This window comes from Thiomicrospira aerophila AL3 (assembly GCF_000227665.2).
In the GTDB taxonomy this organism is placed as follows: domain Bacteria; phylum Pseudomonadota; class Gammaproteobacteria; order Thiomicrospirales; family Thiomicrospiraceae; genus Thiomicrospira; species Thiomicrospira aerophila.
Genome location: NZ_CP007030.1, coordinates 1,668,612 through 1,726,282 on the forward strand (window position 1 = coordinate 1,668,612; position 57,671 = coordinate 1,726,282).

The 57,671-nt window shown below is 47.9% G+C and carries 43 protein-coding genes, 1 tRNA gene and 1 other RNA gene (2 of these 45 cut by a window edge); 17 read left to right on the plus strand and 28 right to left on the minus strand.

All coding sequences use genetic code 11. The features are described 5' to 3' along the window. The 4 genes in view from glgC to hldE are tightly spaced (at most 53 nt apart) and all read right to left on the minus strand, a layout consistent with a single transcriptional unit that may run on beyond the window. On the minus strand, nt 1–810 hold the 5' portion of the coding sequence (gene glgC, locus THIAE_RS08185) for a glucose-1-phosphate adenylyltransferase (RefSeq protein ID WP_006460758.1). The gene continues 456 nt to the left of window position 1, outside the view; 810 of the gene's 1,266 nt are visible here — the first part of the coding sequence; it begins with the start codon at nt 808–810; its stop codon lies off the left edge, out of view. Between the two features lie 53 nt (nt 811–863). Next, on the minus strand, nt 864–1,832 hold the full coding sequence (locus tag THIAE_RS08190) for a glucokinase (protein ID WP_006460759.1): 969 nt from the start codon (nt 1,830–1,832) through the stop codon (nt 864–866). A 20-nt stretch (nt 1,833–1,852) separates the two neighbouring features. Next, nucleotides 1,853–2,419 (minus strand): D-sedoheptulose-7-phosphate isomerase, encoded by a 567-nt coding sequence (locus THIAE_RS08195; protein WP_006460761.1) that lies wholly within the window; start codon nt 2,417–2,419, stop codon nt 1,853–1,855. Then, nucleotides 2,412–3,836: a bifunctional D-glycero-beta-D-manno-heptose-7-phosphate kinase/D-glycero-beta-D-manno-heptose 1-phosphate adenylyltransferase HldE gene (gene hldE / locus THIAE_RS08200; protein ID WP_006460763.1), complete on the minus strand. Its 1,425-nt coding sequence runs from the start codon at nt 3,834–3,836 to the stop codon at nt 2,412–2,414. The genes THIAE_RS08195 and hldE overlap by 8 nt, the downstream gene beginning before the upstream one ends. A 185-nt stretch (nt 3,837–4,021) precedes the next feature. Here hldE and THIAE_RS08205 point away from each other — a divergent pair, with 185 nt between their 5' ends. From THIAE_RS08205 to THIAE_RS08230, 6 genes are all read left to right on the plus strand, one after another. Then, nucleotides 4,022–4,687 carry an acyloxyacyl hydrolase gene (locus tag THIAE_RS08205; RefSeq protein WP_006460765.1) on the plus strand — a complete coding sequence of 222 codons (666 nt, stop codon included), beginning with the start codon at nt 4,022–4,024 and terminating at the stop codon, nt 4,685–4,687. Nucleotides 4,688–4,735: 48 nt separating this feature from the next. Beyond that, a complete protein-coding gene (locus THIAE_RS08210; RefSeq protein ID WP_006460766.1) occupies nt 4,736–5,680 on the plus strand; it encodes a KpsF/GutQ family sugar-phosphate isomerase in 945 nt (314 codons plus the stop codon). Further along, nucleotides 5,664–7,031 carry a 3-deoxy-D-manno-octulosonic acid transferase gene (locus THIAE_RS08215; protein ID WP_006460767.1) on the plus strand — a complete coding sequence of 456 codons (1,368 nt, stop codon included), beginning with the start codon at nt 5,664–5,666 and terminating at the stop codon, nt 7,029–7,031. The genes THIAE_RS08210 and THIAE_RS08215 overlap by 17 nt, the downstream gene beginning before the upstream one ends. A 72-nt stretch (nt 7,032–7,103) precedes the next feature. After that, nucleotides 7,104–7,967: a hypothetical protein gene (locus THIAE_RS08220; protein WP_006460768.1), complete on the plus strand. Its 864-nt coding sequence runs from the start codon at nt 7,104–7,106 to the stop codon at nt 7,965–7,967. Beyond that, nucleotides 7,952–8,893 (plus strand): methylation site, encoded by a 942-nt coding sequence (locus tag THIAE_RS08225; RefSeq protein ID WP_025299382.1) that lies wholly within the window; start codon nt 7,952–7,954, stop codon nt 8,891–8,893. The genes THIAE_RS08220 and THIAE_RS08225 overlap by 16 nt, the downstream gene beginning before the upstream one ends. Continuing rightward, complete coding sequence (locus THIAE_RS08230) at nt 8,856–9,593, plus strand: type II secretion system protein (RefSeq protein WP_006460770.1); 738 nt, start codon at nt 8,856–8,858, stop codon at nt 9,591–9,593. The genes THIAE_RS08225 and THIAE_RS08230 overlap by 38 nt, the downstream gene beginning before the upstream one ends. Nucleotides 9,594–9,595: 2 nt before the next feature. Here the strand turns inward: THIAE_RS08230 and THIAE_RS08235 are convergent, their stop codons facing one another. Beyond that, nucleotides 9,596–11,287 (minus strand): L-lactate permease, encoded by a 1,692-nt coding sequence (locus tag THIAE_RS08235; protein WP_006460771.1) that lies wholly within the window; start codon nt 11,285–11,287, stop codon nt 9,596–9,598. Nucleotides 11,288–11,415: 128 nt separating this feature from the next. Here THIAE_RS08235 and purE point away from each other — a divergent pair, with 128 nt between their 5' ends. Both purE and THIAE_RS08245 read left to right on the plus strand, forming a co-directional pair. Continuing rightward, nucleotides 11,416–11,928 (plus strand): 5-(carboxyamino)imidazole ribonucleotide mutase, encoded by a 513-nt coding sequence (gene purE / locus THIAE_RS08240; RefSeq protein WP_006460772.1) that lies wholly within the window; start codon nt 11,416–11,418, stop codon nt 11,926–11,928. Between the two features lie 52 nt (nt 11,929–11,980). Then, the gene (locus THIAE_RS08245; RefSeq protein ID WP_006460773.1) at nt 11,981–13,096 is read left to right on the plus strand and encodes a 5-(carboxyamino)imidazole ribonucleotide synthase; all 1,116 of its coding nucleotides are present in this window, start codon (nt 11,981–11,983) and stop codon (nt 13,094–13,096) included. 18 nt (nt 13,097–13,114) lie between these two features. On the opposite strand, the gene THIAE_RS08250 is transcribed toward THIAE_RS08245, so the two are convergent. Then, entirely contained in the window at nt 13,115–13,669 is a 555-nt protein-coding gene (locus tag THIAE_RS08250) for a thioredoxin family protein (RefSeq protein ID WP_006460774.1), read from the minus strand. A 26-nt stretch (nt 13,670–13,695) separates the two neighbouring features. Beyond that, nucleotides 13,696–15,696 (minus strand): TIGR00341 family protein, encoded by a 2,001-nt coding sequence (locus tag THIAE_RS08255; RefSeq protein ID WP_006460775.1) that lies wholly within the window; start codon nt 15,694–15,696, stop codon nt 13,696–13,698. Nucleotides 15,697–16,031: 335 nt separating this feature from the next. On the opposite strand from THIAE_RS08255, the gene metK reads away from it, so the two are divergent. The 3 genes from metK to THIAE_RS08270 all read left to right on the plus strand — a co-directional run bounded on the left by metK (nt 16,032) and on the right by THIAE_RS08270 (nt 19,028). Continuing rightward, entirely contained in the window at nt 16,032–17,189 is a 1,158-nt protein-coding gene (metK, locus tag THIAE_RS08260; RefSeq protein ID WP_006460776.1) for a methionine adenosyltransferase, read from the plus strand. A 185-nt stretch (nt 17,190–17,374) separates the two neighbouring features. After that, entirely contained in the window at nt 17,375–18,244 is an 870-nt protein-coding gene (metF, locus tag THIAE_RS08265; RefSeq protein ID WP_006460777.1) for a methylenetetrahydrofolate reductase [NAD(P)H], read from the plus strand. A 25-nt stretch (nt 18,245–18,269) separates the two neighbouring features. Beyond that, the gene (locus THIAE_RS08270) at nt 18,270–19,028 is read left to right on the plus strand and encodes a 16S rRNA (uracil(1498)-N(3))-methyltransferase (RefSeq protein WP_006460778.1); all 759 of its coding nucleotides are present in this window, start codon (nt 18,270–18,272) and stop codon (nt 19,026–19,028) included. Here the strand turns inward: THIAE_RS08270 and THIAE_RS08275 are convergent. The 3 genes from THIAE_RS08275 to THIAE_RS08285 form a co-directional block, all read right to left on the minus strand. Next, entirely contained in the window at nt 19,025–20,650 is a 1,626-nt protein-coding gene (locus THIAE_RS08275) for an ATP-binding protein (protein ID WP_239232369.1), read from the minus strand. The two genes, THIAE_RS08270 and THIAE_RS08275, sit on opposite strands and share 4 nt — an antisense overlap. Nucleotides 20,651–20,702: 52 nt before the next feature. Beyond that, nucleotides 20,703–22,313 (minus strand): cytochrome P450, encoded by a 1,611-nt coding sequence (locus THIAE_RS08280; protein ID WP_006460780.1) that lies wholly within the window; start codon nt 22,311–22,313, stop codon nt 20,703–20,705. A gap of 76 nt (nt 22,314–22,389) precedes the next feature. Beyond that, nucleotides 22,390–28,002 carry a two-partner secretion domain-containing protein gene (locus tag THIAE_RS08285; RefSeq protein WP_025299383.1) on the minus strand — a complete coding sequence of 1,871 codons (5,613 nt, stop codon included), beginning with the start codon at nt 28,000–28,002 and terminating at the stop codon, nt 22,390–22,392. A 151-nt stretch (nt 28,003–28,153) separates the two neighbouring features. Between THIAE_RS08285 and THIAE_RS10975 the strand changes: the two genes are divergently transcribed. Further along, nucleotides 28,154–28,285 (plus strand): hypothetical protein, encoded by a 132-nt coding sequence (locus THIAE_RS10975; protein ID WP_006461109.1) that lies wholly within the window; start codon nt 28,154–28,156, stop codon nt 28,283–28,285. Between the two features lie 83 nt (nt 28,286–28,368). Here THIAE_RS10975 and THIAE_RS10640 read toward each other — a convergent pair whose 3' ends face one another. The 3 genes from THIAE_RS10640 to THIAE_RS08300 form a co-directional block, all read right to left on the minus strand. After that, on the minus strand, nt 28,369–34,038 hold the full coding sequence (locus THIAE_RS10640) for a GLUG motif-containing protein (protein ID WP_025299384.1): 5,670 nt from the start codon (nt 34,036–34,038) through the stop codon (nt 28,369–28,371). Nucleotides 34,039–34,058: 20 nt separating this feature from the next. Beyond that, nucleotides 34,059–35,825, minus strand: a complete 1,767-nt coding sequence (locus THIAE_RS08295; RefSeq protein ID WP_006460988.1) for a ShlB/FhaC/HecB family hemolysin secretion/activation protein — start codon at nt 35,823–35,825, stop codon at nt 34,059–34,061. 84 nt (nt 35,826–35,909) lie between these two features. Then, nucleotides 35,910–36,611 carry a response regulator transcription factor gene (locus THIAE_RS08300; protein ID WP_006460987.1) on the minus strand — a complete coding sequence of 234 codons (702 nt, stop codon included), beginning with the start codon at nt 36,609–36,611 and terminating at the stop codon, nt 35,910–35,912. Nucleotides 36,612–36,653: 42 nt separating this feature from the next. On the opposite strand from THIAE_RS08300, the gene THIAE_RS08305 reads away from it, so the two are divergent. Continuing rightward, nucleotides 36,654–38,558 carry a sensor histidine kinase gene (locus tag THIAE_RS08305; protein ID WP_006460986.1) on the plus strand — a complete coding sequence of 635 codons (1,905 nt, stop codon included), beginning with the start codon at nt 36,654–36,656 and terminating at the stop codon, nt 38,556–38,558. Between the two features lie 41 nt (nt 38,559–38,599). Continuing rightward, nucleotides 38,600–39,898, plus strand: coding sequence for a glutamate--cysteine ligase (gene gshA / locus THIAE_RS08310; RefSeq protein WP_006460985.1), 1,299 nt, complete (start codon nt 38,600–38,602; stop codon nt 39,896–39,898). Nucleotides 39,899–39,902: 4 nt separating this feature from the next. On the opposite strand, the gene THIAE_RS08315 is transcribed toward gshA, so the two are convergent. Together THIAE_RS08315 and THIAE_RS08320 are read right to left on the minus strand one after the other, a co-directional pair. Then, complete coding sequence (locus tag THIAE_RS08315; RefSeq protein ID WP_006460984.1) at nt 39,903–40,772, minus strand: YihY family inner membrane protein; 870 nt, start codon at nt 40,770–40,772, stop codon at nt 39,903–39,905. 23 nt (nt 40,773–40,795) lie between these two features. Next, on the minus strand, nt 40,796–42,103 hold the full coding sequence (locus THIAE_RS08320; protein WP_006460983.1) for a S41 family peptidase: 1,308 nt from the start codon (nt 42,101–42,103) through the stop codon (nt 40,796–40,798). 118 nt (nt 42,104–42,221) lie between these two features. Between THIAE_RS08320 and THIAE_RS08325 the strand changes: the two genes are divergently transcribed. Together THIAE_RS08325 and THIAE_RS08330 are read left to right on the plus strand one after the other, a co-directional pair. After that, nucleotides 42,222–42,533: an ArsR/SmtB family transcription factor gene (locus THIAE_RS08325; protein ID WP_006460982.1), complete on the plus strand. Its 312-nt coding sequence runs from the start codon at nt 42,222–42,224 to the stop codon at nt 42,531–42,533. A 13-nt stretch (nt 42,534–42,546) separates the two neighbouring features. Further along, nucleotides 42,547–42,619: transfer RNA gene (locus THIAE_RS08330), tRNA-Arg, on the plus strand. Between the two features lie 4 nt (nt 42,620–42,623). Here THIAE_RS08330 and murG read toward each other — a convergent pair. The 13 genes from murG to rsmI form a co-directional block, all read right to left on the minus strand. Then, the gene (gene murG / locus THIAE_RS08335) at nt 42,624–43,706 is read right to left on the minus strand and encodes an undecaprenyldiphospho-muramoylpentapeptide beta-N-acetylglucosaminyltransferase (RefSeq protein ID WP_006460981.1); all 1,083 of its coding nucleotides are present in this window, start codon (nt 43,704–43,706) and stop codon (nt 42,624–42,626) included. Further along, nucleotides 43,703–44,878: a putative lipid II flippase FtsW gene (gene ftsW, locus THIAE_RS08340; RefSeq protein WP_006460980.1), complete on the minus strand. Its 1,176-nt coding sequence runs from the start codon at nt 44,876–44,878 to the stop codon at nt 43,703–43,705. The genes murG and ftsW overlap by 4 nt, the downstream gene beginning before the upstream one ends. Further along, nucleotides 44,871–46,217, minus strand: a complete 1,347-nt coding sequence (gene murD / locus THIAE_RS08345) for a UDP-N-acetylmuramoyl-L-alanine--D-glutamate ligase (RefSeq protein WP_006460979.1) — start codon at nt 46,215–46,217, stop codon at nt 44,871–44,873. The genes ftsW and murD overlap by 8 nt, the downstream gene beginning before the upstream one ends. Before the next feature lie 3 nt (nt 46,218–46,220). Next, a complete protein-coding gene (mraY, locus tag THIAE_RS08350) occupies nt 46,221–47,303 on the minus strand; it encodes a phospho-N-acetylmuramoyl-pentapeptide-transferase (protein ID WP_006460978.1) in 1,083 nt (360 codons plus the stop codon). Further along, nucleotides 47,287–48,744, minus strand: a complete 1,458-nt coding sequence (locus THIAE_RS08355) for a UDP-N-acetylmuramoyl-tripeptide--D-alanyl-D-alanine ligase (RefSeq protein WP_006460977.1) — start codon at nt 48,742–48,744, stop codon at nt 47,287–47,289. Before THIAE_RS08355 ends, mraY begins: the two co-directional genes overlap by 17 nt. Beyond that, nucleotides 48,741–50,297, minus strand: a complete 1,557-nt coding sequence (locus THIAE_RS08360; protein WP_006460976.1) for a UDP-N-acetylmuramoyl-L-alanyl-D-glutamate--2,6-diaminopimelate ligase — start codon at nt 50,295–50,297, stop codon at nt 48,741–48,743. The genes THIAE_RS08355 and THIAE_RS08360 overlap by 4 nt, the downstream gene beginning before the upstream one ends. After that, the gene (locus THIAE_RS08365) at nt 50,294–51,961 is read right to left on the minus strand and encodes a peptidoglycan D,D-transpeptidase FtsI family protein (RefSeq protein ID WP_006460975.1); all 1,668 of its coding nucleotides are present in this window, start codon (nt 51,959–51,961) and stop codon (nt 50,294–50,296) included. The genes THIAE_RS08360 and THIAE_RS08365 overlap by 4 nt, the downstream gene beginning before the upstream one ends. After that, a complete protein-coding gene (gene ftsL, locus THIAE_RS08370) occupies nt 51,958–52,233 on the minus strand; it encodes a cell division protein FtsL (RefSeq protein WP_239232370.1) in 276 nt (91 codons plus the stop codon). The genes THIAE_RS08365 and ftsL overlap by 4 nt, the downstream gene beginning before the upstream one ends. A gap of 65 nt (nt 52,234–52,298) precedes the next feature. Then, complete coding sequence (gene ftsZ, locus THIAE_RS08375) at nt 52,299–53,555, minus strand: cell division protein FtsZ (protein ID WP_006460973.1); 1,257 nt, start codon at nt 53,553–53,555, stop codon at nt 52,299–52,301. Between the two features lie 55 nt (nt 53,556–53,610). Further along, a complete protein-coding gene (gene rsmH / locus THIAE_RS08380; protein WP_006460972.1) occupies nt 53,611–54,540 on the minus strand; it encodes a 16S rRNA (cytosine(1402)-N(4))-methyltransferase RsmH in 930 nt (309 codons plus the stop codon). Further along, entirely contained in the window at nt 54,537–54,995 is a 459-nt protein-coding gene (gene mraZ, locus THIAE_RS08385; protein ID WP_006460971.1) for a division/cell wall cluster transcriptional repressor MraZ, read from the minus strand. Before mraZ ends, rsmH begins: the two co-directional genes overlap by 4 nt. 350 nt (nt 54,996–55,345) lie before the next feature. Next, nucleotides 55,346–55,740, minus strand: an RNA gene (rnpB, locus tag THIAE_RS10700) — RNase P RNA component class A. Nucleotides 55,741–55,772: 32 nt separating this feature from the next. Then, nucleotides 55,773–56,627, minus strand: a complete 855-nt coding sequence (gene rsmI, locus THIAE_RS08390) for a 16S rRNA (cytidine(1402)-2'-O)-methyltransferase (RefSeq protein ID WP_006460970.1) — start codon at nt 56,625–56,627, stop codon at nt 55,773–55,775. 55 nt (nt 56,628–56,682) lie between these two features. Between rsmI and THIAE_RS08395 the strand changes: the two genes are divergently transcribed. Then, nucleotides 56,683–57,671: the 5' portion of a penicillin-binding protein activator gene (locus tag THIAE_RS08395; RefSeq protein ID WP_006460969.1), read on the plus strand. The gene runs 580 nt beyond the window's last position; the window shows 989 of its 1,569 coding nt (coding positions 1–989); the start codon lies at nt 56,683–56,685; its stop codon lies beyond the right edge, outside the window.

Consider the following 57,671-nt stretch of genomic DNA (forward strand, 5'->3'; position numbering starts at 1 on the left):
AGTACCCACATCGCGCCAATAAGCTGGCTCACCCTTTTCATCAACAAAGGGATACGCCTGCACGTTATACTCACTAATAATTGAAGGAATAATATCTTTACCAAAATCATTAGACGAGTTAGGATTATCGTGATCCTCAATCAGTTTCTGAAATAAAAACTCAGTTGAAAAAATGTAAATACCCATGGAAGCCAGTGCTTTATCTGGCTTACCGGGCATAGCTTCAGGATCCGCTGGTTTTTCTGTAAATTTGGTAATCTTAAATTCATCGTTGACCGACATCACCCCAAAGCCAGTGGCTTCCATGCGCGGCACTTCAATACAACCAATCGTCACATCCGCGCCAGACTGGGCATGGGTGTAGAGCATCTTGGAGTAGTCCATTGAGTAAATGTGATCACCCCCTAACACCATGACGTATTCTGGGGTATGACGGCGCACAATATCCAAGTTTTGATATAAGGCATCCGCCGTGCCCTTATACCACTCTTTATCAATACGCTGCTGAGCCGGCAACAATTCAACAAACTCACCGACTTCATAGCGCATGAAGCTCCAAGCTCGTTGCACATGACGTATCAAAGAATGCGACTTATATTGCGTCAGCACGCCAATTTTTCGGATACCCGAGTTAACACAATTTGACAACACAAAATCAATAATTCGATACTTACCACCAAATGGCACCGCCGGTTTGGCACGCCATTCAGTCAAATTTTTTAAGCGGCTACCCTCGCCACCAGCTAAAACCAATGCAAGTGTTTTTCGGGTTAGATCGTTACTGCTTTTTGTTTCTGTATAGTTTTTCATAGTATCCTCATGCGATGTCACAGTATTGATTAATTATTTTTTTAATATTCATGCTATTGCAATTGATAGTGAGCACATTGTCGTGCACCCAGTAGGCCAAGATTTTCAGCCAAAACAAGATGCACACCACAATTTTTAACTAAGCTACTCATCCTGCCCTTTTGCCATAATCGCTCATAAAAAGCGGATTGGTCAAGCCACTTAGTCAGTTTAGGCGCCATGCCGCCGGCAATCCATATGCCAGCCGTTGCAGGCCAACATAGCGTCATATTACCAATAAACTGACCATAGTAGCCCCAAAATTGCGTAATTGCTTGAATGGCAAGCTGCTCGCCCGTCTCAGCTTGCTGCGCGATCTCTGCGGCCAAAGGACCTAACCTGGGATCAAACTGACTTTGCTGAGCTAAAAACTGATAAATAGCTGTCAAGCCATCACCTGACACTAAACGCTCAAATGAAACATGATCCCACGACTGCATTAACCAGGCCTGCAGTCGGCAATCAAACTCGTTAAAGGGCGAAAAATCAACATGACCCGCTTCTGTTGCGACCACAGATAAACCAGCCCCCTGCCCTTGCAATAAGGCGACGCCTAATCCAGTGCCTGCACCAACCAGTAATCGACGCCCATTGACATCAGAGGCCAAGGGGGGGTGCAGTGTTTGATAATCAGTATCTGCAAGACTATCAAGCGCATAAGCTGCAATCGTAAAATCATTTAACAACGCAACTTTTGCAAACTTAAAACGCCTCTCCAACGCTAAAGCATCAATAAACCAATTAAGGTTAGTAAGTTGCACTTGATTGCAATGAACGGGACCGGCCACACCAAAAACAACGCTATTCCAGGTTAAATTTGGCGCATCAACTTCTAGTTGATCAAGCAGTAAGTCAAAGCTTGCATAAGCGCAACTGGCATAACGTTGCTGCCATTCACAACGCCAACCCTGCTCAGCACTTCTTGACCAAGCTTGAAAACGACTGTGTGTACCGCCAATATCTGCAACAAGGTAGTAAAGCAACTAATCTATCTCCCATAAGGTTAAGCCAAGTTGAACTGCGCGTCTAATCCTTCACAAATGAGATGGTTCACCAAGGTATGTGCCTCTTGAATACGCGCGGTGGTGGTTGAGTCAATACAAATAGCCCAATCAGCTATTTGGGCCAACGGATTCGGCGCTTGTCCCGTTAAGGCCACTGTAGTGAGACCTTGACGTTTTGCTTGTTGCACCGCCTGTAGAATATTGGCACTGTGCCCGGACGTGGACATCGCCATTAGCAGGTCACCGCTCTGCCCCAGCGCTTCTATTTGTCTAGCAAAAATGGATTCAAATTCAAAATCATTGCTATGCGCTGTCAACAAGGAGGTGTCTGTGGTTAAGGCAATCGAAGCTAACGGGCGACGATTCATTACATAGCGCACCATCAATTCTGCCGACATATGCTGCGCCTCCGCCGCACTGCCACCATTGCCACACCACAGCACCTTCTTGCCTACTTGCAACGCCGCTACCATCGCTGTCGTGATGGCACAAATCACCTCTTGTTGCGCAAATACTGAGTCAACCGCTTGCTGATGAGCTTGTTGCACACGTATAAAATCAACCATGCTCAGCTCCCTTAATGCGTGTGACAATGTCTGTGGTGGAAAACCCATCCCAAAAAGACAAGACTTCAACCTGCCCACCGCGCGCCCAAACACACTGTGCACCGGCAATCTGTTCAGGACGATAATCGCCCCCTTTCACCAACACATCAGGTTGCAAGGCACAAATCAGCCGCTCCGGCGTATCTTCGTCGAACGGGACCACCCAATCGACACAACTCAGCGCCGCCAGCAACTCCATACGACTAGCCAGCGGAACCACTGGGCGGGTCGGGCCTTTTAGACGCGCAACCGACGCATCACTGTTCACCGCCACAATCAAGCGATCACCCAACTTAGCGGCTTCATTTAAATAACGTACATGTCCAGAATGCAAAATATCAAAACAGCCATTAGTAATGACCACCCGCTCGCCCTGTGCCTGCGCGGCTTGAATCAGCGCAATCAAATCGGCTTCAGTGGGGGATACATAGCCCTGATGACGATGGCGTAGCTGTAAATAATCATCTAATTCGGCACGACTGACGGTTGAAGTCCCGACTTTGCGCACCACCACACTCGCGGCCGCATTGGCTAAATAAACCGCTTTTGACCAGCTCAGGCCTGCTGCCATCGCAGTGGCGAGTGTCGCCATGACCGTATCACCGGCACCGGTCACATCAAAAACTTCTTGTGCTTCCGAAGACAATAAATAGGGCTTAGCCTGCTCACTAATGAGCGCCATACCATGTTCAGAACGGGTAACCAGCAAGGCTTGTAAATCGAGTTGCTTTACTAACGCCTGCGCTTTATCTATAAGTGTTTGATCATCAGGGCAGGCGCCAACAATTAATTCAAACTCACTTTGGTTCGGCTTAATCAGCGTGGCCCCTCGGTAGCGTTCAAAATCCAAGCCTTTAGGATCCACCAGCACCGGAATATTGAGCTGACGCGCCGTCGCAATCATCTGAGCCACCTCGACTAACGCGCCCTTGGCATAATCGGAAATGACCAGCAAATCAAAACCTGCGAGTTTATCCGCTACCAGCTCGGCTAGCGCCTGCGCCGATGCAACAGGGACAGCTTGCTCAAAATCCATTCGAATCAATTGTTGGTGATGACTCAACACACGCAACTTACAGATGGTGCCACTGTCACAATAAACCCAGTCGGCATGCACTTGATGCTTAGCCAAGACCTGCTGCAACTGCTCACCCGAACGATCCCGACCAATAATACCGAGTAGGTGGACCTGGGCCCCTAGGGTGGCGATATTCAACGCCACGTTGGCCGCACCGCCGGCACGGTATTCATCTTTAGATACTTTAACCACGGGGACGGGGGCTTCGGGGGAAATACGGCCAGCTTTACCGGTCCAGTATTGATCTAACATTACATCGCCAACGACTAACACCTTGGCCTGGGAAAAATTTTCAGTCATAGTTATTCAAATTTTTATCTTATCGCGCAAATTGCACAACCGCTAAGATTAGCAGTTATTGAATATAGGTTGTATTTTGATTGATTCTAGCAGGAATCAGCAAGTGAAAAACTAAATAATGCAACGCAGATGCACTAAATCCCACTATAATTTACCTACATTACAACTCAAGGTTTTAAATCACTATGGCTAATCCAAATATTGCATCGCGCGCGCGCCCTCTTACCAGTCTAGCGATTGGTGTTGCACTCAGCCTCAGCCCGTTGGCTGTTTACGCTGAATCAGCTGCCGGCTCACTTTGGCGAGGCGCCACCTATGCCGCTATTGCCGGATTAGCCTATACCAATCCCTTTAATGCTGATCAGTTTAACTTGAGTGCCGGTGCATTTGACGAGCATGACGCACTTCAGCTAGAGATTAATTTTCGCTATAACCTTGGCGAAGGCCGCGCCATTTTTAGTCAAAGCCAACTGACCCCTTTTGTTGATCTGGGCTATGCGTCATGGCAAGAAGTATTAAACGGCATTGACATGGTCAATCGCGGTAACGCCTTCACTGTAGCGGCTGGAGTCAGACTGGCCTTTCCAACTTTTGCCTACATTATTGACTTTGCCGATGCGCGTATCGGCGTCGGCATTTTAGCCCCGAGCTACTTTGAGAATGATAAGGGTGAACGGCGCGACTTTGGCGGACCCTTTAGCTTTACCGAGGAACTTGCGGTGGGTGGCTATTTTTCAGAGAAGCAGGCCTGGGAATGGCGTTTGGCGGTACAACACTACTCCAACCACAATATTTACACCCAAAATGCCGGAATGGACTTTATCAAGCTCGGACTTGGTTATAATTACTAGATATAGATTTAACACTCAAAACATTTACACGGAGCCAAAGTACCCGCTATGTCACAGCCAAGCCATCTGACGATTGCCAAACAGGTTTTTGAAATTGAAGCACAAGCCATTGAAAACCTGATCTTATTACTGGATGAACAATTTGAGCTAAGCGTCGATGCGATTTTGCACTCCACTGGCCGAGTGGTCATTTGTGGCATGGGCAAATCGGGTTTGATTGGCAAAAAAATTATGGCCACGCTAGCCAGCACAGGCACCCCTTGTTTCTTTATGCATCCTGGCGAAGCTTTTCATGGCGATCTAGGCATGGTGTCATCTGAAGACGTATTTATTGCACTCTCTAATTCAGGCGAAACCGAAGAAGTGATTCGGCTACTCCCCTTCTTAAAAGACAACGGCAATGTGATTATTGCAATGACCGGCCGCCCAGATTCGACTCTAGCCAAAAACGCAGATCATCATCTCAATATTGCCGTGCCTAAAGAAGCCTGTCCACTGCAACTGGCTCCTACTTCCTCTACCACGGCTACACTGGTCATGGGCGATGCCTTAGCCATTGCACTGATGCAAGCACGCAACTTTAAACCCCATGACTTTGCGCGCTTCCATCCAGGCGGCAGTTTAGGGCGTAAGCTGCTCACCAAGGTTAAACATGAAATGCGTAGCGGACCCCTGCCGATTGTGTCAGCCGATGCCAATATGAAAGACGTTATTCATAGCATCAGCGATGGGCGCTTGGGTTTGTGTATTGTGGGTGATGCCGAAGGCATTATTACTGACGGTGATTTAAGACGCCACCTTGAACAAGATGCGGCCGCACTAATGAACAAGCAGGCCGGCGATATTATGACGCCCAACCCTAAAACCATTGATGCCAATGCCAAACTTTCGCAAGCAGAAGAGCTAATGAACCAGGCTAAAATTGCATCCCTACTGGTCACCGAGGAAAATAAATTGGTCGGCGTGATTCAAATTTATGACCTCAACCGCTAAACAGCCCAAGTCAGTTAGTCAGCAGGCCTGGTTAGGCCGTTTTGCATTAACAGTCTATCGTGCATTGCTCTACCTCATTTTACCGCTTGTTGCGCTAGCGGCTTGGCGGCGCTGCCGTAAAGTACGCAACCCTACTCTAAGTGCCAAACTCAGTCCTAGCACCTGCTGGAGAACGCGATTTGGTCACACGCCTACCACTATCCCCACTGGAGGAATCTGGATTCATGCCGTCTCAGTGGGGGAAACCCGCTCGATTTTTCCGCTGTTAGAACATCTGCATCAACAGCATCCAACGCTACCTATTACGCTGACCAGTGGCTCAACCCAAGGCGCGCTGCAAGCCCTTGAGTTCAGCCCTGTGCCGATTTACCACCAGATGATTCCCTATGATTACCCCTTTGCGGTCAAGCGATTTCTGAAGCGACTGCAACCTAAACTCGTGCTGATGGTAGAAACCGAGATTTGGCCCAATCTTTACCAGGCCTGCTCACAACAACAGATTCCACTAATGCTCATTAATGCGCGGCTAAAAGCCGGTTCATTTACGGCTTATCAACGCTGGGCCAAACCCTTGATGCAACAGGCCCTGGCCCAGCCGCAGCTGATTGCGGCACAATTTGAAGCGGATCGCACTCGTTTTATTGCCCTAGGGGCGCCGCCAGAACGGGTTAAGACATTGGGTAATTTAAAATTTGATATACACCTACCTGACAACATTCAACAACAGGCTAGCAAGTGGCGTGCACAACTGGCTCAACCTGAACGTTTTATTTGGGTAGCGGCCAGCACCCATCATGATGAAGAACAACTGATGCTGGCCGCCCACCAACAGCTGCTTCAACAGCATCCCGATGCGTTACTTATTTTGGTTCCACGACATGCCGACCGCTTCAACGCGGTAGCAGGCCTGCTAACTCGTTATAGCCAGCAGCATCCGGACATTCGTTGGCAACAGCGCAGTCAAGCCTCCAATAGCGCCCTAGATTGCCAGGTCTATTTAGCCGATACAATGGGGGAACTGCTGCTGTGGTTTGCAGCGTCAAACGCCGCGTTTATTGGGGGTAGTATGGTTAATTTTGGTGGCCATAATATTTTAGAACCGGCCGCCCTCGCCAAACCCGTGCTGTCTGGCCCCTATTATCAAAACCTAACCTCACTCTATGACAGTTTTATTGCCGATAAGGGCTTACAAGTCTGCCCATCGCCCACCGAGCTTGCCCAGACCCTGATTCAGCTTGCCGACTCACCCGAACAGCAAGACTATTGGGGGCAGCAAGCCCTTCACGCCCTGCACAATCAAACCGGCTCCTTGGCGCGCCATTATGAACAGATTCGTTGCTATTTAAGCTAAACCCTTCTCACCCACCTTTACAAAATATAAAATATACGTAAAATAACTTATTATTTTGCGAGTCATTGCCTCATGTCTATCAAGTACAAGCAACAGGGCTTAATAATCAGCCTGATGCTATTTTGGCTCCTCCTAGTCAGCCTGCTGTTACTGCTTAGCTTAAAACCGACCGCAGCTGAGCGAGCATGGCAAGGGCATAATCAACAAGGTCAATACCTTGATTGGGTGGCACAACAGCTTTGGCAGTTCAGCCAACAGACCCCACAACTCTATGCAACCGATACCAATGGCCGTTTTTATGATGCGGACCGCATTCCCAGTCCGGGTTATTTTCCCTGCCCTGATACCAATCATAATGGTCAAAGCAATGCGCCCTGCGGCCAAGGTCAAGACATTGCAATCGGTCTGTTGCCACAACAAATTGCCACGCGCAGCGTCAATTTAACGCCTTATCACGCGGCGCCGATCACTATCGGTTTTGCAATCGATAGTCGCTATGTGATTCAAAATGCCGACTACCATAACCCACCGATTCAACGTTATGCCCCGCTTAACCCCATCCATCCAGGCGAAGCGGCATTGCGCGACTGGCAAGGACAAGCCAGTGTCGCGCTCGTGTTCATCATTCCAAACGATCAGCTGTTCGAAAATGACACTTGGCGTCATGCACTCACACAAACGCCGCAGCATCCTGAACGCCAAATCTTTAATCAACGCTTTCCGCTACAACAGGCCTTAACACTCGCTGAATGGCAGCAACGAATGCACAACCATGTCGCGCCACTTGCCAACACATTTTGCACGTTACCCGCTGACCAACCCCATTGGTTTAATGCTTGTAGCAATCCACAACAACCGACTGTTCATTGTCCCAACCAACTCCCTGCCAACCCCACCGGCAGCGACTGGCGCGCACTGCTATGTCCCGCCGATTAAAGTTTAATCGACAAACTAAGCAACAGGGGTTGAGCTTGATTGATCTGGTCTTAGCATTGGCTTTAGCGGGAGTTTTGATTAAATTCGGCTGGCAATTTAGCATGCAACAACACTATCAACACCAGCTGTCAGAGTCCGCAAAGCGATTAGACCAATCGCTCAGCGCATTAGAATTTTATTTACTACGTAATGCGCACCTACCCTGCCCCGACACCAACGGCGATGGCTTAGAAAACCGCCATGCAACCGGACGTTGTTTAGCCCGACATGGCCGCCTGCCCTACTTAACCTTGATGCTAACGACAGCGAATGATGGTTTTGGTCAGCCTATTTATTACGCTGTTCATCAACGCGCCAACAGTGACACGGCTGCTAACAACCATCGTTTGGCGTGCGCGAGTGCCAGTGTGTTTGCCAAGCAAGGCCCCATCAATAACACCTTTTATCAAAACCCGACCGGTGCGATGTTTTGCACCGCTGCGCAATGTGATCATACGCAACCACAACACTATAACCCAGAGGAGCATGATGATCAGCCCTGGTGCCAAACCACAAGCCAAGCACGCGATAGACCACCCTACTTTAATCGTCTTACGCCACCCCTTGGCACCAGCACCGCACTACTTGGCAGCCTACGTGTCTGTACAGATAACCCCAATGAATGTCGTTCTAACACCCCACGCAGCCAGCACGCTGGCAATCAGGTTGTCGCGGTAATAGTCAGCTTTGGTAGCAATGGACCAACAGCTTGGCAGGATTGCAGCTCACTCAATCCGCGCGAGCAACAGAATTGCAACCACAATGGTTATTTTCAACTCGACCCCATCAGCGCCACCTTTGACGACCAGTTGCGCTGGCTAAGCATCCACCGTATTAAGGATCTTTTGTATGACCAGCTTGATTGGCATCAAACAGCGCCGCAATAACCGCATCAGCAAAATGAACAGCCCTGCTAAGCAACAGGGCATCAGCCTAATTGAAATGATGGTCGTACTGGCTATCATCGGATTATTGATGCTGAGTTTGTGGCCGATGGTGCATCAACTACAAACCCATCACCAGCGCCTGCAGCAAGAGCGCGCACTTAATTTAGCGCAAGACCATCTGCTATTTTATCTGCGCCAGCAAGGGCATTTACCCTGCCCTAGTCTGACGCCGAACGCGGCCGAAGCCCGCGAAAGCGATGGGCGCTGCCAACTGCAACTCGGCTACCTACCGACCCAAGCGCTGGGTTTGAGCAGTCATCAAAAAATCTGGTATGCCGTGCCAGCCAGCACGCGCCAATATCATGAACTGCACAATACCGCCAGCTCAGCCAGTTTCTGGAATCACCAGCCCTGCTATGATCAGCCCCAACACCATTGCTTTAACCGCCATACTCCGGCGCAGTCTTTAGCGATAGAACAAAGCTATCAAATACATCAAAATGGCGAGCTGATCGCGCAAGGGCAATTACTCTGGCTAGGCCACCCCACTGCCCAGTTATGCGACTTCACTCACTGGACAGCACGTCAGGCCTGCTTAATTAAGCAAAACCAAATCCACCTTCCTACTCAGCATCAAATCAGGTGGCGCAGCTTACATGCCATGCACCTACTGCAAGCAGCGGGGCATTTAACGCATTAAATCTAACTTATTAACCCAAGCGACAAGCCTAGCCATACAATGCTCCCAACACTGATCACATAAAACAGCATTGGCATTAGGGTATAGCGGATAATTTGGCCTTCTTTGCCGACTAGATTGACCACCGAGGCGGCGGCGACCACGTTCACCACACAAATCATATTCCCGGCATTCGCGCCGAGCATTTGTAGCGCCAAAATCCAATGGGTGGGCAAGCCGGTGGCGAGCGCCGTGGATTCTTGGAATTGGGCAAACATCATATTGGAAAAGGTCGCCGAACCGGCAATAAAACTGCCCAGCGCACCGACAAATGGGGCAGCTAGCGGCCAGTTACCCTCAAAAGTCGTTGCAGCCAGCGCAGCCAACTCCATCGGCATTGACAGCAATTCGGCTTCATTTACGCCGGAGTTTAAGAAAATCCGCACCATCGGCACCGACGCACCCAGCGCAATAATAGTCGGCAACATCACTTTGGCCGAGCGCCCCCACGCCAAGCCTGCTTGTTTAAGCGGGACTTTATGCAAAGCCAAGGTGACTAAAGCCACTAAAATAAATAACGCGCCGGGCAAATAAAACGGTACCAGTTTGGCGGAAATTTCGGTAGCCAAAATCGCGTTAAACTCCAAACTCACGCTATTGAGCCAGCCTTTAAACGGCAAAAAGTCCAATCGACTCAATACCAACACCAGCGCGACCAATACATAAGGCAACCAGGCCTGGTACAGCGACAAACCATGATGTTGTTTGGGTTCAACCGCGAGACAAGATAACGCAGGTGATTTTTCGCAACCCTGAATTTTCACCAGGCCTGGTGCGTGCTCATTCAGCGCATTGGCGGAAAATTCCGACCGATCGGTTTTAAACAGCCATACGTCTTTCGGGGTTAAAAAACCTTTTTTCGCCGCGGTGACCGTAATCACCAGGCCTGCTAAGCCGCCTAGAATCGCCGGAAATTCCGGCCCTAAAGTTTTTGCCACCAATAAGGCCGGAATCGTAAAAGAAAACCCGCCCAACAAGGCAAACTTCCACGCACCCAAACCTTCGCGCCAGCTTTTGTTTTCGCCAAAAAAGCGGGTTAGAATCAGCACCATAATCAAGGGCAAAAAACTGGCGACAAATAAATCAATCGTGCTGGCGGTCACCGCGATTTGCATAATTTCATCATAGGTTGGATCGGCTAACCCCTGCCCGATACCGACAATCACCGGCGTACCGACTGCGCCATAAGACACCGCGGCGCTGTCGGCAATCAACGCCAACACCACCGCCGCCATCGCCGGAAAACCCAGCGCTAATAATAACGGTGCCACAATCGCTGCCGGCGTACCAAAACCACTTGCGCCTTCCAAAAAGGCTACAAATAACCATCCGACAATCACCGTTTGCACCCGGCGATCAGGCGAAATTTGGGTGAAGCCGCTGCGAATCACCTCCACCGCGCCACTGACTTTGAGGGTGTTGAGCAACACAATCGCGCCAAACACGATAATCAAAATCGAGGCTGAAATCACCCAGCCTTCTAAAATCGACGCGGCAATTTGAATCCCCGGCACCTGCCACACCCACCAGGCCAAACCCGCCACCAACACCAAGCTCAAGCCCATTGCACGACTGGCGGGCATGCGTAGCATCACAAGAAATAACAATACCGCCAATACCGGCATCGCCGCCGTTAAAGCTTGAAAAAAGGTCATGATAAGGTTCCGAGTAAAATTTAATAACAGTGCTAAATTGTATCAAAAATCAGCGACTTATCTTTGCTTGACAGCAAGATTGAGCAGGGTATAATTCACGGTTTTTTCAAATCTGCGAGGGCACAATTATGCCAGTTTCTGAACAGCCGTTAGTTGGGGTGATTATGGGGTCAAAAAGTGATTGGCCAACCATGCAACACGCCGTTGATATGCTGACACAATTTAACGTGCCGCACGAAGTCAAAGTGGTGTCCGCACACCGCACTCCGGATTTGATGTTTGAATACGCACAAACGGCTGAAGCGCGCGGCTTGCAAGTGATTATCGCCGGTGCCGGCGGTGCCGCCCATCTGCCCGGCATGGTGGCGGCCAAAACCCTGATTCCGGTGTTGGGTGTGCCGGTTAAATCACGTGCGCTAAACGGTCAAGACTCATTGCTCTCCATCGTGCAGATGCCGGGTGGCATTCCGGTGGGCACCTTGGCGATTGGCGATGCTGGCGCTAAAAACGCCGGTATTTTGGCCGCGCAAATTGTCGGCAACCACAACCCGGCGGTGCGTGATGCGGTGCGGGCTTGGCGTCAAGCGCAAACCGATGATGTGCTAGCCAACCCAGATCCGAGCGTCGCCAACGCAATCTAAAGCAGGCTTTCGGGTAAACTAACGCTTTCGTATTCGCACAGGAATTCTGACCATGACTCCATTTAGTCGTCGCATTGGCGTTTTAGGCGCAGGCCAACTCGGTCGTATGCTAGCCATGGCCGGTTACCCGCTCGGGCACAAATTTGGCTTTTACGGCCTAAACCATGACGAACCTGCCGCCCTGCTCGGGCAAATGCACACCCCTGATGCCCAAAGCGCCGATGACACCGCGAGCCTTGACGACCTCGTTGCATTCGCCGATGTCATCACCTTTGAAAGCGAAAACACCTCGGTTGAACTGGTCAAACAGATTAGCCAAACCACGCAAGTCTATCCTAGCGCCACCTCACTCTATTACGCCCAGGATCGTGGCCGCGAAAAAGCACTGTTTAATCAGCTGGCTATCCCCTGCGCACCCTATGCACTGGTCAATAGCTTGGCCGAACTGGACACTGCCGTGACCACTATTGGTTTGCCCGCGGTGCTCAAAACCACCACCGAAGGCTATGACGGCAAAGGCCAATTTGTCATTAAACAGCCTGAACAGATCCACCAGGCCTGGTTGTCGATTGGTGAACGCCCGGCGATATTGGAAGGTTTTGTCCATTTCAAGCGCGAGCTGTCGATTATTGCCGTGCGCAACGCCCATAACGAGCATGTTTATTATCCACTGGTGGAAAACCAGCACCGCGATGGCATTTTGCGTTTGACTCTTGCGCCCGCACAAGCCATTGCGCCACAGATTCAAGCGCAAGCCGAAGGCTATATGCAAGCCCTACTGGATAAGATGGATCATGTCGGTGTCTTGACGCTGGAGTTATTTGAAACCGAAGCAGGCCTGGTGGCGAATGAAATGGCACCGCGGGTGCATAATTCCGGTCATTGGACAATGGAAGGGGCACAAACCTCCCAGTTTGAAAACCATATTCGCGCGATTAGCGGCCTGCCACTCGGTGCGACCGCACCGCGCCAAGCCTTTGCTGCCATGATTAACATTATCGGCGAACACGGTGATATTGCATCCGCACTCAAACTGCCGAATGTGCATGTTCACTTATACGACAAGGCCGAGCGCCCGGGTCGCAAACTCGGCCATATTAATGTCTTAGCAGACAGTCAAGACGCGCTTAACCACACCCTTGAGCAACTCCAGGGCTGGTTGAACTAAACTCGGCTTACCAAATGGTTAGCCTTTCCACTTAATTGAGCAACCCATAGACGGAATTTGTTCGAGCGGGCCTTGGCCGGTTTGCGCGACTTGCTTCATGGCTTCAAATAAATCACGGCGCACATTCGCATCCGCTGCCTGCTTGCGCGATGCATCCAAACGCCCGCGATATTGCAATTGCAAATCCGCGTTATAACCAAAAAAATCAGGGGTGCAGACCGCGCCATACGCCTTAGCAACCGCCTGGGTTTCATCGAGTACATAGGGAAAAGGGAACTGCCATTTTTCCGCCACGGCCTGCATATTCTCAAACGAATCTTCTTCATACTCGTTCGGGTCGTTCGACATAATCGCGATCGAGTTAATGCCCATCGTCTTTAACTCGGCACAGTCGCGCACCAAGCGGTCCTGAATCGCTTTCACATAGGGACAATGGTTGCAGATAAACATCACCAGCAGGCCCTTTTCGCCGCGTGCTTTATCCAGCGTCCAAATCTGACCATCAACACCGGGCAAGGCAAAATCGCTTGCCGCCTTTCCAAAATCACACACCGGCGTGGTTAAACTCACCATCTGACTCGCTCCTTTAAGATTATTTACTAACGCACCAGCTCTGGACTAAAACGATATTGTGCTGGCACGCCCGTCAAATTATTAAGGTGTTCGGCCAGCTTATCATAGCCCGCATCGGGCAAAAATTGATTACTTACGACATGAACTTGCACCAATGGCTCGCGCCCCCATTTAACACTGACGCGCTCCAGCTTCACCGGCACCGACTCCACCATCAACTCTACCCCTTGAATATTATTGATTAAACGGCTTTGCTGGCCCATCTGCCAAAATGAAAACGCCAACGGAATCGTAATCAACCCAACAATCACCATCGAAACGCTGAAGCCTTTGCGAGCGCGGGCAAAACTGGTATAGCCCATCACCCAAAAAGTGATCGCTGCGGCGGCCGCAATACCAAACAAATTGGTAATAAACAACAAAAACGAGCCATAAATCACTGACCAATCCATCCAACCCAGCCCGATACCGGTCACCGCTAGAGGGGGCACCAACGCCACGGCAATCGCGACCCCGGCCAAGGTTTTTGCCACTTCAGATTTAGCATAGGCATAGGCACCGGCAATCCCCGACACCACCGCTACCCCCAAATCTAATAGCGTAGGATTCAATCGCCCAGCTATCTCGGGGGTGACATGATGAATTCCAACCAACCAGGTCGCCACCATCGCACTTAATAGCGCGAGTACTAGCCCAATCACTAAGGTTTTTGATGAACTCAGCGTTAAGCTGGATTCGCCGCGCGCCAACCCCATTGCTAAAGACACAATTGGAGCCATCAAGGGCGCTAAAATCATTGCGCCAATCACCACCGAGGTCGAATTAGCCATTAAGCCAAAGGTCGCTAATAAAGTCGATAAAACCATCAGCGTAACATAGGGCGAGGTAGTGAGCGCACTTTGACGCAACTCAACGAACACATGCTTATAGTCTTCTTCATGCGCTTGGTCAAACAAGGGTAAGGGTTTATTGGCTTTGAGCTTCGCGTCATCATCACGTGCCAAACCTTGCACACGAAACACCTCTTTGGTGGCCTTCGAAGTCATATCATCATCACGAATCAACCGCCCTGGAATCATTAGCAACTGTTGTGGATGCACATCAAACCGAATCTGTGCCGCTTGACGAGGTTGATCATCAATCACATAATCGACCGGCTTTGCCGTAGTGATAGTTAATTCGTGGGTTTGGACTAGACCAAAGGTATCGGCTAATAAGCTCAACTGTTTTTGGCCCAGCACATGCGCTTTAAACCAGTGCCAGCCATAGCCCATCAAGGAACCTGGCGCAAAGATGACTGCATTTAAACGACCATCGTTAAAATTAAAGTTTTCTTCCAAGCTGCGCGTTAAGGCGTCTGAACTTGAATGCGGCACCACTAAAATCCCCAAAGCCGCCGTTTGCAGCTGCTGTTTTTTAGCGGTGACCAGTTTGAATAAACTCGGCGTAGAGGTTTTCAGCTCTTGATAGGTATCGCGCCAATCCAACCAGGCCTGCTGCCACGCGGCTAGACCCGTTTTAAGCGAGGTTTGCCGGGCATGCACCATATCGCCTAACGCCACACCCGATAGCACGAGTTCATCATTACAATAGAGCAAGTCGCCCATTACCGCCTGCCCCGTCTCGACGCCATCGGCAATCGCTTCGGCCAAGCGTTTGGTTACACCAAAATAGCGCTGCGCATGTTTATTTTGCTCCCTGGGCAACAAGGCCAGCGGTGTCTGTTGCTGATACAGCTCAGGCGAGGCGACTAAAATCGGCAATAATCTTGCAATCTGCACATCACTCAAATACAACCAATAGCGACGCGCTTCTGGCAGACTTTCCAAACTAACGATCGCCTCTTCCAGACTAAAGTCCAAATCAAAAAACGCTACTTCAAGCCCCTGCGCAATGAGCAGGCCTGCTAATTCCTCGCGCTCAGTTTGCGCACAGGTCGCATCAATGAGCACCCAATCTTTTGGGCGCGCCATCGCCCTCGCGATACTATCACTCACCACTTGATCAATTTGTTGGTCCGAAATCATCCGTGTACTCCATTAAGTCCGCCTATTCCTCTGCTAACCAGCCAGATTTAAATACGCTCATTATAGGCTTTATGCAACTAATGTGAGTTTTCTATTCACTAACCAATCAGATTAACCGCCTTATTCAAGGCTTATGCCTTATATTCCGATGCATAAGCTGACACCAAACCATTGGTTAGCAACGGTTTGACAGGTCAGCTTTTTCTGCGATAATACGTTCTTTGCGCCGATTTGATAATCAGCTTGCGGGCGCGTTACTAAGTACGGCTAAAGCGAGGAGTTTTCCCGCCTCTTTCCGTACCTCACTTTTGTTTTTTTGAATTGCGAGGTTGCACATGACTACCACTGTTTTTACATCTGAATCTGTTTCTGAAGGCCATCCTGATAAAATTGCCGACCAAATTTCCGACGCCATGCTGGATGCGATTATGCAGCAAGATCCGCGTGCGCGTGTCGCCTGCGAAACCTTTGTTAAAACCGGCATGGTGCTGATCGGTGGTGAAATCACCACTAGCGCTTGGGTCGATCAAGAAGAGTTAGTACGCCGCGTGGTCAAAGACATTGGCTATGACAGTGCCGACCTGGGTTTTGACGGCGACACCTGTGCGGTACTCACCGCGATTGGTAAACAGTCTGCTGAAATCGCCATGGGCGTCGATGAGTATGACGACCACGAACAAGGCGCCGGTGACCAAGGCTTAATGTTTGGCTACGCGTCGAATGAAACCGACGTCCTGATGCCTGCACCTATTTATTATGCCCACCGTTTAATGGAGCGCCAAGCGCAAGTGCGTAAATCCGGCGAACTACCTTGGTTGCGCCCTGATGCCAAAAGCCAAGTGACCCTGCGTTATGAAAACGGGCAACCCGTTGCAATTGATGCGGTGGTTTTGTCCACCCAGCATGGCCCCGATATTGAAAACGCGGCATTGCGTGAAGCCGTGATGGAATTAATTATCAAGCCGACACTGCCCGCCGAATGGTTACACAAAGACACCCAATATCACATTAACCCGACCGGGCGTTTCGTGATTGGCGGCCCAGTGGGTGATGCCGGTTTAACTGGGCGTAAAATCATTGTGGACACCTATGGCGGTATGGCGCGCCACGGTGGTGGTGCGTTTTCCGGCAAAGACCCATCTAAAGTAGATCGTTCTGCCGCTTATGCCGGACGTTATGTGGCGAAAAATATTGTGGCAGCAGGCCTGGCGGACAAGTGCGAAATCCAAGTGTCTTATGCGATTGGTGTTGCCGAACCGACGTCGATTAGCATCGACACCTTCGGCACCGAAAAAATAGCGGTCGAAAAAATCGAACAGCTAGTACGTCAACACTTTGACTTGCGCCCGAAAGGCTTGATTGCGATGCTGGATCTTTATCGCCCGATTTACCAAAAAACCGCCGCGTACGGCCACTTTGGTCGTGAACTTCCTGAATTCACCTGGGAAAAAACCGATAAAGCAGACGCCCTACGCGCTGACGCCGGTTTGTAAATTGACAAGAGTTTAGTCATCGACTGATTCACGCGTTCACCCACTACACCGACTCCTTCGATTTTGCTGCGCAAAAGAGGCGTCGCTGGTGTAGTGGTGAAACGCGAAGGATGCAGAACCTTGTGTGCAGATAAAAGATAAACCGAGAGCACTTGGCGTGCAACATACAAAACAGGACGCGAGTCATGAAATCACAACAAAAATACCCACAAGGCTTTAGCCTAGAGTGTTTTCCGCCACGCACAGCGGAAGGCAGCGACAAGCTTAACCAGGTGATTGACGAGTTAAGTGTGCTTAACCCCGAGTATATCTCCGTCACCTACGGCGCAGGTGGCACCACCCAAGAAAAAACCCTTGAAACCGTCACCCACATTCAGCAAAACACCCGCTTTGATGCCGTGCCGCATTTAACCTGTATTGGCGCGACCAAAGACAGTATTCGTGCGTTACTAAAAACCTATCAAGACCTCGGCATTAAGCGCATTGTCGCATTGCGCGGTGACATGCCCTCCGGCATGATGGACCCGGGCGAGTTTAAATACGCGGCTGATTTGGTTGCATTTATTCGCCAAGAAACGGGCGATCAGTTCATACTCGAAGTCGCTGCCTACCCGGAAACCCATCCGCAAGCACGCAATTGCGATCAAGGCATCAAACACTTTAAACACAAGGTCGATCAAGGTGCCGATGCCGCGATTACTCAGTATTTCTTTAATGCCGACAGCTATTTCTATTTTATTGATTCGTGCGAAAAAGCGGGCATCGACCTGCCGATTGTGCCGGGCATTATGCCGATTACCAATTACGAGCAGTTGATTCGATTTTCTGCCATGTGCGGCGCCGAAGTGCCGCGTTGGTTGAAGTGTCGTTTAGAAAGCTTTGATGAAGACACGGCCGGTTTGCGTGCCTTTGGTCAGGACTATGTCACCCGCCTTTGTCAGCGCTTGCTCGATAACGGCGCGCCTGGCCTGCATTTCTACAGCATGAACAAAACCCAGCCGACGCTCGATATCGTGCGCGATCTCAACTGGCGCAACGACAACATGCAGCTGTAAATCTGCAATCTAATCGAGCCAAGCGATGCGTATTCCACGGTTTTATTTAGCAGCGAACTATCAACCAGGCCTGGTGATTGAGCTAGACAAGGATCAAGCGCACTATGCGCTGACTGTATTGCGGCTAAAAAATGGCCATCAAATTCAGGTGTTTGATGGCCAAGGCCAGCAAGCTGATGCCCGCCTACAAGTGATGGGTCGTCGTGATGCGCAAGTGGTGCTGGGCGACAGCATCAGCAGGCCTGCTTGCGAATCCCCGCTCAACACCTTGTTAGTGCAGGGCATTTCGCGGGGCGAACGCATGGATTATAGTTTGCAAAAAGCGGTGGAATTGGGTGTCAGCGCGATTCAACCGGTGTTTACCGAGCGCTGCGAAGTCCGACTCGATGAAGACAAAGCTGAAAAACGCCGCCAACAATGGCAAGCTCTTGTGATTAGCGCCTGTGAACAATCCGGCCGCTGTGTGGTGCCGGAGGTCAAACCCCTGATCACCCTCGAACACTGGTTTGCTCAAAACCCCAACCAACCATACCCCAAGGGCACGCGGGGCCTGGTGCTTGATCCTTACAGCACAAAAACCTTCAATGAAATCGAAAAGCCCAATCTAACGCAAAGCCTCGCATTACTCATCGGCCCCGAAGGCGGCTTGACCGAACAAGAAGTCGAACAAGCACAAGCGCAGGGTTTACAAGGCATCCGGCTTGGCCCACGCATTCTGCGCACCGAAACCGCCGCCCCGGTCATCCTCAGCCTACTGCAAGCCCGCTGGGGTGATTTTTTTTAAAACGATTGCCAATCCATTTGCACCAGATTGCGCGCATGCTTATTAAACACTAAGCCCAGTTGGTGAATCTGTTTGCCGCTTTGTTGTTCGGCCAGATATTTTTGCGCACAGTGCTTCGCTTGGATTTGCGCCAGTGCCGGGTTGGGCGTTTGCGGTTGATAGTTTTCGCTTTTGTCGAGTTTGATTTCGGTCACGTAAATCTGATCACCCAGCTTAATCGTTATATCCGCTTGGTCATGATGGGTTATGTCTTCGGGGATAATGGTGGCGTTAATGCTGCATAACCAGGCATACAAGACGGACGCATAATAACCCTCGGCATCCGGCAAGTCGTTTTGGGTGAAATTGCGCCAGGGAATCGCGGCAAACAAGGATTCGATTTGCTGTTGAATCGCGGGGAAGTCGGCGGACTCAAAGGCATCAAAAAGACTATCTTGTCGATGCAAACGCTGTTCCGATTGCGTTTGACTGTACAGACTCGCAAAGTGATCCGCTAGTGCCTGCTGAACTTCAAAATTCGGTACTTTTAAATGGAAACGTAGCCGTTGACGTTTTTCACTAGTTTTAGCGATCGTTAAATACCCGGCTTGGAATAATAAGGTAATCGGATTAATCTGTTCGACATCGAACGAATCCAACACATCCTCACCCACTTCTAGATTGGATAAATCCGGTAAAAAATAACGCTGTTTACGAAACAGCTTGAGCAGAAAACTGGGGTTGCCGGTTTCAAACCAGTAATTACGATAAGTTTTGTTTTTGTTGATAAACAATAAAATATCGAAAGGGTTATAGACTGGTTCGCCTAAAAACTGATAGCCGTTATACCAGTCTTTGAGTTTAGCCCAATCAACGCCGGCTAAATGTTCAGCAAAGTCAGTCTCTAAATCATCTTGAGTGTAGCCACAGATAGCACCAAAGCGTCGATCAAGCGTGATATCTTCGAGCTGATTCATGCCACTAAACAAACTGACTTTAGAAAACTTCGTCACCCCGGTCATAAACACAAATCGCAAATGCGCATCTTGCGCCTTGAGCACGGAATAAATGTTTTTTAAACCTTCGCGCATGGTCGCGGCCAATTCGGGTTGGTCGATATTATCCAAAATCGGCTTGTCGTATTCATCGACCAACACCACCACTTTTTGTCCATAGTGTTGGGCGGCCAATTGAATCAGTTGCGCCAAACAGCCTGCCGGGTCGTGCAGCGAGAATTGCGCGCATTCGATATTTAGGCGGAGCTGGTTTTCGCGCAGCAGGTTATAAATCGCCTGGTCAAGTTCGGCACGGGATTCAATAACACCGTTTGCGAAATTAAGATGAATCACCGGATGGGTTTTTGAAAAATCCCATTTGTCTTCGATATACAGACCTTTAAACAAGGCCTTATTGCCTTCAAACAGTTCTTTAAGGGTATCGACCAGCAAACTTTTACCAAAACGTCGCGGACGCGACAGAAAAAACCGCCCGGCACTGTTCACCATTTGATGAACCAATGGCGTTTTATCGATATAGACATAATTGTCTTCACGAATCGCGCTAAAGGTTTGAATACCAATCGGCAGTTTTTTGAGAGTATCTTCCATCGCAAGTGTCCAGATAAACGAAGCTAATGCCAACATTCTAACACAATGCCAACCAAGCTCATCACCAGGCCTGATTGTGGACTCATGTTCAAGCCGGTCTGGACACCATGCCGTAACTCACTTTTGGCATCTCAGAAGTGGTTCTAATCTCACAATGGTTCACCAAAACATCCAGCGCGGCCTGCAACTCCAGCATCGCTAACTTGCGACCACCGCACACACGCGGCCCGGTTAAAAACGGCAAATACGCCGGGTGCTGAAGATTGATTTTACCTTCCGCTGCCGCAGTCCATTCCGGGCGCTGGGGCCAAAAACGCATCGGTTGCTTCCAAAATTGTGGGTGGGTATGCAAGCCAACCAGCGAAATCGCGACCGCTTGATTGGCCTGAAAATCATCGTCCTCCGGTTTGGCAAACTGACAGACTCGGGTAATAAACGGCACGGGTGGATAAAGTCGCAACACCTCTAAAATAAACTGTTGCGCTAACAGGGTCAGCTCACCCGCCTCATCGCTCACCCCGGTCTGTTTTAATTCGGCTAATAATGCCGGTTGCGCCGCTAATACTTGTGCCATCCACTCCACCGTGGCGGCGGTAGTTTCGGTCGCTGCCATCATATTTTGCACCAACTCCAACTCAGCCGAAAACTCGCTGGTCAACGTATGCAACCATTTTGCGAGGGCAGGATTTTGTTGCCAATGCTGCACAATCTGATGACGGAGGCTATCCATATTACGCTGCGCGGTTTCCACTTCTTGTGCACTGCCACCAAACAGTTCAATCGCTTGCAATAACATCAATTCATTACGCAAGGCTTCGACCTTATCCAATGGCCAATAAATCGGTTCGTCCAAGCCAAAGGCTTCCGATACCGCACACACCGCCGCTTGCAGTGCGCCATTAAAGACCGCCGACTTTCCGGCCGTTGAGCTAGGCAAAAAAGATTGATAGAGGGTTTTTAATCGATTTAATGGCACTTGACGGGTGGCGTTGTTATAAAAAACCTGGGTTAAACGGCTCCGCTTTTGCCAAGCATCATTGTTGGTGGTAAAGCGGCCTTCGGCCAACCTTTCCAAAAACTGATAGTTTTTTATAAATCGTTCCGGCTGGCGAAACACGGTCTGTATCTGGCTTGGCTCAATCATAATCGGAATCGGGAAATTCAAACGACCCGCTTTTCCTGATGCGCGTAAATACAGGTCGTTTAACAAACCCGACAGCTGTGCATAAGCGCGTTGGTAGGAAAATATGTGCTGTGTGCGCCCCAAAATCGGTGGGCGGCGCATATCCGGTCGTCCATCTTGAAACGAACGCAACCGATAGACTTGAAGCCCCGCACACTGATGAGAAATCGCTTTAATCGCTAATGGCAAATACTCGGAAGAGCGCACCACCGTAATGGTCACAATCGCCGCATCGGCGTTTTGCATTTTGGGAGCAGGGAATGCCGTTTGCGCCCCTTTATACCAGCTTTGCGCTTCAGAAGCCTCAGCCAAACTCCAACCGGCATAACCCACCAATTGCCCCTGATCCCACAGCATGACATGGGTTTTGAACATCAACTGCTCGCGAATCTTACCCAACATCAGCTGATAGGAATAATGATTAAACGGCGGAAAAGCCGACACCAAACGATGCACCGCCATTTCACTGGCATCATTTAATTCACCCACGCGCACTTCAGCTAATAAAGGATTCATTGTTTTCTACTCTTGCTATCAATAAAAAAGGCGGTGAAACACCGCCTTCAAGGTTAAAACCATCTTAACGGATTTTTTATCTACGCTGTACCACGATATTGCGCAGACGCTCGGTGGCAACACCAGCACGTTTGGCGGCGGCGACACCCAACAAGGTCACTTGATTTTCATCTGACAAGACCGCATCTTGTGGGATTTCGATAATCAAAGTGCCATCCTCCGTCATGCTGACTTCGATCTGACCGTTTTGACCGTTGTCAAACGTCACTTCCGCTTGAGTACGCTCGGTAATCACCGCATTCGCCAAGCTCGGCGCCGAAGCGTTCGCACCTTGAATATCCGAACGACTGGCACTAATGCTATTGCCACGGTCTTGAACCGTCACGAGACTATCCAGCACCAACTCATTGCCGGAAGCGGCAAAGATCGGCAAGCCTTCTAAGCTAACTTCTTCAGTACGAGGATTGGCTTCACCGAGATCCAATGTGGTGGTATTACCCACTTGCACAAAGTTGACCGGCACACGCTCACCCGCAATCACCAGGCCTGGTGGTTGTACAGCTGGCGCAGCTTGAGCCGGTGCCGGGCGCTGATCAATCACCAATCGATTTTGACCTGCTGAAGCAAGTAAGGTCACACCGGCATTGTTATTGATTCTCAATGAGGGAGCCGGACTGTTGCTATCCCCTGCGCCTTGCACCAGATTCACCTCGGTGTTGTTTTGATTATTTTGTTGATCAGCGACCTCAGAACCTGTGGTACTACCGCTCGAACCACTTGTATCGCCTGTACCACCGGTATTAATTGACTCAAAGAAAATATCAAACTCATCTGACTCCCACTTAAAAATAGGGTAGGCCCCTTGACTGGCAAGCCAGTCATTGTCAAAGTCCCATCTAGTCGTATCAGCAACACCCACCATATTTTCTCTAGCTTGTGCTCCTTGCATTTGAGCTTGGGTCAACTCCGTTGCATTTGTTACCGTTGGATACTCGCCCTCCACATACCCACCGATAAACTCAAGCACATCTGCTGTTGAATGATAATAAATATCTTCATAAACATCTCCTTCACTAGCGGAATAGCCAATAATTCCAATGGCTGTTGCATTAGAATCAATATGTGATACAGAACCAACAGCATAAATTTCTGTAATAGTTTGATCATTTGAAGATGTGTAGCCTGCGATCAAACCTGCAGCTTCTATCCCGTCACTCCTAGATCCATGTCCTTTTACATCAGCTTGAACATAGCCAAAATTCAAAACAGAGTTACCAGACAACCTTCCAACCAAACCACCAACTTGATTACTACCATCAACCCTACCAATAAATAAATTCCTTTCATCCAGTAAAGAGTTATCTCGTAATCTTCCGACTAAACCACCAACATATTCGCTCTCAACTGCTTTTATATCACCATCACGCACAGCGAGTTGTCGTAGTGTAATTTCGCCATTACCTCTGTTTCTCACTTCACCAGCAATACCACCGACATAACTCTGAGTGCCAAGTACTTCAATATCAAGATTTCTTATCATGACATTTTCAACTGATATATCTACAGTGGAACCACTCTCAGCCTCTATTAGACCTACTAAACCACCCACTCGTGCACCATTTGCATCTATGTCTAAATCATTGATTTCAATTCTTTTAAGGCTTATTTGAGCTGTCGCTCCAATTGAATGTTCTATAGACCCAATCAATCCACCGATATACCTGCCACTGCTTGAATCAATGCTTGAATTATTCAGTGTGATATTTTCAATCGCTACAGACTTACCATCTGCAACTTCAACACGACCCACTAAGGTTCCTATATCATCTTCAGATGTTTGCATTGAAACATTACTAAGCGTAAGGTTTTTAATACTTCCATCCGAAACAACACCAAAAAGTCCTTGTTGTCCATCGTCTGAATTGATGGTTAAGTTGCTAAGTGTGTTATTTTTTCCATCAAAGTTTCCAGAAAACCGAGTATAGTTATCGCCTATTGGCGTCCAGGTAACACCGTTTAGGTCGATATTATTCGACAACTCAAAATCAAACCCGCTATTAGCTACAAGATTAATGTTTTGTAGTTGTGTTGCATTTGTGATGGTATAAGCACTGCCATCGGCACCGGTTTGTTCGGCATTTGTTAAGCCACCCCAACCACTCGCAAAAAGGGTATCAAACTCGCCGATTCTGTCTTGTTTTCGGGTAACGTCAGTTAAATAGGGCAAGCCTTGCGCAACTTCGTAACCTTCTACCGCTGCTCCACGTCCTTCAAAGAAACTCCATATAAATGTATTCCATCCTGTGTAAGTTGCAGAGTCATACATATCAGCGAGAGTTTTACCAATACCCAATTCATTTGTTCCCGAATGTAATGCGTCACTGTTCCAGTAGCTATTGGTAATTGTATTGGGCGACCCGGGGCTCCAAAATCCAACCAAGCCCCCTACGTTATCAGTAGTGCCTGTCGCCACACCTGTTGCATAGCTATCAGTGATGTTAGAGTAGTGAGAGCGTCCAACCAGACCGCCAACATCATCTCGTCCATCAACATCGCCGATTGCATATGAATTGGTTATCGAAGGATTTTGAAGATTACCCACTAAGCCACCAACGTAACGATCACCTTTGACATTACCCGTTGCATACGATTCAGTAATCATTCCGTTGCTGCTGAAACTCCTGCCGACCAAACCACCGACATTGATTCCCGTGCCCGTCACATCAACAACGGCGTAAGATCGAGAGATATTTACAGTTTCTGCTATGCCAATTAATCCACCAACGCTTCCGCTTCCATTTACTGATCCAGAAGCAGAAGCGTTGTTTATTGTTGTGTTAATGGCTTGCCCCACAAGCGCACCGACTTGATTGCGACCAGTCACTGCTGCACCAACCAATCCCAAATTTGAAATTGTTACGCGATCTGAAGTTGATGCACCCGCTGTAAATCCAAAAAAACCAACATTGTCAGTAGCTCGGTTAATAGTCAGGTTGGAAATCATGTGACCGAGTCCATCAAAATGGCCTGTAAACTTTGTTGTGCTATTCCCTAGCGGAGTCCAACCTTTATTGGAGTCCCAACCTGCGGTAAATACAGCATTAATTGAGTTGGTGAGTGTATAGCTTCCACTCCATATGCTATTGTCTTCTAATAGCCATACTAAATTTGAGAGTGAGGCAATTTCATTGTTTGTCGTAGCCTCGGCAAAACCACCTGTATAGCGATGGGTAAGATAGCCACCATAGGTCAATTCAGAGGAGAGTACCCAGCTTTGTGAATCAGTGCCAAAGTCCAAGTGTGTGAAGTTGTTAGTATCTTTCATCTGGGCAGTTGTTAAACCAGCTACACCAGTAGGAGCACCACTGCCTGCAGCATTTGCACGACTAGAAGTCTGTGTATCCCAAAAGTTATCAGCTAAAGTTCCACCAGTGTAATTCCCAATAAATCCACCTTGATTAGAAGCTCCTCCAGTTGCTTGACCAACAGAATAGTTTCGACTGATGTCGCCTGATGAAAGCCTCCCAATAAATCCACCAACACCTTGATCCGCTGTGCCTGCTTGCGTTGCATTGCCTAGTGCGTAGCTATCGCTAACATCAGCACGCACCAGTCCACCAAAGCCACCAACTTGCCCGCGACCTGTTGATGTCGCATTGCCTGTCGCTAGGATATATCGATAACTTCCACCCTCTGCATCACCTACAAAGCCACCTACATTACGACCAGCAGCGGTTACATCCACGGCAGCACTACTGAAGCTTATGGTCAGAGGCGTTGCAAACCCGACAAAACCACCTGCATCTGATGCACCTGTTCCTGTAGCTACAACTTTTCCTGAAACATGTGCGTTTGTGATGGTCGTGGTACCGGTGGTTTTACCAACAAAAACACCCACCCCAGTGCGACCGGTCACATCAGCATTTAGAATATTCAGGTTTTGAACCGTTGCATCATGCAGCACACCAAAAAAACCAACATTTGCGTCATTTGCTTTATCTATCGACAGATTAAAGATGGTATGACCTAAACCATCAAAATGACCCGTATAGGAGCCAACAGGTGTCCAGTTATTCGTTCCGGTTAGGGAAATATTCGTTGAAAGTGCAAAGTTACCATTTAGGTTATTTTGAAGCTGATTATTTAAATCTGCACCCTCAGCATTGGTAATAGTGGTGAAGTGAATCGCTGTGCCATCTGAACCCAACTGCGTAGTGAAGTTGGTTGGGGTTGAACCGTTATTACCATTAGCATTACCACTGGCCTGCAAGCTGACTGGTGCGTTGATCAGGTAATAGGCTTGCTGATCATCAATTGTGCCATTGGCAGACCCTTGCCCATATTCCAGCACCAACTTTCCACCATCGCCTTGGCTGGCATCAATCGCTGAATTGATTTCGATATTGCGAATCGCATTTAGCGTCAGGGTATTACCGCTTGACCAGGTGATTTCGTCATTAACAAAGATGTCGCCATTGCCTGAGTTTGAGCCTTCCACACTTTGAATCGTGACATTGGTCGTACCCAGGTTAGTTGAAAGCTGTGTACCGGTAATATCACCACCACTGGCCGCAACTGTGTAATCATTCGGATCAATCAACCATTCCCCAGTTTTGCCGTTTTCGGCTTTGGTGGTGACTTGCAGGCCTGGTTGGATTTGTACATTCGCCGCAGAGGTTTCTATAAAACCACCATCGCCGGTTGTTGGCGCGCTGGCATCCAAGGTACCGCCGGCAATCACTTGACCTTGAGTCATACCACCCATCAGCATAATGCGTCCGCTGGCATCGGCTTGCAGGGTTTGCGCTTGGATAATGCCGGTGTTATTGACCACGTTGCGGTAGATGTCGTTTTGCGCTTGGGTGGTCATTATGACAAAACCGCCATCGGCTTGAATCAGGCCGCCGTTTTGGGCTAGGGCATCAATCACGCCTTGTTCCACAGTGACGGTCATTAAACCGTCGCCAGTGAAGTCGAGCGTAACCTGGTTACCGGCGGCGAGGGCGACGTTGCCGTGGTCGGCGTGAATCTGGCCTTGGTTATTCACTTGATTGGCAATGAGTGCGACCACCCCGCCCTTGGCGCGGATGTTGCCAAGGTTTTTGATTTGGCCGTCACTTAACCCCAGGTTTTTGAAGTTGAGGGTGTTGTTTAAAAAGTCTTGGTCACTGATTTCGAGTGTTGAAGCAATTAAGCCACCAACATCGACTTGGGCGTTTTGTCCGAACAATATGCCGTTAGGGTTAATCAGATAGACGTTGCCATTGGCATTGAGGTTTCCGAGGATTTGGCTGGGGTTGGTGTCGTTAATGCGGTTGAGGGCGGCACTGTTAGAGCCGGGTTGGTGGAAGTTGACCGTTGCACCGGCACCGATATTAAAGCTGTTCCAGTTAGTAATGAGTTTATCGGTGGTTTGATGGATATTCATCACATTACCGGATTGGTTAATCGTGGCATTACCGTGGGTGACGTTGCCACCGGTGGGCAAGGTGCCCGGGTCAAGGGCATGCGCAACACCACCAAAACCCAACATCAGCGCGGCCACCGCGCCGACTATACCGCCTTTGCGTTTGCCCTTGCCTGGGGCGATTTCAGCGACAGCAATAAACATTTGTTTGGCATCAGACCAGACTAGACGATAGGTGTGGTTGAGCGAGGCGCGTTTGATTTTGCTGTTTGGGTGTTGCATGACTTGTTCCTCATAATAGTATTTTTCAAATTAATATTACAAGAAACAGTTTTAGAGTTTTCTGACATTTTCTGATATTTTGGCTTTTCTGCTGACTTCCGGCCTTTCAGACTATAAGCTATACAAAACAACCAACGAGCCTAACCCTGCGATGCCGATACTTCCTTTAAGTTTTGTCCTACAACACAGCCAGCACGCGCTCAACCAGCAGGACTATCCAAAAGCCAAACGCGGCTTTAACCGCCTAGCCAAACATAAAACCTTTCGTCACCAGGCCTGGTGAAGCAGGTCGAATCAGGTTGTCAAATAAAAAACCGGGGTTAGACCCCGGCTAGATTAGGATTTTACACGGTTTTAAGAACGTGCTTAAGCTTGTCGATTCGCGGGTGAACTCTGACGAATCACCACCCCTTTGAGTTTATCGACAGTCACGCCCATGGTTTTTGCCGCCGCAATCGCAATCAGCGTGACTTGGTCACTCTCTGTCACACTGCCTGATGGGGTTTCAACAATCAATACCCCGTCTTCGGTTAGGCTGACTCGCACCGCGCCCAAGCCACCGACTTGAACCTGAGTACTTTGCACAATCGTTGCATTTGCTATATTGGGTATCGCTACCGTTGCGGTGTTAGCATCAGCCACTGGTGTACTGGTAATCGCGCCACCGGTATCTTCCACCGCCACTAAACGACTCAACGACACGCTATCACCACGGCTACTAAATACCGGTAAACCACTAGCTGACGCGCCTTCACCACTATTTGTCGCTAAACTCAAGGTACTGGTACCACCGACTTGAGTAAAATTAAAACCAATCCGCTCTCCGCCAATCACCAGCCCAGGCCCGGGCGCACCTAAACGTTGATCCACAACAAGGTTATTGCTACTTAAACTCGCTAATAGCGTTGAACCGGCGTTTTGATTAATAGTCAAACCTGGCTCTACTGAGCCTGTGTCCGTTGTATCAGGCTGGTTTTGCGGATTATCGCGAACAGGTTCTGTAACCGTGGTGCCAGTACCCGTTCCACTTGATGTACTTCCTCCGTCGCCTCCAGGCATTGCGCCAATTACCCATACAGCTGGCCCATAATTGCCAGGCAAATCCCACGCTAATCGAGGATAAATCTGACCCAAGCTTGTATCTTGAACTATATTCCATCCTTCAGAGCCATCTTCAAACGTAGCTAAGGATTGCAGCTCGGCCGTGGTTTTGCCATACGTCGCTTCATCCGTCATACCGCTATTTACAGTTTTATCAAAATAGCTGTTAGTGATATTGCCCTCATTAAACCCAACTAAACCACCTACATCACTGCTGCCTATTACTTTTCCTGTCGCGTAACTTTCATCAATAGATCTCTTTCTATCAAGAAAACCAACTAAGCCACCGACTTCATTATCACCTACTACAGCTCCGTTTGCATAGCTTTGCTCGATAGTGCCAATTGCGAACCCAACAAGACCACCTACCGAATTCGAGCCAAAAACATTACCACTTGCATAGCTTTGTTTAACACTACTGTTTAAAAATAACGCACCAACTAGACCACCACTTTTTTCACCTTTATTCGTTTCATTGCCAACATTACTAGTAGAGTAAGATTTCTCAATTTCACTTGAGTCAGCCCGACCAACTAAACCACCGACAAATTGGTTACTAGCCGTTACATTGCCTCCAACAGAATAGCTTTGGTAAACACGACTATTTTCCAAAAGACCTACCAATCCACCGACAAATTCGTCACCTTTTACACTAACATCAATAAGTCCAACATTTTTTATAGTGGCACCATCTGTCCAACCAAACAATCCTATACCCACACCTGTGCTATTAATCTCAAGATTTGATATTGTGTGTCCATCCCCATCAAAAACACCTGAAAATTTGTTATCAAAACTGTTGCCTATTGGCGTCCAGGTAACACCGCTTAGGTCGATATTATTCGACAACTCAAAATCAAAGCCGCTATTAGCTACAAGATTAATGTTTTGTAGTTGTGTTGCATTAGTGATGGTATAAGCCCCATCACCATCCGCATCACCCCAGCCACCTGCAAACAAAATCGTCGGTGCTGCTTCTCCCCAACGATCTTCAACTCGTGTCACATTTGTTAAATAAGCTAAACCTAAACCACCACCATACTCATACCCTTCTACTGCCGCACCTAACCCTTCTCTTGGGAAGGACCAAATATTGCCCGTAGTGTCCCAACCTGCATCCGTGAAAGTTGAAGGTGTCAATAGCTCTTCTTGTGTTTTAGCTTCACCTGCTCCACCCGATATGTGTGTGTTACCTTGGCTATACCAAAAGCTGTTGTTGATATTATTCGTACCTTCATTGACACCAATCAGCCCACCTAAGATATTGCTACCTGCACCACTAACTGAACCTGTAGAGAAAGTATTTGTTACTATTGCACCATCGTTTACTTTTCCTATAAGGCCGCCAACTCCTGTATTAGAGCGACCATTCACATCACCCATCGCGTAACTATCTGATACCGTGCCGTTAGCCAAGAATCCAATCAATCCACCTGCTGTGCTTGCACCTGTACTTTGACCATTATTAGCGGCAACTTCTCCCATGGCATAACTAAGTTCAACATTATTTGCTCCATACTCTACTACACCGATTAGGCCACCATGAAACCTATCATTATCTGTTCCAGAAGCTCCGATAGTATCTCCTGTCGCAAAGCTCTGAGAAACTGAAGAGCCATTTATAAGCCATCCTACTAGTCCACCTACACGATTGATCCCTGTGACATTACCTGTAGCATGGCTTTGCTCAATTACAGAATCCCAGCCAGATAAGCCGACCAAACCGCCGACATTTGCACCATTTGCTGTCACATCACCAGTCGCATAACTTTCACTAATCTGACCACCCATCTTATTTGTACCAACAAGCGTACCGACAAGCCCACCTATATTAGATGCTGCTGTACTAGCATCAAGACCGCCAAAAACATCGCCCGTCGCATAGGAATTTATAATCTTACCAACTTTATCGCCACCAACTTCTTTACTACCAACCAAACCACCGACATTTTCATTACCTCTAACAGTGCCGGTTGCGTAACTATTGCTGATTTCCGCGTCTTCACTCTTCCCAACCAAGCCACCAACATCGGCTGTACCCTCAACATCAATGGATGCGACAGAGTCTATTAAATCTGCATTCACGACACTACCGAATAGGCCTCCTACGGAGTTAGTACCGGTCACACTGCCCGCCTGCCCAACAACACCTTCAATCGTATCACTGGCATTGGTTAGCCTTCCGACCACCAACCCAACATTTGCATCACCGATTACCTGTCCAGAAACCGTAATATTTTTGATGGTTGCAAGGTTTGTACTGCCGAACAAGCCGACAAAACTCTCGCCAGGCCGGTTAATGTATAAGTCACTAACGCTAAAACCCGCACCATCGAAATTACCCTTGAAACTACCTAAAAGACTATTTGGGTCTGCACCTATTGGACTCCAGCCCTTTCCTCCATTGGCACTCGTACCAGCCTGATCACTATAACCTGCAGAAGCACTGTTCAAACCGTTGGATAGAACAAAATCATAACCTTCAGTTAATACAATATTGATGTTTTGTAGCTGATTCCAGTTAGTGATGGTGTAGGCACTGCCATCGGCACCGGTTTGTTCGGCATTTGTTAAGCCACCCCAACCACTATTGAAAAGTGTCGAAGCTGTGTCTCTATCTTCTACCCTAGTCACGTTGGTTAGGTAGGGTCTAAGAGTGCCATAACCTTCTACTGACACTCCCTCAGCAAGTGTCCAAATGCCAGCACCTGACCAGCTTGAAAAAGTTGAATCTAGTTTCATCTCTGCGGACGACATAACCGTGCCGCCTGCGCTTACGTCTTTTCCTGTTGATTCTTTATCCCAATAACTGTTGTTAATGATATTTGTACCACCATTAAAGCCGCCAACTAACCCTCCGACATTGGTGGCGTTAGTATTGGCTACCAAGCCAGTGGCGTATGTATTGGATACTGTCGTACCAGCAATTCCACCAATCAAACCACCTACGAACGGCTGATTATTGGTGGACGTTACCGAGCCTGTGGAATAACTATTTGTTATCGATGAAGCTGCCCCTGTTGCATAACCGACTAATCCACCTAAGCTACCATGAGGGCCTTCCACTGAAGCTTGACTGTAGCTTTGTGTAATAGTTGAGTTGTGAAGATAACCGACCACACCCCCCACCTGAGTATAGGTAGAATCCAAAGTTCCGTTAACCTGTCCATCCGTTGACACGTTTTGAATACTCGTATTGTTAAAAGCCGCCCCGACAAGACCGCCAACACGATTAACTCCGATGACATCAATATTTATTAAGTGAATATTTGAAATCTGCGCATTATCAACCGAACCAAATAATCCAGCACCTTCACCGGCCGTTTTATTGACAGTTAGGTTAGAAATAGTATTTCCAAGCCCATCAAATTGACCTGTAAATCTACTGGAATCTTCACCTATTGGTGTCCAAGTTACGCCAATGAGATCAACATTTGATCCCAGTTCATAGGTTCCCTGAACCGCAGTGTTCATCCATTGCAGTTGCTCGGCGTTGTGGATAACAACCTTACCGTTACTATCGAATTGAACCGCTGAATGATTATTTAATGCGTCAAAATAAACCCCTCCACCGCTGATATTGGTGTTTTCGATTTTAGCGTTGACGTAGATATTGTTATGCGCGTCTAAGGTCAGACTAGTATTGGCGTTCCAAACAATATTGGCACTGACGGTGATATTTCCGTCGTCGCTGCCATCAGCAGGTGTTTGTAGCGTTATATTGCTGTTTGCCAAGTTGGCAACAAGGGTATCAGCACCAATTGACGAACTGCTACTGGTCACGGGATCACCTGCAAAATCGCCACCTGCTCCGGAAACAATTTCAATGTCCGTCGGGTCAATTAACCATTCCCCAGTTTTGCCGTTTTCGGCTTTGGTGGTGACTTGCAGGCCTGGTTGGATTTGTACATTCGCCGCAGAGGTTTCTATAAAACCACCATCGCCGGTTGTTGGCGCGCTGGCATCCAAGGTACCGCCGGCAATCACTTGACCTTGAGTCATACCACCCATCAGCATAATGCGTCCGCTGGCATCGGCTTGCAGGGTTTGCGCTTGGATAATGCCGGTGTTATTGACCACGTTGCGGTAGATGTCGTTTTGCGCTTGGGTGGTCATTATGACAAAACCGCCATCGGCTTGAATCAGGCCGCCGTTTTGGGCTAGGGCATCAATCACGCCTTGTTCCACAGTGACGGTCATTAAACCGTCGCCAGTGAAGTCGAGCGTAACCTGGTTACCGGCGGCGAGGGCGACGTTGCCGTGGTCGGCGTGAATCTGGCCTTGGTTATTCACTTGATTGGCAATGAGTGCGACCACCCCGCCCTTGGCGCGGATGTTGCCAAGGTTTTTGATTTGGCCGTCACTTAACCCCAGGTTTTTGAAGTTGAGGGTGTTGTTTAAAAAGTCTTGGTCACTGATTTCGAGTGTTGAAGCAATTAAGCCACCAACATCGACTTGGGCGTTTTGTCCGAACAATATGCCGTTAGGGTTAATCAGATAGACGTTGCCATTGGCATTGAGGTTTCCGAGGATTTGGCTGGGGTTGGTGTCGTTAATGCGGTTGAGGGCGGCACTGTTAGAGCCGGGTTGGTGGAAGTTGACCGTTGCACCGGCACCGATATTAAAGCTGTTCCAGTTAGTAATGAGTTTATCGGTGGTTTGATGGATATTCATCACATTACCGGATTGGTTAATCGTGGCATTACCGTGGGTGACGTTGCCACCGGTGGGCAAGGTGCCCGGGTCAAGGGCATGCGCAACACCACCAAAACCCAACATCAGCGCGGCCACCGCGCCGACTATACCGCCTTTGCGTTTGCCCTTGCCTGGGGCGATTTCAGCGACAGCAATAAACATTTGTTTGGCATCAGACCAGACTAGACGATAGGTGTGGTTGAGCGAGGCACGTTTGATTTTGTTATTTTTTGTGTTCATGTTAAATTCTCCCTATCACCTTAGAATCGCGCCATGGCTTGTAGCCAGAAGCGACCATCATTTTTTTGTCCTTCAGAATCGCGGCCCGTTGTACTGCGATTATCGACCTCGTCATTCGCTTTATGTGCATAACTGGCACGGACTGAAATGTTTTGGCTAAAGCTCCAGTTTGCACCGACACCGACACCCGTTATGCTGTAGCTGTTTTTGCCATTATCATTCGCTGGGACATAACTATCCCATTTAGCGGCTTGCAGCGTAATTTCGCCGTGATCCACAAAGGCAACTAACTGCAACTGACCATTAAATACCGGCTGAGGTAGGTCATAGCGTCCTTCTAAGGTGAGTAAATAACCCTTATCACCTGAAGCTTCACCACCGGGATAAGCGCGCACGCCATTTGGACCACCTAGTGAGAACTTTTCGGCTGAGTCTAGGTTAGTGGTACTAAATTGAGCATTCGCAGTGGCTAATAGACTGGTACGTGCCGTTAGTTTTTGTAAACGGGCGATATTTAAAACTGATTTGGTAAAATCACCGTGGGTTGCTGGGCCTGTTTGATCTTGTTCAAAATCACCTCGGTTGCCTTTACGATTTAAGTGCCCCGAGCTAAAACGAATGCCATAATTAGTTAAACCACCGCCACCAAACTGATCCAAACGGTCGCCGTTCAAACCTATCGTGGCCGTGTTATAAACACGGTCCCTAATCTGTAGGCTAAGCTGTCTATCTTCCAGTTGTTTATAATCAAAACCCGCTGTCGCATAAAGGTTATTCAAGCGGCTACGAAATATTGGATAACGCAATTCCAAGCCTGCTGTTCGTGCACTACCTTCAAAGCCATCACCCTTAAGCTCTCGCCCCAATTCATATTCTAGGTAACTTATGTGCGTGTTTAGCATTAAACCGCTGTAACCCACTGGCAAGCTATAACCTAAACGCGCATATTTAAGTGCGAGGTCCTCAGTAAAGGTTTCAGTACTCACACTGGCCATTAAACTGAGTTGGTCACCCATGCCAGCTAGATTATTGATATTGCCCATCGCATTAGCGCGCCATTCTCCGGTGTAGCGGTTGCCGTAATTATCTACCCAAGCCGCACCAGTATAACGCGGCGTGGCATCGAGTAACACATTCACGCGGGTGGTGCCGACTTCACTGCCCGCTTGTAAGTTTGAGCGCGCCGCCACACCTGCTAAATCGTTAAAAATAAGCAAACCGCGCTCTAGTTGATTGGCTTGCACGACACCGCCGGAATCCGCTTTAAGCGCATGATTGAGCGTGTTTACGATACGCTGTTCGCTAAGGTTAATTTCAGTGTTCTCAATGACATGGCTCCAGCGTCCATCACCGTCAATACGTCCGGGCTGAATTAGAATCAATAAATCGCCTTCACTAATGTCTTGTTCTGGCAAATAGGCAAAAGCCAAAAAATAGCCTTTATTTTTGAGATATTCCGTCACACGATCGGCAATATGTTGCAGGCCATTGAAGCCCAAAGATTGGCCAATTTGATCATTCACCAGGTTTAGTAATTCTCGCTCAGTGGCCATGCCTTCATAGCCTTGAAAACTTATCGAGCGTAGTTGAATCGTGGCACCCGTGTCTGGTAAGGGGGCGGGTAATCGACTTTGCGCATCGGGCAAGCGATCTATACCGCGCTGCTGGGTTTCAATATCGCGCAACAGTGAACCGGCGTCTGGGGTTTGCGCTAAGACCGGCGTTACCAAGGCGGCAGTAGTTAATACGAGTAATGTTTTAGAGGCGTTGATTTTTTTCTTGTGCATAATTTAGCGTCCTTAAGTATTTGATAAACTTAATTTAGCAAAATACACCTTGCACAATTCTGATAAATTCTGTCAGAAAGACGATTATTTGACTGATTGCCAGATATAACCTAATCCGTGCACCGTTTCTAATGGCATGGCATGTTGAGCCACTGCATCAACCTTGTTTCGGATACGATAGACTGCCGAATCGAGCGCCTTGGGGTCATAAGTATCGTAATTTTTATTTAACGCATTCATTAGCATTTCTTTGGACACCAAGCTTCCAGCATGGTCAATTAAAAGCGCCATCATAATTGTTTCTCGTGCTGTCAAGGTTATTTGAATACCAGCAGGACAGATCAATTGATTACTCACCAAAGACCACTTCATCTGTGCTGACAGATTTTTATCCTTGGCAAGACTTTGCTTAGTGCGCGCATAATGCGCTAAGATCGCCAACAACTCATCCAGATCAACCGGTTTTGGCAAGTAATAATCCACATCTAAATCAAACGCCGCAATTCGGTCTTTTACACGCCCTAGCGCACTCATAATGAGCAGCAGGCCTGCATGATGATCTTTAATTTGATTGACCACCTCGAGTGCGTCGCCATCGGGCAATAAACGGTCAAATAACACCGCATCGAAAGTTTGCTCGTTAATCAATGCTAAACTATGCCTAATATCGAATGAAATTTGCACAGCATAACCCCGTTTAATTAAAAACCGTTGCAGCTGGTAAGCCAAATCTTCTTCATCTTCAATAAGCAATAGTGTTAATTTTGAGGCGGGCGAATCTTGCACCTTCATTCTCTCCTAACGTTTCCGCGTCTGTTTGCAATAAGCATGGGATTAGTGTTATTTAGCCTGGCTACTTTGCTGCGGGCTGATAACCTCCAGTGTCATCCGTACCAAAACCTGCCACATCATAGCATGATATTTTTTGATGCTTCGGCTGCGCTAGACTTTGACGACATTCAAACCATTGAATTTACCGAGCCATATTCAGCAAAAGCGCTGGGATTAACGCGCAATGCGGTCTGGATAAAAACCCACTTTAATCCGAAGCAGGCCTGCTTAACGCCAAGCTGGTATTTGCAGTTTGGTAATCCGTTTTTGGATTACATTGATGTGTATATTTTACAAAATAATAGATTACTAGCGCACCATGAACTGGGAGATCGACGTAGCCGCCCTGCTGACCTGCCCCCGCAACGCTTACCCGCCCTTCCTTTAAGTCCCTATTTACATGCAGACGCCGCTGATGAGTTGGTCATTTTTGCTCGCTTAGCGTCGCAAAACTCGATCGCAACCCATATGGTTTTTATAACTCAGGCTCAGATACAGGCACAAGAATTGCCGGTGCTGATATTATCTGCGTTTGTTGCATCTGCTTTAATATTACTGCTCGTTTTTAGTATTATTTTGTGGGCACTCACCCGTCAAGCCGCTTTACTTTATTACATTGTTATGTTATTAAGCTATGGCTATATTTTAGCAACGGTATACGGCTGGATGCATCTCTTTGCCTTACCCAGTGACCCTTGGATCTTAATAGCACAGCCTGTCTTAATTTTAAGTTTTCTACTGCTGACTAATGCCATACTTGCCATTAACCAGACCTATAAAAAACTTTATCAAGTCCTTTTAGCCATTGCTGTTTTTTTGGTCGTCCTTAGCTTAATAAGCGGCCTAATGGATAACTTGCAACCCGCTTTAAAAATCGTTCATAGTCTAGGCGTAATCCTACTATTCATCCTACTGGTGATAAGTGGTTTGATGTTTAAAAACAATACCATTGCCAAGTTCTATTTTTTAGTATTTGGGGTAATGATCTTTGCCTTAATCTTAAGAATCATGGCCATCTATAATTTTGTGCCCGCTAACTTTTTTCTAGCGCACCTATTTTCGTTTATGATCCTAATTCAACTCATTATTTTGTTTTTTGTCACCCTAGGCTTCTACTACAAACATTATTTGGGCTTACTAAAACAACAACAACAATTACAACTTGAACAAGAGCTGGTCAGTCAACGCAAGTTGTTTTTGCGCCTGCTGTCTCATGAGTTTATGACCCCCTTAGCCATTGGTAGCGCAGCGGGTCGCAATTTAGCAGACGATCTTGATGACTTAGCTAAACAAAATGTGGCACCTCATATCGTTCGTCAAATGCAACAAGACTTACACACTCAGCAACGTGCTCGTCAACGCCTACAGGACTTGGTCAACCAGTGCTTAGAGGCTGACTATGAGGTGAATCGTTTTGAAGAAGGTTACACAACACTGGCTAAATTCAGCCGAATCTTTTATCAAAATCTTAATAAAATTGACCAACGGCCACGTATTATTGTGGAATGGGGTTTTGAACCAGAGCAGCTTTCAGAACAACATAGCGCCCTGCGGATTAAAGGCGATGCCGAGCCGCTGGTAATGGCGCTGAATATGGTGGTGAATAATGCCTTAAAATATTCCAAACAGGATCAAAACGTAATCATCACTGTTTCACTTGATAAGGCGCAACTCACCATTGCGGTGCGCGACTTTGGTATTGGTTTTGATCAAGATAAAGAAATCACCCAGGCTTTCAAACGCGGGCGTAATACTCAGAGTACGTCGGGATTAGGACTAGGCTTATTTATTAGCCAAGATATTTTGCAACGCTATCATGGCGAGCTCACGATCAAACCGCAACAACCTGGCAGTTTAGTGAGTCTATGTATTCCTCTGAGCATTCCATTAGATAGCAAGTAGGTAGATTTGATATACTATTTGATTTTTAAAGACACCTGACTATGCCACAAGACTATCGTGTACCGCATCTGACCACGGCACTGACCGGCCCGTTACTTGAATTAGAAGAACACTTGCTTAATCACTCTCATGCGATAGAAGCCTGGTTTAGGCAAGAGTTTCGCGATACGCCGGCGCCCTTTTACGCGTCAGTGGATTTGCGTAATGCAGGTTATAAGCTAGCGCCCGTCGATACGAACCTATTCCCGGCGGGCTTTAATAATCTGCATCCAGATTTACGCCCTTTGGCGGTACAAGCGGCACAACACGCGATTACCCAGGCATGCCCTGTCACTGATGGCGTGCTAATCATTCCAGAAAACCATACCCGCAATAGCTTTTACCTAGAAAATCTTTACACCCTAAAAGAGATTATTGAAAGCGCTGGCTATGAGGTGCGCATTGGCTCGATTAACCCTGAAATCACTGAAGCACAGATCATAGACCTGCCCTCAGCTAATCGCCTGGTATTAGAACCCTTAGCGCGTGAAAGTAATCGCGTCGGTGTGGCGGGATTTTTTCCCTGTGCGGTATTGTTGAATAATGACTTATCTGCGGGCCGCCCCGCTATTTTAGAAGGCATTGAGCAGGTACTTATGCCGCCACTTGATTTGGGCTGGTCGAGCCGTTACAAAACTCACCATTTTCAGCACTATGCCACGGTAGCTAAACGCTTAGCTGAATTAGTCGATATTGACCCTTGGTTAATTACGCCCGAATCCGTGCAATGTGGCGAAGTGGATTTTAAAAACCCGGCCAGCCTAGAACGCCTAGCCACCAAGGTAAACGAGGTCTTAGCCAAAACGGGGGATTATTACCACGAACATGATATTGACTGTAAGCCGTTTGTGATTGTTAAATCCGATAGCGGTACCTATGGCATGGCGATTATGTCAGTGCAATCAGCGGATGATATTCTCAAGCTCAATCGAAAACAGCGAAATAAGATGAGTTTTGCGAAAGAAGGCTTAGCGGTAGATAAAATGCTCGTGCAAGAAGGCGTTTATACCTTTGAAACGGTTGACAATGCTGTCGCCGAACCGGTGGTCTATATGATTCATAATCATGTGATTGGTGGGTTTTATCGCATTCATACCGGTAAGACCGCGACGGATAATCTGAACTCACCGGGTATGCATTTTGAGCCGATGTCGTTTCAGCAATCGGGTGTGCTACCGGATCAAAGCCAAGGACCGGATGCTGAACCTAATCGTTTTTATGCTTATGGGGTGATTGCGCGTTTGGCACTATTGGCAGCGGCTTACGAAATTAAATATTCCAAAACCGCTAAGCCAGACTAGGCTCTTATCGATTCTCTTGTTCTTGCTGTTCGTCTTGTTGGCAATTCATCTCAGCCAACAAGGCGGTATTCCATAACACAATCCACCAAATCAAATACAACCACAATAAAAACAAAGGTAAGGCCGCTAAGGCGCCATAGACCAAATCATAGGTCGGAAAGGCTTGAATAAACCAAGCAAAACCTCGTTTTAATAATTCAAACTGAATACTGGCCATAATCGCGACCAGGCCTGCTTGCTGCCAGGAAATAAAAGCGGTTGGCACCCATTTAAATACCATAAAGAACACCACAAACCCGACAATCAGCGGTACCAGTTTTAACCATTCCAACATCTTGACCGGTTCATAATCATTCAGTTCTTGCCAAATGGGATAGGCCATTAAACTACTGCTCGCAAACAAGCCCGCACCTAGCAAAATAGGACCCATTAAGCTGATCGCAAAATATTTGCTTATGACCATCCACCAAGTACGCTCACGGCGCACTTGCCAAAAGCTATTAACCTTTTGATCGATATGCCAAAGCAGTAATAAGGTGGTCACCCACATCGCTAGCAGGCCTGGTAAGGCTAAACGACTGGCTTGTTGGGCAAAACTATTTAAGGATTGGGCAACCACGGGTTGAGAATCAGGAATGAAGTGCGTGAACACCATATCCAGCACCAAATTCTGCAAGGGTTCAAATAACGGTGACATAGAGAAGATACTGATCATAATGGCCAACATCGGCACTAAACTGACCAGCGACACATAAGCGAGTGATGAAACCAGGTCCCCGCCTTTACACACCACAAAGCGTTGACCACTGGCAAAAAACAAAGCCAGGCCGGGTAGCCTGGCTAGTTTTGTAAAGGTCGTTTTTAACAAGCGCATTGCATTAGCTCATTCATGATGAGTTAATTACGACGGCTGGCAAATACCATACTTTTCAATAGGTTCAAGCCTTCATAAAGCTCGTAGTCTTCCGACAGCAAACTAGCGGTTTCATCCTGTTTGCTCTCTTCAGTGTCATTAGCACCAGGCTGATTAATGTGACCGTCCAAGTCGGCTTCGCGGCTACGACGTTCTTGGTTCACACGCTCAACTTTCACCAAATCAATTTCAATGTCGGGCTTAATACCCGATGCTTGAATTGAACGACCAGATGGCGTGAAATACAAGGCCGTAGTCAACTTAATCGCCGCACCATTATTGAGCGGTAATATAGACTGCACCGAGCCTTTACCAAAAGTATCACGACCGGCAATAAGTGCTCGCCCGTGGTCTTGCAAGGCACCGGCCACGATTTCAGACGCCGATGCGGAACCTTCATTGACCAACACCACAATCGGCTTGCCGTTCATTAAATCGCCCCGCTTGGCTTCAAAACGCATCTGGGAGTTTTGTAGACGCCCTTCGGTGTATACAATCAAGCCTTCGTTTAAAAACACATTCGACACATCAACTGATGCGCTCAATACCCCACCGGGATTATTACGCAAATCCAATACCAGGCCTGCTAAGGGGCCGCCATTTTCCTGCTCTAGGGCGCGAATCGCGCGTGATAGGTCTTCACCGGTGCGCGTTTGGAACTGGCTAATACGAACATAGCCTAAGTCCGCTTCTAATAGACGTTCACGCACACTGCGTACTTTAATAACGGCACGCTCTAACTCAAACACCAGCGGCTCAGACTCACCACTACGAATGATGGTCAACTTGATGGTGCTGCCAGGTTCGCCACGCATCATTTTCACCGCATCAGTCAAGCTCATCCCCTGTAGTGAGGTATCGTCCAATTTAATGATAATATCGCCAGAACGGACACCGGCACGTTGTGCAGGTGTGTCGTCGATTGGTGCCACAACGCGCACCGCACCGTCTTCCATGCCGACTTCCATACCTAAGCCACCAAACTCGCCACGGGTGCTTTCTTCAACCCGCTCAAAACTTTCTTTTGGCAAATAATCAGAGTGGGGGTCAAGATTGGTTAGCATGCCACGAATCGCATTTTCAAGCATTTTTTCATTTTCAATCGGCTCAAAGTAACCGGTCGATATACGGTCGTAAACCTCAACAAAAGCACGCAATTGTTCAAGTGGCAAACCTGAAGCACTGGAAGCTTGGCGATCAGCCATCACGCTCGTGCCTACGACTAAACTGGCGCCCAGCACACCCCCCATAATCATCCAACTGATTTTCTTTAAACCGGTCACTTTCGCCACTGCCTTATCCTCGTTATGCGCTGTTCAATGCATTATAAGTGATCTTTTTATGACACAAGATCGTAATTTTGCATTAGAATTTGCTGAAATAAAATTAATAATTAGGATACGAATAATCATGAGCGAACACAACCTTTTCGAGATGAAAGAAGACAATATCCTTAAAGCTTCCAAAGCTTTGAAGGCCATGGGCCATCCATTACGCTTAAAAATCCTCTGTGTCTTAAGTGATGGTGAAATGCCGGTGATGGATATCGTGTCAAAGGTTGGCACAACCCAAAGTAATGTGTCGCAACATATTGATATTTTGCGTGAAAAAGGGATTGTTGCGTCGCGTCGCGATGGTAGTAAAATTCTTTGTAGTGTCGCTGATGAAGAAATCATCAACCTGCTACACGCGATGCAAGCAACTTTCTGCCCAACAGCTTAACTTTTATAATTAACCGCTCATAGTTTAACGGGATAAAACGGCTGCCTCCTAAGCGGCAACTCCAGGTTCGAGTCCTGGTGGGCGGACACCTTATTTTCCTAAGTCTTGTTTGATACGACTAAGTACCTGCTCAGTGGCATCTTGGTTTGGTAGACTAGCCAGCTTTGCGGACCCCTCAATCCAGCGTTGGTCTGTAAACCAGCTTTCAATAGCCCTCGCCAAACCCTCCGGCGTCAGATCAGCTTGGATGATTTTTTGGGCCACGGCTTGATTCACCAATACATCGGCATTGGCACTTTGGTGATCATCCACCGCATAGGGAAAGGGAATAAAAATCGCAGCGCGCTTCGCTGCCTGCACCTCGCTCACCGTTAAAGCACCAGCTCGCGCAATAACAAGATCACATCCAGCATAGGCCTTCGCCATATCATCTATAAACGACACCACCTGCGCCTCATTGATATCACAGGCCTCATAGGCTGCCTGTGTGCTGGTTTGATCCGCCGCGCCGGTTTGATGAATCACTTTTGGGCGCTGTTCCTTGGGAATCAAGGCCAGTGCCTGTGGCAGGGTTTCATTTAATGCCCGCGCGCCGCGACTACCGCCGATCACCAATAACTGTTTAGGCGTTGCATCGACATCTTCAGCATTCAGTGCGGCAACCTCTCGAATTGCAGCTCTGACCGGATTCCCCACTAAACATTGATTTTTAACTTTCCAACCGGCCACCGGAAAACCACAAAATACGGTTTTTGCTAGCGGTGCAAGCAAGCGATTAGTGAGGCCAACAATCGCATTTTGTTCATGCAAATAGAGTGGCAGGCCTGCTAATTTAGCCGCTAATCCGCCAGGACCACAGACAAACCCGCCCATTCCAAGTACCGCATCAGGCTGCAGCTGTTTAATTAAGCGATATGCCTGCCAGCAGGCCTGGCTTAGCCGCCAGGGAGCGGTCAACCAACCGCGCCAACCATTACCCCTTAGTCCTTTAACATCAATAGCATAAAATGGCACATTGGCGGACGTCACCCATTGCTTTTCCATGCCATTTGGGGTGCCTAGCCAAACTACTTCCACGCCTTGCGATTGCCAAGCCGTCGCCAGCGCCAATCCAGGAAACACATGGCCACCGGTACCGGCCGCCATAATCATAATGCGCTGTAATTTCTTCATAACACTCCTTGCGGATTTGCTTCTTGCTGAACTGGCGCTGCGATAGCCATAGACCGCGACAAGCGTGTTTCATACTCAATACGAAGGACAAGGCCGATAGCTAACAATGCCATCATTAAACTACTGCCGCCATAACTGACAAAAGGCAAGGTAAGTCCCTTGGTAGGAAACACGCCTAAATTCACACCCACATTAATTAAAATTTGACCGGCGAACATAATCGCTATGCCATAGACCACTAAAGCTTTAAACGGCGCCTCTGGCATCCATGCCGCTTGCGCGATCGCAAACATTCGCCACAGTAACAATCCATAAAGCGACAACAGCAATACCACACCTAACCAACCGGTTTCTTCAGCAAAGACCGCAAACATAAAGTCGGTATGGGCATCCGGTAAGTAGAGTAGCTTTTGTACACTCGCCCCCAATCCGCTGCCCGTCAGGCCACCCGATCCAATCGCCATGAGTGCCTGAGATAACTGATAACCTACCCCGTATGGATCTTGCCATGGGTCCATAAAGTTCATCACCCGTGCCATTCGATAGGGTGAATTGATTACCAACGCAGCGAGTAATGCACCAATCGGTAATACGGTAATCACAAAATAGCGAAAGGGCGCGCCCGCGATAAACAACATACCGACCAACACCCCTGCAATCAGTACCGTCGTGCCATAGTCTGGTTGCAGTAATAACAACCCGGCCATGATGCCAAAGGGTAAAAACAACCGCATGACAGCACTGGCATCCTGCTTAACCGCATCCTGATGACGCTGTAAATAACCGGCTAGAAACAAGATCGTGGCGATTTTCATCCATTCAGCAGGCTGAAAATTCATCACCACCAACGGTAACCAACGTTTGGCACCCCCAATTTCGCGACCAAATATTAACACCAGCGCCAATAGCACCAAACCCAGTAAAAACCATTTACCCCGATGACGTAACCAACTTTCACTCGGCACCATTATTACCAGTGCCGCCAATAAACCACCGAGCCCTAATGCAAAAACTTGACGCTGAAAATAATGCCATTGATGGCCAAAGCGCACCTCACTGACCGCAACCGAACTCGATAGCACCATCACCAACCCCAAGATCACCAGCGCCATCACCATTAAAATGAGTCCGCCATCGAGGGCTCGAATGTCAAAACGCCATGCATTAACCACGCGTTGTGTTCTCCAGAGCAGTCACGCAGGTTGCAAAATGGCGCCCACGATGTTGATAATTGTCAAATTGATCAAGACTCGCACAGGCAGGCGATAACAGCACCGTATCACCGGCTTGTGCTAAGGAGGCAGCCAAATTCACTGCTTCATCCAAAGTTTGCACATGATGGCAAGGCAGATGAGCAGACCAGGCCTGGTAGAGTTGCGCGGCATCACGACCATAAACAATAGCGGCACGCGCGAACTCAGCCAGCGGCTGCGCTAAGGGTGCCATATCCGCCCCTTTCGCATCGCCACCCGCTAATAGCACCAATTTAGCCGGTTGAATGGCCGAGCCCATACTTTTAACGGCCGTCAAGGTTGCACCCACGTTGGTGCCCTTAGAATCATTAATCCAGGTAATCTGGTTAAATTGCGCCACCCATTCAGTACGATGAGGCAGGCCGGCGAAGTTGCGTAACACCTGCTGAACAATAGTGTCATCTATGTCAAACTCCTGCACCAAGGCTAAGGACGCGAGGGCATTTAATAGCTGATGCGGTGCTTGCAGTTTTAACTCACTGACAGGCATAAGGCGCTTTTCACCCTGCGCCAAATAGCTCAAGCCATCCAAGTCCACTTCAATACCCCAATCTCTGGCACTGCGCGGCGGCTGCAAACCAAAATACTGTTTCGGCGTAATATTCGGCACCCAAAAAGGCGTCGGCTCGTCAAGCGGCATGACCGCCAGCTCAGTATCCTGATAAATGGTATTTTTAGATTGAATATACGCATCCATGCCATCGTATCGATCTAAATGGTCTTCACAAATATTCAACACGGTTGACGCACAGGTATGCAATGAATAGGTGGTGTCTAGTTGGAAACTGGACAATTCAAGCACAAACACATCATAGTTCTGCTCCTCGAGCAACAGATCCAAGGCCGCCTTACCGATATTACCGCCCATGCCTGTTTTATAGCCACCTGCTGTCAATAAGCTAGCCGTTAAACTTGTGACGGTACTTTTGCCATTTGAACCCGTTATACCAATAATCGGTGCACTGGCCGCACGAGCAAACAACTCAATATCACCGATAATGTCTATGCCCTTTTGCCTAAATACTTGTAGCCAAGGCTGGCGCAAATCAATGCCGGGACTGATCACCACCAGCGTGGTTTTGGCAAGCCAGCTTTTTGGCAAACTGCCCGTCGCAAATTGAACGTCTGGATAGGTTTGCTTTAAGGTCGTGATATCAAGGGCTTCACGCGTATCATAAGCCAAGATCGCTTCATTGTTATGGGTTAAGTAGCGCAACACCGATTGTCCAGTTATGCCTAATCCAATCACTAGATACATGGTTTATCTCAACTTTAAGCTGGCCAGTCCAATCAACACCAAAATAATGGTGATAATCCAAAAGCGCACAATAATTTGGGATTCATGCCAGTTTTTATGTTCAAAATGATGATGCAATGGCGCCATTAAAAACACCCGTTTACCACGAAGTTTGTATGAACCCACTTGCAAAATAACCGAGAGGGTTTCAATCACAAAAATCCCCCCCATTATAAATAACACGATTTCCTGGCGAACCGCCACCGCGGTCGCACCTAGCGCCGCCCCTAAAGCAAGCGAACCGACATCGCCCATAAAGACTTGCGCCGGATGGGTGTTAAACCACAAAAAGCCGAGACCGGCTCCGACCATCGCGGCCATTAAAATCGTTAGCTCGCCGACCCCTGGAATATGTGGAATGTCTAAATAGGCTGCAAAAACGGCATGGCCGGAGGCATAAGCAAACACACCCAAGGCAGCGGCGACCATCACCGTGGGCATAATCGCCAAGCCATCTAAACCGTCCGTTAAATTCACCGCGTTGGAGGTACCGACTATCACAAAGTAACTCAACACAATCACCCAAGCACCTAAATAGATATAGGTGTCCTTCATATAGGGAATGAGCAACTGAGTTTCTGCTGGTACCTGCGCAAAATGATAAAAGCCAAAAGCGGCAATTAAACCAATGACGGACTGCCAAAAAAACTTGGTCCGCGAGCGCATCCCTTCCGGGTCACGATAGACCACTTTTTTATAGTCATCGATAAAGCCGATCACCCCAAAGCCAAACATGGTAAAGCTAACCAAGAGAAGATAAAAGTTACTAAGGTCACCCCACAATAATAATGCGATGGCAATGGCAAACAAAATAAGTGTACCGCCCATCGTAGGGGTGCCCGCTTTAACCAAATGGCTTTGTGGCCCATCTTGTCGAATGCTTTGCCCTACTTTTAAGCGCGTGAGCCAGCGAATCACTGCCGGACCAATTAAAAAGGAAATAATCAACGCCGTTAGCACACTCATAATGGCACGTACGGTGATGTAATTAAAAACCGTAAAGCCGCTATGAAACTGGCTTAAATACTGACTAAGATAAATGAGCATCGGCAATCCTTTGAGTTAGGCCAGGGCGCAACTGATCCATTGCGGCACTGCGCGAGCCTTTAATTAAGACGACCCAGGGTTCGCCAGTTTGATAAAGGGTAAATAAGTGTTCAATCATCGCCGCGTGTTCGGCGGCTTGGGCCAAGGTTTTACCGCTTGCTAACGACTTAAAGCCCGCGACATAATCGTCGGCATTGCCACCCTGTGCCCAGAGTTGGCGCACACCTAATTTAACCGCCTGCCGACCAATTTGATAATGGGCCTCAGCAGCGGTACTGCCTAACTCTGCCATAGATCCTAAGCAGGCCAGCATCGGCTTGTTATCCGGACTGGCAAGCGCATGTAGACTATCTAACCCTGCCGCCATCGAGCTTGGATTAGCGTTGTAACTATCATCAATTAAGGTGAGTTGACCCAGCTGAAAAATCTGCAACCGACCATCTGTACCCGTAAACTTGGCAAACACCGGTGCAATGTCATCCCAATCCCAATTTAACACCTGTGCCACCGCTGCGCCTGCCGCAAGATTGTAGGCGTTGTGAACCCCTAGTAACGGGCTAGTGACGGTGCGCCAGGCCTGCTGATAATACAGCTCAAACTGAATGCCTTGCTTGGTGGTGGACACATTTCGAATCCGAATGTCAGCTTGTGCAGCCTGGCCAAAACTCATCGCTTTACGACCACTTCGGGTCAATTTACCAAACCAGTGGCTAAAACCGGGCGAATCAGTATTAATGATGCCAACGCCATCAGGCTTTAAGCCATGCATAATTTCGCCTTTAGCGGTAATAATGCCATCAAGACTGCCAAAACCTTCAAGATGAGCCGGGGCAGCAAGGGTAATAATCGCAATATCCGGTTCAGCTAAGCGGGTTAAACAATCAATTTCGCCTTGATGGTTCGCGCCCATTTCAATCACTGCATACCGGTGCTCATCACGCAAACGTAATAATGTGCGTGGCACACCAAATTGATTATTTAGATTGCCTTGTGTTGCAAGTGTTGGCCCCTTAGTCGCGAATAGAGCAGCAAGCAGTTCTTTAACGGTCGTTTTACCGTTCGAACCAGTCACCGCCACTAAACATTCAAGCTGTGCGGCTTGTCGGTGGGCCTGCCCCAACCGTCCCAACGCGCGGGTGGTATCCGACACTAATAAACAAGGCACAGTTTGTTTAGCATAGTTTTTATTGCTAATGATGCAGGCCACAGCACCCTGCTCAATCGCTTGGGCGATAAATCGATGACCATCAAATCGCGTCCCTTCAATCGCAATATAGACATCACCTGGCATGACCGCGCGTGAATCCGTGACCATCTGAGCAACCGCTAAATCAGCTTGCGCTTGCCATTTAGTGGGTAGAATCACATTTAACCATTCTGCTAGCTGTCCCAGCGTCCAGCGTCCAAATCGCATTACAGTCCGCCCTTTGTCAGTTGTCATGGCGTCCAATCCTTTATTACTTGTTGATCCGAAAAGGCAAAATAGATACCGTTAATTTCTTGTGTTGTCTCATGGCCTTTGCCGGCAATTAAAACCCAATCACCCTCTTTAGCACCAGCCAAAGCGGCTTCGATGGCTAGCTGACGATCCGGCTGAATCATGATTTTCAGCTGATCATATCCTGATGGCAGGCCTGCTAACATATCGTTAAAAATCATGTCAATTTGCTCGCTACGCGGGTTATCACTGGTTAATACCAAATGATCCGCAAGTTGATAAGCCACGCTGGTCATCGCTGGACGCTTGGTTTTATCACGATCCCCCCCACAACCAAACACCACCCATAGCGCAGCGGTTTTATCTATTGCTGAACGTTGTTTATTAAGGGTTAATAACACTTGGCGCAGTGCGTCCGTAGTATGAGCAAAATCGACAACCACTTGGAGTGGCTTAACACAACTAACCTGCTCTAAGCGACCACTGGGGGCATGCAATGTTTCAGCGAGGGCAACCAAGTCCGCTAAATTAAAACCCACCGCCAATAATATTCGTAGGCTACATAGTAAATTTTCAATATTATACTCACCCAACAAAGACGAATTCAGCTGGAAGCGCTTTTTCTGCCAAGCCAAATCGAGTTGATAACCCTTGGCTAGCGCTTTATGTTTAACCAAACTTAAACTGTTTGGATTAGGACCAGCAAAAGCAGGTGCTGATTCACGAGGATAGTAGCCAGCTAGTAATGGCATAGCTTCTGATGGATAACTGGCGATTGCTTTTAACAATTGCTGACCTACCGAATCCTGTTGATTAATGACCCAATAACCCGATTGACCGGGTAATGAACGAAGAAAAAAATCCATCTTAGCTTGATGATAGGCTTGAAGCGACCCGTGAAAATCGAGATGATCTTCTGTTACCTGTGTCATGGCTTTGACTGCAAAGGCTAATCCGTCAATCCGCCCTTGCACAACAGCATGAGAGGACACCTCCATTACCGCATATTTGCAACCTTGCTGTTGAGCAGCGTATAACCAGGCCTGAATCGTTAAAATATCGGGGGTGGTATGTCCTGTACTCACTAAATCCGGATAAACCCCGGCGCCCAAGGTTCCCATTAAGGCAACTCGATGACCTAATTTATGCAATGCTTGCGCCGTGAGAAAACTGGTGGTGGTTTTGCCGTTGGTACCGGTTATGCCAATTAAACAAAGCTCACGACTCGGATGGTCATAGAACCAGTTAGCAAGAGTGGCTAGTCGCTCCGCTAAGGCAGGTACCAACCAAACAACAAGACTCTCCGGAATCGCCGCTGGACACTGATCCGTAATCATTAATCGCGCACCGGCTTGAACCGCTTGTGCGGCAAAACTGTTGGCATGAACACGTTGACCTGGCAGTGCAATAAAGACACTATTTTCAGTGCAGTAACTCGCATGCCGAAATAAGCCATTGACCCCCAAACCACCTAAACTGGCACCAAACATTTGGGTAATATCCTTCGCTAAAAAGGTTTCTAATTGGGCAAATGTTTTAGGGGACGCTTGCATCATGGCACGCTCACTAAATCAGGATCAACATTACGAATGCGCAAAGCATGGGTCATGACTTCACGAAAAACGGGCGCGGCTACTGTACCCCCACCATATATGCCTCGACTCGGCTCATCAATCATTACCGCAACCAAAATTTGCGGACGACTGACTGGAGCTAAGCCAACAAACATAGCTTGGTATTGATCTAGTTGATAAACTCCGCCAGCGGTCTTATGCACCGTACCGGTTTTACCTGCGACTCGATAACCGTCAACACTGGCTGCGACTGCCGTGCCACCTGGCTGCGTTACACTCTCCATCATTAACAATACCGCTTGAGCACTCTCGGGTGAAATGACCTGACGGGGTTGTGGGCGCACGTGATTATCGACTAACATCAAAGGAGTTATCTGCCCCTGGGTACCAAAAATTTGATAAGCCTGTGCCAATTGTAACAAGGTAGCATTAAAACCATACCCGAACGAATTAGAGACCTGATCCATCCCTGACCAGTTAGCGAAATGACGCAACCGTCCATTTTGCTCGCCTGGTAAAAAAAGGCCAGTATCATGACCAAAGCCAAGCTGGGTCATAAATTCCCACTGAGTTGCACGCGTCATTCTTGGCACTAACTTAGCCATTGCAACGTTACTGGACTTTTGCACTACACCTGTCAAAGTTAACTCACGATAGTTAATAGCATCACTAATTAAATGGCCATGCAAGCGAATATGACCAGGATGGGTATCAACCACTTCATCCTCAGAGACCAACCCCTCATCTAACAACTTAGCAATAATCAACGGTTTTATTGTTGAACCTGGCTCTATCAGCGTTGAAATGGCACGATTACGAATCGCCTCACCGCTTATTTGGCTGCGGTCATTTGGATTAAAACTAGGTTGATTGGCGAGGGCTAAAATTTCAGCATTGGCAAGGTCAATCACCACAACAGACCCACCTTGCGCTTGATGCTTAACCAAACTATCGTGTAAAGCTTTGTGGGCAAAGTATTGAATATCACTATCGAGGGTTAGTTTTAATTGCTGACCAGGCTGCATATCTTGCTGAGTAGCTACCGAAGATACTACACGCCCTTTTAAATCCTTGACCACTCTAAATCGACCTGATTGACCGCTAAGCCACTGGTTATAAATGGCTTCTAAGCCATCTTGACCAATATCATCAATATTGGTGTAACCCACCAAATGGGCAGTAGTATGAGCTTGGGGATAATAGCGACGATATTCATGTTTAACATAAACAAAAGGTAAATTCAGCGCGGCGACTGCCTCACCGACTTCGGGCACTAGTCCTCGGCGAAGATAGAGATAACGTCGTTGTGACTGCTGCTCAACCATACGAACCAAACTGGCAGGCGATACCTCTAGCACGCGGGCCAAATCCGCTAAAATGCGCCTTTTTTCTGGATGGGCGTTTAGCCGATTAGCATCGACCCAAATAGAATTTATCGGCGTACTGAGTGCAAGAACCTTATCGTTACGATCTACAATTTGACCGCGTGGAGCCGGTACCTCGATAACGCGCAATTGACGCTTGTCCGCTTCTGCGTTCAAAAAATCCGCATGTAACCATTGTAAATAAAAAGCACGACCCACTAACGCCAGCAGGCCTGCTAACAAAATAAACAGAATGATGCGTGCTCGAATAGACGAGTTCATCGGTTAGGTTCTTCGGTTAAAACGAGATAACGAATGTGTTGCGGACGCTGCATTTTTAGATCAGTTCTTGCCTGCTGCTCCACCAACAACGGGGCGGTTAAATGTGCTGACTCTAAAACCATTTGGCCCCACTGCTCTTTTAATTGAGCATGATAGACTAGTTCGCTGTAATACTGGGCCTCAAGCTCCCTGATTTGATGTTGCAGCAATACTTTAGCCATCATCGCCAAGCCCAATATAACCACCAAAATCAAAGTAAAAAGCCCACCCATATCAAAACGCTTGATAGGAGTAGGCTTAGGCTCGTACCCTTGCATCCTCAGACGACCACAATCACTTAATCAACTTGGCGTCTTAAAAAGGCAGGAATGTCAAGGTAATTACTTGAGCGTGGCATAGCACCACCATTTGCAACCATGGCAGCACGCGACGTCTCTGCCTCATAAGGCGCTGGCGCAGATTGTGGCTTAGGTTCAACCAAGGTTGGCTTTATTGTTGCCACTTTAGGGGCCTCTGTTAACTCAGTCTCGACTTGTGGCGCATTGTGATTCATTTCTTTGGCGCGCTCAGATGCCTGTACAGCTTGAACACCTTGGGTATTAGGGCGCACCATTTGTGGCTTAGCACTTGAACCCATCAAACCGGTTGCGACAACTGTTACCCGAATTTCATCTTGTAGTGTTTCATCAATTGAGGTACCTATAATGACGCGTGCATCACTATCAGCAAACTGGTTGACCACATCACCAATCACATTGTATTCACCGATACTGAAATCGAGGCCACCTGTAATATTAACCAAGAAGCCACGCGCACCGGTTACAGCCACATCATCTAGAAGCGGATTAGCAATGGCTTTATCAATCGCTTTACGAGCACGGTCTTCGCCTTTAGCGGTTCCTACACCCATCATACCTAAACCACGCTCAGACATCACGGTGCGCAAATCTTCAAAGTCAACGTTTATTAAGCCCGGGCGCGTTACCATCTCTGAAATACCTTGCACAGCACCGTGCAAAATTTCATTTGCGTGGTCAAAGGCTTTGGCAAACATGAAATCCTTGCCTAAAACTTCGACTAGCTTGTCATTCGGAATGGTAATCAATGAATCAACTGCTGCAGAAAGTTCCTGAATCCCTTTGTCTGCAACACCAGAACGACGTTCAAAACTAAACGGGCGACTCACCACTCCTACAGTAAGAATACCCATATCACGTGCAACCTTAGCCACAACAGGTGCTGCGCCTGTGCCTGTGCCGCCCCCCATACCCGCGGTAATGAACAGCATATCGGCATCTTTCAAGTGCTCCTTGATTGCGTCAATATCTTGCTCAGCTGCTTCGCGTCCTTTTTCAGGGTTGGCTCCCGCACCTAATCCGTTTGAACCAATTTGAATTCTAACTGGCACGTTAGAGTGGGCTAAGGCTTGTGCATCCGTGTTGGCACACAAAAAATCAACGCCCTCTACCTTGCTGCGTACCATGTAGTCAACAGCATTACTGCCACCGCCGCCTAAACCGATGACCTTAATGACCGGTAAACCTGGCTGCCTTACCACCTTAGATTCTTTTAAATCAAACTTCATACTGCTCATTGCTCAATCCCCCTTGTCACGCCCAAAACTGATTAATAATAAATGGTTTAAATGGTTAAATTTTTTCAGCTACTCGTAGCACTGCACTTCGAGAGCGAACATTCTGCGAACATTCTTGCTCACTTGGAAAAATTGCTTTACCAATACGCTTTAAGCGTGCTTCGGTCGTAGCTACCAACACCGGCAAATCTGGAAACAAATCCTTAACCTGGGATTGGTCGCGCATAAATTGTTTAACGATGCGATCTTCAAGTGAATGGAAACTTATCACACTCAAGCGGCCTTGCGGTGCTAGCACCGCTAAACTTGCATCTAACACCTGTTTTAAAGCATCTAGCTCACCATTTACCGCGATACGAATTGCTTGAAAAGTCCGCGTAGCCGGATGCTTGTGCTTATCTTTTTTCGGCACAACCCTTGCGACCAACTCTGCCAAATCTTTAGTGGTGTTTAGCAGGCCTGCTTTCGCATCATGACTCACCGCACGTGCAATTTTGTAAGCAAAACGTTCTTCACCAAAATGCTTTAATACCCGTGCTAACTGTTCCTCTTCTACTGCAATCAACCAATCTTTAGCACTAAGGCCCACCGCTGGATTCATCCGCATATCGAGTGGCCCTTCACGCATAAAACTAAACCCACGCTCAGCTTCATCCAACTGCGGTGACGACACACCTAAATCTAATAAAATGCCATCTACCTTACCGGTCCAACCCGCTCTATCGGCAACCGAGAGCAGATCGGCAAAACTTGAATAAACTATTTCAAAACGTGGGTCATCAATACTTGCCTTGGCATAAGCAACGGCCTCTGGGTCTTGATCAAATGCCACCAGCCGCCCCATAGGACCAAGCTGAGCAAGCAACGCGCGACTGTGGCCGCCGCGACCAAAGGTGCCGTCAACGTAAAAACCATCCGGTTTAATAGCCAAACCCACCAAACTCTCGCTCAACAACACTGAATAGTGACTTGATGCCTCACTCATAAACTTAAATTCGCTAGGGCGCCTTGGCCATCAAGTTGTTGCACACTATTAAGCATATCTGGACGACTCGCTTCCCAAGCCTCAAGACTCCACAATTCAAATTTATTGCCTTGACCTAGTAGAATTGCTTGCTTGTCCAGCTTGGCGTGATCGCGCAACAAACTGGGCAACAACATTCGCCCCTGTGCATCCATGTCAATTTCGGAGGCATGGCCTAATAGTAAACGCTGCACCATTCTTGCTTGTGGATCCATGTTAGGAAGGGACATTAATTTGCGTTCAATCACTTCCCATTCATCTTGGGTATAAATTAATAAACATGGGCTATTTAAATCGATGGTAGCGATTAAATGATTGTCGCAGGCATCGGCAATCGAATCTCGGTAGCGCTTTGGAATAGCGAAGCGTCCCTTTTCATCAAGATTGATTGCATTAATGCCGCGAAAAAATAACACCCTTAATCCCCACTTTATTCCACTTTTAACCACTTGACCCCACTATAAGGCTTTCTACCCAGTAGTGTCAAGATGATTTATGTGTTTCTGAAGATACTTTTATTAACAATCACAATAACTTAGCGCGCTAACACACCAAGGCCACTCAATAGAGAGAATTTAGAAAAATTGTATAAATACAACTAGATAAGACAGGTTTCTACAGAAGATATTAGGATAGCTTTTTAACAGATTGTTTTTATTTTGAAAAGATGAAGTTAAATAAAAAAACACAACACCACAATATATGCCAAAAAATATAAAACAAACCACAACATTAGGTAGATTGTGCAGATTAAGTGCAGATAATAAAAATAAGTGAGTCTATAAGCCGGGTTCTGTACCCTTGACTGCCAAAGCAAGCCTGGGGTGACGATCATTCATCTAGGAGAAGCATCACTACTTCCCTCAAGCAACCTACCCGAAAACCAGTGCGAGCCACACTGCGTTAAGCCAAAACTTAACCTGTTTTCCTATTTGGTCTTGCACCGAATGGGGTTTACCATGCCACACACTGTTACCAGCTGCGCGGTGGGCTCTTACCCCACCCTTTCACCCTTACCTGTGCGCCAAGCGCCATCGGCGGTCTACTCTCTGCTGCACTTTCCGTCGGCTCGCACCGCCCAGTCGTTAACTGGCATTCTGCTCTGTGGTGCCCGGACTTTCCTCCGAATGCTTGGCATTCCGCGATCGTCCAACTCACTTGGTGCGCACATTAATCTAATTTATGCTAATTGTCTAGTGCATTTCATTTTTACAGGCCTGAGCCCATTGATAAACCGTTTTTTTAGCCACTTGATAATGCGCAGATACCACCTCAGCAACCGTTTTAACACTGACCTGCTGCTCTAGCATGGCCTGCACTAATGACTGCCAGGCCTGGTCATCTATAGCCAAGGCCTGCGCACCCGCAACGACGATAACGAGCTCGCCTCGAACTTTGTCAGGGTGTTTTATAAAATAATCCTCTACCTGCGCAAGGGAGCCCTGAGGAAACTCTTCATACTGCTTGGTCATTTCTCGAGCCACGCAGACCAAGCGTTCATCGCCCATTGCGACTCTCAAATCAGCCAAACAGCCCAACAAACGATGTGGCGCCTCATAAAACACCATGGTAGCCTGCTGAACACTTAACTCAACTAAACGCGCCAGTCGCTTGGCTGACTTAGCTGGCAAAAACCCTTCAAAATAAAATCGATCTGTCGCAATGCCTGCCACAGACAAGGCTGCAATCAATGCGCTAGGGCCAGGAATAGGTCGAACTTGCAGGCCTGCTTGCCGCAATTGATTCACCAGATGATAACCTGGGTCACTAATCAGCGGTGTGCCTGCATCTGATATCAGCGCACCTACCTCACCCTTGGCAAGACTCGATTGCAGCATTTCAACACGCGCTTGTTCATTGTAGTTATGCAAACTTATCAAGCGATTAGCTATACCAAAGTGAGTAAGCAACTTTTGCGAGTGCCGTGTGTCTTCCGCTGCAATCCAGTCAGCCTGCTTTAGCACCGCCAATGCACGTGGACTCATGTCAGCTAAATTTCCCAGCGGCGTAGCCACCACGTAAAGTGTGCTTTTTTCTAGCAATTCCATATATAATTAAAACCTATTTGTATAACTAACAACGAATGAAAAGTTGATCCAGCCAGTGAAAATTTTTGTCATTATTGCCAGTATTTTGCTTTTAAGCGCCTGTGCTCCCAAGCTACCATTAGCGCCTGCTATTGACGAGACGGTGCAAATACCAACCATTGTAACACCTCCACTGGAAGAGATTTCAGCACCAGACCTAGTTGCACAGCGCCAACAAGCACTCGCCACTCAAAACTGGGGCCGCTACCTTGATACGACTGAAATTTTACTTGTCATTGCAACACCCGAACAACAGCATTCTTTGCTTTTAGACACCTATGCCCAACTTGATCAAATCAACCCCTCTTTTTGGCAGCAGGCCCAGACCTCCCGCCATCAAGCCTGGCATAGCCTAGCGATAACCCATCAACTCCCCATCTCCTTTCAACTTGCTTGGCTCGAAGACTCAGGCAAACTTTTTCACGACCACCCCGCCACGCAGCAGCTTGTAAGCCTGTTAAGCGAAACTAAACACGCACCCAAACAACAGCGTATTGCCATCTTGCTACCTTTTGATAGCCGCACGCAACCGCTATCCAACCAAATCCGTGCTGGAATATTAGCTGCCTATTGGCAAACCGCCCAGCAAGATCAATTATTATTTTTTAACCTTGAAGACTACACCAACCCTATCGAAGCCTATGAAGCAACTCAACAAGCTGGCGCTGACTGGGTTATTGGCCCATTTGATCGCAACACTATTGAAGCCCTAAGCCGCGTTGCCAATGACCGACTCATCTTTTTAAACTCGGCACCTAACGCTTCAAATGCCTGGCAACTTCAATTTGGCACGCCGGATTCATTACAACAACTTATTTACCATATCGGTAAACAAGATTATCGCAATTTGGCGGTACTTTATGCCGACCAGCCCAACCATCAGCAACAAATCAGCAAACTAGAAGAGAAGTGGTTAACCACCCCGCAAAATCGCATCATTCCATTATCATTTGAACAGAACCAGCGCAATCTGCGCGATGAGCTAGGACGCGCATTGCAAAGTGA

Coding starts and splice junctions, on each gene's coding strand:
- THIAE_RS08195 (WP_006460761.1), bottom strand. CDS start 2,419: ATGGTTGATTTTATACGTGTGCAACAAGCTCATCAGCAAGCGGTTGAC.
- hldE (WP_006460763.1), bottom strand. CDS start 3,836: ATGACTGAAAATTTTTCCCAGGCCAAGGTGTTAGTCGTTGGCGATGTA.
- THIAE_RS08205 (WP_006460765.1), top strand. CDS start 4,022: ATGGCTAATCCAAATATTGCATCGCGCGCGCGCCCTCTTACCAGTCTA.
- THIAE_RS08210 (WP_006460766.1), top strand. CDS start 4,736: ATGTCACAGCCAAGCCATCTGACGATTGCCAAACAGGTTTTTGAAATT.
- THIAE_RS08215 (WP_006460767.1), top strand. CDS start 5,664: ATGACCTCAACCGCTAAACAGCCCAAGTCAGTTAGTCAGCAGGCCTGG.
- THIAE_RS08220 (WP_006460768.1), top strand. CDS start 7,104: ATGTCTATCAAGTACAAGCAACAGGGCTTAATAATCAGCCTGATGCTA.
- THIAE_RS08225 (WP_025299382.1), top strand. CDS start 7,952: ATGTCCCGCCGATTAAAGTTTAATCGACAAACTAAGCAACAGGGGTTG.
- THIAE_RS08230 (WP_006460770.1), top strand. CDS start 8,856: ATGACCAGCTTGATTGGCATCAAACAGCGCCGCAATAACCGCATCAGC.
- THIAE_RS08235 (WP_006460771.1), bottom strand. CDS start 11,287: ATGACCTTTTTTCAAGCTTTAACGGCGGCGATGCCGGTATTGGCGGTA.
- purE (WP_006460772.1), top strand. CDS start 11,416: ATGCCAGTTTCTGAACAGCCGTTAGTTGGGGTGATTATGGGGTCAAAA.
- THIAE_RS08245 (WP_006460773.1), top strand. CDS start 11,981: ATGACTCCATTTAGTCGTCGCATTGGCGTTTTAGGCGCAGGCCAACTC.
- THIAE_RS08250 (WP_006460774.1), bottom strand. CDS start 13,669: ATGGTGAGTTTAACCACGCCGGTGTGTGATTTTGGAAAGGCGGCAAGC.
- THIAE_RS08255 (WP_006460775.1), bottom strand. CDS start 15,696: ATGATTTCGGACCAACAAATTGATCAAGTGGTGAGTGATAGTATCGCG.
- metK (WP_006460776.1), top strand. CDS start 16,032: ATGACTACCACTGTTTTTACATCTGAATCTGTTTCTGAAGGCCATCCT.
- metF (WP_006460777.1), top strand. CDS start 17,375: ATGAAATCACAACAAAAATACCCACAAGGCTTTAGCCTAGAGTGTTTT.
- THIAE_RS08270 (WP_006460778.1), top strand. CDS start 18,270: ATGCGTATTCCACGGTTTTATTTAGCAGCGAACTATCAACCAGGCCTG.
- THIAE_RS08275 (WP_239232369.1), bottom strand. CDS start 20,650: ATGTTGGCATTAGCTTCGTTTATCTGGACACTTGCGATGGAAGATACT.
- THIAE_RS08280 (WP_006460780.1), bottom strand. CDS start 22,313: ATGAATCCTTTATTAGCTGAAGTGCGCGTGGGTGAATTAAATGATGCC.
- THIAE_RS08285 (WP_025299383.1), bottom strand. CDS start 28,002: ATGCAACACCCAAACAGCAAAATCAAACGCGCCTCGCTCAACCACACC.
- THIAE_RS10975 (WP_006461109.1), top strand. CDS start 28,154: ATGCCGATACTTCCTTTAAGTTTTGTCCTACAACACAGCCAGCACGCG.
- THIAE_RS10640 (WP_025299384.1), bottom strand. CDS start 34,038: ATGAACACAAAAAATAACAAAATCAAACGTGCCTCGCTCAACCACACC.
- THIAE_RS08295 (WP_006460988.1), bottom strand. CDS start 35,825: ATGCACAAGAAAAAAATCAACGCCTCTAAAACATTACTCGTATTAACT.
- THIAE_RS08305 (WP_006460986.1), top strand. CDS start 36,654: ATGGGATTAGTGTTATTTAGCCTGGCTACTTTGCTGCGGGCTGATAAC.
- gshA (WP_006460985.1), top strand. CDS start 38,600: ATGCCACAAGACTATCGTGTACCGCATCTGACCACGGCACTGACCGGC.
- THIAE_RS08315 (WP_006460984.1), bottom strand. CDS start 40,772: ATGCGCTTGTTAAAAACGACCTTTACAAAACTAGCCAGGCTACCCGGC.
- THIAE_RS08325 (WP_006460982.1), top strand. CDS start 42,222: ATGAGCGAACACAACCTTTTCGAGATGAAAGAAGACAATATCCTTAAA.
- murG (WP_006460981.1), bottom strand. CDS start 43,706: ATGAAGAAATTACAGCGCATTATGATTATGGCGGCCGGTACCGGTGGC.
- murD (WP_006460979.1), bottom strand. CDS start 46,217: ATGTATCTAGTGATTGGATTAGGCATAACTGGACAATCGGTGTTGCGC.
- mraY (WP_006460978.1), bottom strand. CDS start 47,303: ATGCTCATTTATCTTAGTCAGTATTTAAGCCAGTTTCATAGCGGCTTT.
- THIAE_RS08355 (WP_006460977.1), bottom strand. CDS start 48,744: ATGACAACTGACAAAGGGCGGACTGTAATGCGATTTGGACGCTGGACG.
- THIAE_RS08360 (WP_006460976.1), bottom strand. CDS start 50,297: ATGATGCAAGCGTCCCCTAAAACATTTGCCCAATTAGAAACCTTTTTA.
- THIAE_RS08365 (WP_006460975.1), bottom strand. CDS start 51,961: ATGAACTCGTCTATTCGAGCACGCATCATTCTGTTTATTTTGTTAGCA.
- ftsL (WP_239232370.1), bottom strand. CDS start 52,233: ATGGGTGGGCTTTTTACTTTGATTTTGGTGGTTATATTGGGCTTGGCG.
- ftsZ (WP_006460973.1), bottom strand. CDS start 53,555: ATGAGCAGTATGAAGTTTGATTTAAAAGAATCTAAGGTGGTAAGGCAG.
- rsmH (WP_006460972.1), bottom strand. CDS start 54,540: ATGAGTGAGGCATCAAGTCACTATTCAGTGTTGTTGAGCGAGAGTTTG.
- rsmI (WP_006460970.1), bottom strand. CDS start 56,627: ATGGAATTGCTAGAAAAAAGCACACTTTACGTGGTGGCTACGCCGCTG.